This window comes from Aliiglaciecola sp. M165 (genome assembly GCF_007197995.1).
Taxonomy (GTDB): domain Bacteria; phylum Pseudomonadota; class Gammaproteobacteria; order Enterobacterales; family Alteromonadaceae; genus Aliiglaciecola.
In genome coordinates, this window is record NZ_VKKH01000007.1 from 1 (window position 1) to 57,671 (window position 57,671).

The 57,671-nt window shown below is 41.0% G+C and carries 47 protein-coding genes; 37 read left to right on the forward strand and 10 right to left on the reverse strand.

The window, feature by feature from the left end:
• Positions 1 to 104 (forward strand): integrase core domain-containing protein (locus FM019_RS14560; protein WP_143834274.1); only part of this gene is annotated, 104 nt, incomplete at its 5' end.
• Between the two features lie 46 nt (positions 105 to 150).
• Here the strand turns inward: FM019_RS14560 and FM019_RS14565 are convergent.
• The 7 genes from FM019_RS14565 to FM019_RS14595 all read right to left on the reverse strand — a co-directional run bounded on the left by FM019_RS14565 (position 151) and on the right by FM019_RS14595 (position 6,109).
• Entirely contained in the window at positions 151 to 618 is a 468-nt protein-coding gene (locus FM019_RS14565; protein ID WP_143836694.1) for a YchJ family protein, read from the reverse strand.
• Positions 619 to 752: 134 nt separating this feature from the next.
• Positions 753 to 1,133, reverse strand: a complete 381-nt coding sequence (locus FM019_RS14570; RefSeq protein WP_143836695.1) for a hypothetical protein — start codon at positions 1,131 to 1,133, stop codon at positions 753 to 755.
• 63 nt (positions 1,134 to 1,196) lie between these two features.
• Complete coding sequence (gene msrQ, locus FM019_RS14575) at positions 1,197 to 1,823, reverse strand: protein-methionine-sulfoxide reductase heme-binding subunit MsrQ (protein ID WP_143836696.1); 627 nt, start codon at positions 1,821 to 1,823, stop codon at positions 1,197 to 1,199.
• Between the two features lie 4 nt (positions 1,824 to 1,827).
• Positions 1,828 to 2,829 (reverse strand): protein-methionine-sulfoxide reductase catalytic subunit MsrP, encoded by a 1,002-nt coding sequence (gene msrP, locus FM019_RS14580; protein ID WP_143836697.1) that lies wholly within the window; start codon positions 2,827 to 2,829, stop codon positions 1,828 to 1,830.
• A 112-nt stretch (positions 2,830 to 2,941) separates the two neighbouring features.
• Positions 2,942 to 4,261, reverse strand: coding sequence for an anti-phage deoxyguanosine triphosphatase (locus FM019_RS14585; RefSeq protein WP_143836698.1), 1,320 nt, complete (start codon positions 4,259 to 4,261; stop codon positions 2,942 to 2,944).
• A gap of 13 nt (positions 4,262 to 4,274) precedes the next feature.
• Complete coding sequence (gene yfbR, locus FM019_RS14590) at positions 4,275 to 4,808, reverse strand: 5'-deoxynucleotidase (protein WP_409553377.1); 534 nt, start codon at positions 4,806 to 4,808, stop codon at positions 4,275 to 4,277.
• Between the two features lie 80 nt (positions 4,809 to 4,888).
• The gene (locus FM019_RS14595) at positions 4,889 to 6,109 is read right to left on the reverse strand and encodes a pyridoxal phosphate-dependent aminotransferase (protein ID WP_143836700.1); all 1,221 of its coding nucleotides are present in this window, start codon (positions 6,107 to 6,109) and stop codon (positions 4,889 to 4,891) included.
• Between the two features lie 182 nt (positions 6,110 to 6,291).
• Here FM019_RS14595 and FM019_RS14600 point away from each other — a divergent pair, with 182 nt between their 5' ends.
• The 33 genes from FM019_RS14600 to rmf all read left to right on the forward strand — a co-directional run bounded on the left by FM019_RS14600 (position 6,292) and on the right by rmf (position 50,377).
• A complete protein-coding gene (locus tag FM019_RS14600; RefSeq protein WP_143836701.1) occupies positions 6,292 to 6,813 on the forward strand; it encodes a lecithin retinol acyltransferase family protein in 522 nt (173 codons plus the stop codon).
• A 258-nt stretch (positions 6,814 to 7,071) separates the two neighbouring features.
• Complete coding sequence (locus FM019_RS14605; protein ID WP_143836702.1) at positions 7,072 to 7,866, forward strand: DUF2189 domain-containing protein; 795 nt, start codon at positions 7,072 to 7,074, stop codon at positions 7,864 to 7,866.
• 310 nt (positions 7,867 to 8,176) lie between these two features.
• The gene (locus FM019_RS14610) at positions 8,177 to 9,370 is read left to right on the forward strand and encodes a thiamine pyrophosphate-dependent dehydrogenase E1 component subunit alpha (protein ID WP_143836703.1); all 1,194 of its coding nucleotides are present in this window, start codon (positions 8,177 to 8,179) and stop codon (positions 9,368 to 9,370) included.
• Entirely contained in the window at positions 9,363 to 10,340 is a 978-nt protein-coding gene (locus FM019_RS14615) for an alpha-ketoacid dehydrogenase subunit beta (protein ID WP_143836704.1), read from the forward strand. The genes FM019_RS14610 and FM019_RS14615 overlap by 8 nt, the downstream gene beginning before the upstream one ends.
• A gap of 13 nt (positions 10,341 to 10,353) precedes the next feature.
• Positions 10,354 to 11,922 (forward strand): dihydrolipoyllysine-residue acetyltransferase, encoded by a 1,569-nt coding sequence (locus tag FM019_RS14620; protein WP_143836705.1) that lies wholly within the window; start codon positions 10,354 to 10,356, stop codon positions 11,920 to 11,922.
• Between the two features lie 76 nt (positions 11,923 to 11,998).
• A complete protein-coding gene (locus FM019_RS14625; protein ID WP_143836706.1) occupies positions 11,999 to 12,859 on the forward strand; it encodes a 23S rRNA (adenine(2030)-N(6))-methyltransferase RlmJ in 861 nt (286 codons plus the stop codon).
• 6 nt (positions 12,860 to 12,865) lie between these two features.
• Positions 12,866 to 14,710 carry a protein kinase domain-containing protein gene (locus tag FM019_RS14630; RefSeq protein ID WP_143836707.1) on the forward strand — a complete coding sequence of 615 codons (1,845 nt, stop codon included), beginning with the start codon at positions 12,866 to 12,868 and terminating at the stop codon, positions 14,708 to 14,710.
• Between the two features lie 9 nt (positions 14,711 to 14,719).
• On the forward strand, positions 14,720 to 15,580 hold the full coding sequence (gene tesB / locus FM019_RS14635; RefSeq protein WP_143836708.1) for an acyl-CoA thioesterase II: 861 nt from the start codon (positions 14,720 to 14,722) through the stop codon (positions 15,578 to 15,580).
• Between the two features lie 2 nt (positions 15,581 to 15,582).
• Positions 15,583 to 16,104 carry a gamma carbonic anhydrase family protein gene (locus FM019_RS14640; RefSeq protein WP_143836709.1) on the forward strand — a complete coding sequence of 174 codons (522 nt, stop codon included), beginning with the start codon at positions 15,583 to 15,585 and terminating at the stop codon, positions 16,102 to 16,104.
• A 462-nt stretch (positions 16,105 to 16,566) separates the two neighbouring features.
• Positions 16,567 to 17,694 carry a pyridoxal-phosphate-dependent aminotransferase family protein gene (locus tag FM019_RS14645; protein WP_143836710.1) on the forward strand — a complete coding sequence of 376 codons (1,128 nt, stop codon included), beginning with the start codon at positions 16,567 to 16,569 and terminating at the stop codon, positions 17,692 to 17,694.
• Between the two features lie 214 nt (positions 17,695 to 17,908).
• Positions 17,909 to 19,138 carry a nucleoside recognition domain-containing protein gene (locus FM019_RS14650; RefSeq protein ID WP_143836711.1) on the forward strand — a complete coding sequence of 410 codons (1,230 nt, stop codon included), beginning with the start codon at positions 17,909 to 17,911 and terminating at the stop codon, positions 19,136 to 19,138.
• A 43-nt stretch (positions 19,139 to 19,181) separates the two neighbouring features.
• On the forward strand, positions 19,182 to 19,448 hold the full coding sequence (locus FM019_RS14655) for a DUF3862 domain-containing protein (protein ID WP_143836712.1): 267 nt from the start codon (positions 19,182 to 19,184) through the stop codon (positions 19,446 to 19,448).
• Between the two features lies 1 nt (position 19,449).
• Positions 19,450 to 20,133: an SIMPL domain-containing protein gene (locus tag FM019_RS14660; protein ID WP_185969307.1), complete on the forward strand. Its 684-nt coding sequence runs from the start codon at positions 19,450 to 19,452 to the stop codon at positions 20,131 to 20,133.
• Between the two features lie 189 nt (positions 20,134 to 20,322).
• Positions 20,323 to 20,793 (forward strand): GAF domain-containing protein, encoded by a 471-nt coding sequence (locus tag FM019_RS14665; protein ID WP_143836714.1) that lies wholly within the window; start codon positions 20,323 to 20,325, stop codon positions 20,791 to 20,793.
• Complete coding sequence (locus tag FM019_RS14670) at positions 20,790 to 21,086, forward strand: hypothetical protein (RefSeq protein WP_143836715.1); 297 nt, start codon at positions 20,790 to 20,792, stop codon at positions 21,084 to 21,086. Before FM019_RS14665 ends, FM019_RS14670 begins: the two co-directional genes overlap by 4 nt.
• An 18-nt stretch (positions 21,087 to 21,104) precedes the next feature.
• Positions 21,105 to 21,752 carry an RNA chaperone ProQ gene (gene proQ / locus FM019_RS14675; RefSeq protein WP_143836716.1) on the forward strand — a complete coding sequence of 216 codons (648 nt, stop codon included), beginning with the start codon at positions 21,105 to 21,107 and terminating at the stop codon, positions 21,750 to 21,752.
• A 4-nt stretch (positions 21,753 to 21,756) separates the two neighbouring features.
• Positions 21,757 to 23,814 carry a carboxy terminal-processing peptidase gene (prc, locus tag FM019_RS14680; RefSeq protein WP_143836717.1) on the forward strand — a complete coding sequence of 686 codons (2,058 nt, stop codon included), beginning with the start codon at positions 21,757 to 21,759 and terminating at the stop codon, positions 23,812 to 23,814.
• 140 nt (positions 23,815 to 23,954) lie between these two features.
• Complete coding sequence (locus FM019_RS14685; protein ID WP_143836718.1) at positions 23,955 to 25,289, forward strand: sodium-dependent transporter; 1,335 nt, start codon at positions 23,955 to 23,957, stop codon at positions 25,287 to 25,289.
• Between the two features lie 14 nt (positions 25,290 to 25,303).
• A complete protein-coding gene (gene nhaC, locus FM019_RS14690) occupies positions 25,304 to 26,779 on the forward strand; it encodes a Na+/H+ antiporter NhaC (RefSeq protein ID WP_143836719.1) in 1,476 nt (491 codons plus the stop codon).
• Positions 26,780 to 26,871: 92 nt separating this feature from the next.
• Positions 26,872 to 29,466 (forward strand): aminopeptidase N, encoded by a 2,595-nt coding sequence (gene pepN, locus FM019_RS14695; protein WP_143836720.1) that lies wholly within the window; start codon positions 26,872 to 26,874, stop codon positions 29,464 to 29,466.
• Positions 29,467 to 29,489: 23 nt separating this feature from the next.
• Positions 29,490 to 29,711 (forward strand): DUF2835 family protein, encoded by a 222-nt coding sequence (locus FM019_RS14700; protein WP_143836721.1) that lies wholly within the window; start codon positions 29,490 to 29,492, stop codon positions 29,709 to 29,711.
• Between the two features lie 180 nt (positions 29,712 to 29,891).
• Entirely contained in the window at positions 29,892 to 31,970 is a 2,079-nt protein-coding gene (locus FM019_RS14705) for a DUF1302 domain-containing protein (protein ID WP_143836722.1), read from the forward strand.
• A 15-nt stretch (positions 31,971 to 31,985) separates the two neighbouring features.
• Entirely contained in the window at positions 31,986 to 33,350 is a 1,365-nt protein-coding gene (locus tag FM019_RS14710) for a DUF1329 domain-containing protein (RefSeq protein WP_409553378.1), read from the forward strand.
• A gap of 63 nt (positions 33,351 to 33,413) precedes the next feature.
• Positions 33,414 to 34,436, forward strand: a complete 1,023-nt coding sequence (locus tag FM019_RS14715; protein WP_143836724.1) for a WD40/YVTN/BNR-like repeat-containing protein — start codon at positions 33,414 to 33,416, stop codon at positions 34,434 to 34,436.
• Between the two features lie 6 nt (positions 34,437 to 34,442).
• Positions 34,443 to 36,758, forward strand: a complete 2,316-nt coding sequence (locus FM019_RS14720; protein ID WP_143836725.1) for an efflux RND transporter permease subunit — start codon at positions 34,443 to 34,445, stop codon at positions 36,756 to 36,758.
• A gap of 249 nt (positions 36,759 to 37,007) precedes the next feature.
• Entirely contained in the window at positions 37,008 to 41,846 is a 4,839-nt protein-coding gene (locus tag FM019_RS14725) for an NAD-glutamate dehydrogenase (RefSeq protein ID WP_143836726.1), read from the forward strand.
• A gap of 65 nt (positions 41,847 to 41,911) precedes the next feature.
• Positions 41,912 to 42,922, forward strand: coding sequence for a quinone-dependent dihydroorotate dehydrogenase (gene pyrD / locus FM019_RS14730; RefSeq protein ID WP_143836727.1), 1,011 nt, complete (start codon positions 41,912 to 41,914; stop codon positions 42,920 to 42,922).
• 20 nt (positions 42,923 to 42,942) lie between these two features.
• The gene (locus tag FM019_RS14735) at positions 42,943 to 43,497 is read left to right on the forward strand and encodes a cell division protein ZapC domain-containing protein (protein WP_143836728.1); all 555 of its coding nucleotides are present in this window, start codon (positions 42,943 to 42,945) and stop codon (positions 43,495 to 43,497) included.
• Between the two features lie 141 nt (positions 43,498 to 43,638).
• Complete coding sequence (gene rlmKL, locus FM019_RS14740) at positions 43,639 to 45,738, forward strand: bifunctional 23S rRNA (guanine(2069)-N(7))-methyltransferase RlmK/23S rRNA (guanine(2445)-N(2))-methyltransferase RlmL (protein ID WP_143836729.1); 2,100 nt, start codon at positions 43,639 to 43,641, stop codon at positions 45,736 to 45,738.
• Between the two features lie 4 nt (positions 45,739 to 45,742).
• The gene (locus FM019_RS14745; RefSeq protein WP_143836730.1) at positions 45,743 to 45,976 is read left to right on the forward strand and encodes a glutaredoxin family protein; all 234 of its coding nucleotides are present in this window, start codon (positions 45,743 to 45,745) and stop codon (positions 45,974 to 45,976) included.
• Positions 45,973 to 47,871, forward strand: coding sequence for an ABC transporter ATP-binding protein (locus FM019_RS14750; protein ID WP_143836731.1), 1,899 nt, complete (start codon positions 45,973 to 45,975; stop codon positions 47,869 to 47,871). Before FM019_RS14745 ends, FM019_RS14750 begins: the two co-directional genes overlap by 4 nt.
• A 68-nt stretch (positions 47,872 to 47,939) precedes the next feature.
• Positions 47,940 to 49,649, forward strand: a complete 1,710-nt coding sequence (locus FM019_RS14755; protein ID WP_143836732.1) for a DUF3466 family protein — start codon at positions 47,940 to 47,942, stop codon at positions 49,647 to 49,649.
• Positions 49,650 to 50,200: 551 nt separating this feature from the next.
• Positions 50,201 to 50,377 carry a ribosome modulation factor gene (gene rmf, locus FM019_RS14760; RefSeq protein ID WP_143836733.1) on the forward strand — a complete coding sequence of 59 codons (177 nt, stop codon included), beginning with the start codon at positions 50,201 to 50,203 and terminating at the stop codon, positions 50,375 to 50,377.
• A 69-nt stretch (positions 50,378 to 50,446) separates the two neighbouring features.
• On the opposite strand, the gene fabA is transcribed toward rmf, so the two are convergent.
• Entirely contained in the window at positions 50,447 to 50,965 is a 519-nt protein-coding gene (gene fabA, locus FM019_RS14765; protein ID WP_143836734.1) for a 3-hydroxyacyl-[acyl-carrier-protein] dehydratase FabA, read from the reverse strand.
• 132 nt (positions 50,966 to 51,097) lie between these two features.
• Here fabA and FM019_RS14770 point away from each other — a divergent pair, with 132 nt between their 5' ends.
• From FM019_RS14770 to FM019_RS14780, 3 genes are all read left to right on the forward strand, one after another.
• A complete protein-coding gene (locus FM019_RS14770; RefSeq protein ID WP_143836735.1) occupies positions 51,098 to 51,349 on the forward strand; it encodes a hypothetical protein in 252 nt (83 codons plus the stop codon).
• Positions 51,350 to 51,538: 189 nt separating this feature from the next.
• Complete coding sequence (locus FM019_RS14775) at positions 51,539 to 53,191, forward strand: S8 family serine peptidase (RefSeq protein WP_143836736.1); 1,653 nt, start codon at positions 51,539 to 51,541, stop codon at positions 53,189 to 53,191.
• A gap of 229 nt (positions 53,192 to 53,420) precedes the next feature.
• Positions 53,421 to 54,398 (forward strand): PleD family two-component system response regulator, encoded by a 978-nt coding sequence (locus tag FM019_RS14780; RefSeq protein WP_143836737.1) that lies wholly within the window; start codon positions 53,421 to 53,423, stop codon positions 54,396 to 54,398.
• Positions 54,399 to 54,786: 388 nt separating this feature from the next.
• Here the strand turns inward: FM019_RS14780 and FM019_RS14785 are convergent, their stop codons facing one another.
• Both FM019_RS14785 and FM019_RS14790 read right to left on the reverse strand, forming a co-directional pair.
• Positions 54,787 to 55,899, reverse strand: coding sequence for a DsbA family protein (locus tag FM019_RS14785; protein ID WP_185969308.1), 1,113 nt, complete (start codon positions 55,897 to 55,899; stop codon positions 54,787 to 54,789).
• Positions 55,900 to 56,209: 310 nt separating this feature from the next.
• Positions 56,210 to 57,604, reverse strand: a complete 1,395-nt coding sequence (locus FM019_RS14790) for a xanthine permease (RefSeq protein WP_260681638.1) — start codon at positions 57,602 to 57,604, stop codon at positions 56,210 to 56,212.
• Between the last annotated feature and the right edge of the window lie 67 nt (positions 57,605 to 57,671).

The following is a 57,671-nucleotide window of genomic DNA, read 5'->3' on the forward strand; positions in this document are numbered from 1 at the left end:
ATGCTAAGAAGATGGTGGAAGAATCAATACAGATATATAATCAAAGAAGGCCGCATCTGGCCTTAAAATACAAAACGCCCGATGAAGTTCATCGAGCGCTTTAATGTGAAATAAGTGTCAACCTATTTCAGGACTAGTCATGTAAATGCATTAGCGACCACAACACTTTTTAAACTTTTTACCGCTACCACACGGACAATTATCGTTTCTGCCGGGTTTTAATAACCCAGAATCCTCGAAGATAATGCCATCACGATATCGCCAAAAGCCGTCTTCCTTTAAAAAAGTAGAATTCTCATGAAGCATAAAAAACTGTTTGGCTTCTTTATAAATTGCTTTGAATTCAACTTTATCTGTTTCAAATGTATTAATGATAATAAGGTTTAACCAACTCGACCCAGCTGAAGATTTGGATATTTCCTTTACTGAAATTGCTTTTTGTTGTTCTTTTGCATAAGTGTCATAAATGTATTGATAGTCACTTTGTTGATAAGCAGAATAGCGAGAACGCATTAGTTGTTCTGGGCTTGGTGGGTAGGTTGTCCGGTCAAGAAAAGGTTTACAGCATAAGTCAAATAGTTGGCCACTTTTACATGGACATTCAGAGGTAGCGTTCATAATGTGCTGAATATTAATCGATTAAATGCCTCCTATTATATAGTGCTTTAAATTTAGCCCCAAACGCCTAAATAGTTAGAGTCCATGTCTAGGGTCAAATTAGAGCTAAAGCAGACTAGCCAATGGATATTGTTTTAGTGCCAAGGTCCAACAACCAGGTTTTCCGGCAATGCTTCGCCGACAGTCAAGTTTACTAAAGTAACGTTGTGTTGTTCGCACAGTTGCCTAATTCGTAGTGTGCGAAAATCATCAAGATTTAGATCTTCGACAAACAAAATAGAACATTGACCGCCATTAACTATTTTGGCCATCCAATCGTATAAAGCATCGTTTTCTGGCATGAAAAGGCGAATAGCACCATTAAGTTTTTCAGAAAACGCGATGCGATTTGATATTAAATACATCCACTTTTGCTTAATAGAATGATGTAAACCGTTCACAGATTTGAAATTATTGAAATTCAGCTCAGTAAAACTTGAGCCAACATGTGATTCGGTAGAATGTAAAAGTGCCATGCCTCACCTCGAATAATGTATTTATATACAGTGTTGATATATACAGTAGTACTGTATAAATAATCATGCAAGGTTTTTTTTACGCTTTTTTAACCAACGGTCTAATTTATCTTTTCTCATGAACAGAACTAGCAACAGAAGTACCCAGTAAATTACTGGCTGCAATATGTCCGATTTCACACTCCAAATGTAATGTAAAGCTATCAAAATACCCGCTAAATAAACCCAGTTGTGCAAAGCCTGCCATTTTTTGCCCAATGTTATTTGGCTTTTACGGGTTGATGTGAGTGCCAAAGAAAACAAAATTAGCAAGGCCACAAAACCGACAGTAATATAGGGGCGATCAATGATTTCGGCAATCAAAAATTGCCACTCGAATTGTAATTCAAAAAATATAAAACTTAAAAAGTGGACAAGGGCATAAAAAAAAGCGTACAAGCCCAACAAACGCCTGACTTTTATCAGCGCTGCTTGCTTTAGCATTTTGGCTAATGGACTTGTTAGCAAAGATAATAACAGTAAATTAAAGGCACTAATGCCGGTGAAGTGCAATAAGGACTCTACAGGGTCACCGCCCAATTGATCAATTGACGCTAAATAAAATGTCCAAATTAAAGGCAACAGGGCACCAAGGTGAATTAAAACTTTAAACCAGATTAATCTACCCGGACTCAACAAAATCCTTTTCATAGTGCTAGTAGTTTCTTCTTAGGTTTAGATCTTTATATAAATCTGCGACCTCTTCGTATCCATTGAATGGCAAAGTAGGGATACGATTTTGTGAAAATAACCCTCCAGTGGTTATCCTTCTCTCTCGTGCTTGACTCCAACGGGGATGATCAACCTTTGGGTTTACGTTTGCATAAAATCCATATTCCCTTGGCGCTAGGATGTTCCATGTGGTTGGTGGTTTCCTGTCTGTAAGTTTAATTTTGACAACAGACTTGATGCTTTTAAATCCATACTTCCAAGGCACTACAAGACGAATGGGTGCGCCATTTTGCGCTGGCAGTGTCTTCCCGTATAACCCTACAGACATAAGCGTAAGAGGATGCATTGCTTCATCTAAACGCAAACCTTCAACATAAGGGTAGTCGATACCGCCACCAACAAAACGGCTACGTTGACCTGGCATTTGTTTGGGATCATACAGGGTTTCAAATGCAACGTACTTGGCACTACCAAGAGGTTTTGCTTTGTTCAGCAGGCTCGCAAGAGGGAACCCATTCCATGGAATTACCATAGACCATGCTTCAACGCAGCGTAATCGGTAGATCCTTTCTTCTAGAGGAAAACTCGACAATAGATCGTCGTACCCGAGCGTTATTGGGTTTTCAACTAGACCTTCAATTGTCATAGACCAAGGGTCTACCTTGAACTCTTGTGCGTTTTCGATGGGATCGGATTTACTTGTGCCAAATTCGTAAAAATTATTGTGGCTAATTACTTTTTGCTCAGGTGTCAATGTTTCATCGGTGCTAAACGATGGAGCTTTGTTGTGCGTTAAAGGTGCAGTCTCAAACACCTTTTCTTTTTTTGAGAACCAGTCTATAGCCTTTGCCGAAGGGCTGGCAAGTAGTGCCGATGCACTGAAAAACCCCATGGATTTAAGAATATTACGTCTATCTTGGTAAACGTTTTGATCCGTAACCATATTTTCAGAAATATCACTTTTTTTTGGAACTTTAATCAACATCACTGACGCCTAATTTGCTTCATCTATTCAATATACGAACAGATAGGGGTTTTGGAATAAAAATTCCATCACAAATTTATCACAGCGCCAAATCAGCTAGTAGATAACGAGTTTAAATTGAATATTGGTCGTTAATGCCACCGGCCTTAGGCAAAAACAAATTGTTATAGAGTTTTGATGCAAATCCGTCAGTCATACCTGAGATGTAGTCAGAGATGACTCGATGACCATTATTGTGTTCCTCTGCCTGTTGCCATCGCTTACGTGTGTTTTCAGGTAACAACCGTTCTGGATCAGATGCGAAAGCTTCAAACAATTCCATCACTATTTGTTGGCCTTTATACTCTAGAATCTGGATCTCTGGTCGTTGAATGACGCGTTTGAAGACGAAAGTTTTAAATAATCCTAACGCTTTTGCTGATTGCTCTGGGAAGGTAGCATTGTGTCTAAGCAAAGGTTCGTCAAATTGAGCAGCTTTGTGGTTAATTTCGATTGATGTGATAAAGGCATTGACCAAGGCACCAATGGCATCTTTTCTTTCAAAATGATAATGACTGAACAATTTGTCGGTTAAATTATTAATAATACTTGATAAAGAGAATTCACTTAATTGCGCAATAGGTTCAGACACTTCTTGTTCGAACTGATCTCGTTGGATCATTCCCATCACAATAGCATCCTCAAGATCATGAATGCCGTAAGCAATATCGTCGGCCAGTTCCATTATGGAGCAATCAAAAGATTTGAAGCGGGTTTTACTATGCTTATTTTCAAATGTTTCAAAGGCCATGAATAGCTCTTTGTCGGTTGATGACAACGGGGAAAGTAACCAGTCAAACATTTTTTGGTCACATCGATAAAGACCTTTTGGAGGATGCCAATTTTCCGCTTTAACCTGTCGATGATGAGTGACAACTTGTTGTGTAGCAGTATTATTCAGCGAGTCAATATAATTGGGATATTTGACTAATCCAAGAATGGTTCTTCGGCTCAAATTCATCCCATGTTCAAGGGTATAAGGCTCTAATTTGCTAATTATTCGGAATGTTTGTCCATTTCCTTCAAATCCACCATTGGCATGCATTTTAAAGTGCAAGGCGACTTCTCCACCATGCCCAAAAGGTGGGTGTCCAATATCATGGGCTAAACACAGGGCTTCGATGAGCTGATCGTTGAGATCTAAAGAATGAGTTAACTCGGGATATTTGCTGCGCAGCTGTGCGGCAATTCCTTGTCCTATTTGTGAAGCTTCCAAGGAATGAGTTAAACGTGTGCGATAAAAGTCGCTGATCCCGACACCTAATACTTGTGTTTTGGCTTGAAGTCTGCGAAATGCTGCAGAATGTAAAATGCGCGCTTTGTCGCGCTGGAACGGATTCCTATGATCTCCTTCACGAACGGTTTGGGTAGATTCTCTTCTATCGTTCCACATACTTCATGCCTCTTTAATACTCTTCTTGAGTAATTTCATCCAGGCTTAAGGTAAAACTCGGCACATAAGCTTGGATAAAATAGTCGACTTCTTCTGAATGATAATCTTGAAGGATTTTATCAAGTCGCTTTTTGGCCAGTTCAAATTCTTTATTACCAGCGGATAGCTCCTCAAGGGTTTTTAAATAGGCACAAATGACATCCGCCGCTTTGACAATAAAAGCTTCGTCTTCACTGTGATGAGCATGATCAATAAGTTGGGCGTAATCATTTTTAAAATCATCTGGTGCCATGTCCACCAATTTTTGTTCAGCGATTTTTTCGATTTTTTTGTATTCGTCTTTGATCGCCGGATTAAAATATTTAACCGGGGTAGGGAGGTCCCCTGTCAATACTTCAGATACATCGTGAAACAACGCAATCGTAGCAACTTTATAGACATCGACAGTGCCGCCAAAATAACGGTTTTTTATCAGCGCAAGAGCATGGGCAACCATGGCCACCTGTAAACTGTGTTCCTGCACATTTTCTTGGTAAACATTGCGCATTAACGGCCAACGATTGATTAGCTTCATCCTTGAGAGGTGAGCGAAAAAATGGCTTTTAGCAATTGGAGTAACCACTATGTTTAACCTACCTGTTTGTAATATGAAAAGAACTTTTCAATGCGTTTGATTGCTGGCCCCAAAACATCTTCGTGAGGTAGAAACACCAATCTGAAATAGCATCCTTCGGTAAGATTAAACGCGCTACCGTGAACAAGTAAAATTTTCTCATTGCACAATAAATCCATAATCATTTGCTCATCGCTTTTGATATTAAATTTTTTCGCATCCACTTTGGCAAAACAATACATTGCCCCCGCCGGCACAACGCAGCTTACGCCATCAATTTCGTTGAGCATTTTCGCTGCCAGGTCACGTTGTGTTTTCAATCGACCACCCTCTACAATCAGGTCGTTGATACTTTGATAACCGCCTAAAGCAGTTTGAATGGCGTGCTGACAGGGTACATTTGCGCACATTCGCATCGACGACAACATGTTTAATCCATCGATATAACTCTGCGCTAATAATTTATTGCCACTGACTACTAACCACCCTGCTCTGAATCCGGCGATGCGGTAGTTCTTCGACAAACCACTCAAGGTGATAAAAAATATATCGTCAGCCATGGACGCAATGCATTCATGTTTAGCATCGTCGTAGAGTATTTTGTCGTATATTTCATCACTAAAAATGACAAGGTTAAATTCCCGAGCAATCTTTATGACTTCTTCTAACAACGCCTTGCTGTATACGGCGCCTGTCGGATTATTTGGATTTATTAGAACGATAGCTTTGGTGTTGTTTGTAATTTTACTGCGAATGTCATCGAGATCGGGAAACCAATCAGCTTGTTCATCACATTGGTAATGTACGGGTGTTCCTGAAGATAGACTTACCGCTGCCGTCCATAAGGGGTAGTCAGGGCTGGGAATGAGCACTTCGTCACCATTGTTTAGCAATGCTTGCATAGCCATTACAATGAGTTCGCTAACGCCGTTGCCGATAAATACGTCGTCAACAGAGACATTTTTTATGTGTTTTTGTTGATAGTATTGCATGACGGCGACGCGCGCAGCATAAATGCCGGTTGCGTCAGAATATCCCTGTGCCGTTGGTAAGTTGTGAATAACGTCTTTTAATATGTCATCGGGTGCTTCAAAACCAAAAGGAGCAGGATTGCCGATGTTGAGTTTTAGTATACGGTGGCCCTCGTCTTCCATCTTTTTGGCCGCAGTTAAAATTGGCCCTCTAATGTCGTAACACACGCCGTCTAATTTGTTGGATTTGCTTATTTTTTTCATCTAATCAATATGATATTTCTGCCACATGCACAGAGTAATACAGCAATAGGTCGCTGTTAAGGGGAATTACGACAATTGCCTAATTAATTTTCACCTTTCAATCACATTCGTTTACAAAGTGGTAATTGCCAAAATCTAAATTTTTAGACATTCTTAGCTGTAATTAAGCTGGAGGAAATACTATGCCTGCTCCTCTCATTTGGCTAGGTGCCGGAATCGCAGCACTTTATGCTGGCGACAAACTTAGTAAACAACATCTGCGCAATAAACAGATCGTGACCCATTACCCAGGTGAATCAACTCGCGAGGTAAAACCTAGCGACGGCTCGATTGTTTGTTGCGGCATTTATGGTGTGTTTGATCACACAGGGATATGGGTGGATGGCAAAATCATTGAATTGCGAGGCAATGGCCTAGTAAGAGCAATATCACCAGAACGATTTTTAGACAATCGCAGTGGTGATCAAGTTTTTGTTTTATGTAATGGTAAAGAGCAACCCCTGATTTCTGAAAACGTACTGTCAAACGCGAGCAATTTACTTTATTCCTACAGTGAATATGACCTCTTGAGCAATAATTGCCACCGCTTTGTCTGGCAGTGTGTGAGCAACCGCAAACAAATTATTACAAGCTTTTTTGAGTTAAATAAAGCGTTGTCCCTTTATTTCAATCAGGCTTTAAATTGGCATTTGTGCAAATATTAGTCATTTGTTTGAACGTTTATAGTCAAATTGATCGCTTCCACTTGATTGTTAGTAACAAATAGTTAACATGTCGTTTACTGTTTTGTTAAATAACCGCCTGTATTAAAACGATTTTAAAATCGTACTTGATTACTTTCAGCGTTAAAAAATTGATCTGGCGCAATGGCAAAGCAAAAATGCTCGCATATACTTAAGTTGCACTGTTGCCACAATAATAAACGGTTCTATCGCCGTTAACTCAGATCTAAGGGAGCTTATATGTCACATCATTTTGAGGAAGAGCCACACAATGCTATCACAGACAGTGGGATCGCACGGGTTATTCCATGCAAAGAACTCGATATCGGAGATCCACTTAAATGGTTAGCGTTAGGACTCAGAGATCTGTTGCGCGCACCTTTGTTGACTGTATTTTATGGTGTATTTTTTGCCGCTATCCCTTGGTTAATTACTTATCTGGTTGCACTAACGGGGTGGCATCTCGTCATATTACCGGCAATGGTTTGTTTCATGTTGATTGGTCCCTTTCTTGCTGCAGGCTTATATGACATAAGCTGGGAGTTTGAAAAAGGGCATAAACCAAGCCTGTGGCATTCAATAAAAGCGGTTAAACGCAATGCCGTCAATGAGTGGGGATTTGGCATCATGTTAATGGTGTTAATGATTTTTTGGTTGAGAGTCGCTTCTATGATCCATGCGCTTTACCCTCCCTATTTAGGCGAAAATTTAGAAGAATTGCTGCCATTTTTAGCGCTAGGAACTATTGTTGGAGCCATCTTCACAGCAATTGTCTTTCTTCTAAGTGCCTTCACTCAGCCGACGCTAATGGAACGTAAAGTCGATTTGGCTACCGCCGTTTTAACCAGCGTGAACGCTGTATGGTTGAATAAAGCTCCTATGTTTATTTGGGCAATGATTATATTTACTACCGTGGTAATCGGATTCTTAACTGGCTTTGTTGGTTTTATATTTTTAATGCCACTAATCGGTTTCGCAACGTGGCACGGATACATAGATACCATTGAAACTAAACGGGAACGTAAATACGAATAACAGCTTTCTGTTGAAAAGGTCGCTGATAGCGGCCTTTTTTTGTACTGTTATTCCACTGCAATTTTACGAATCGTTGTTTTCTGTAAACATCATCAAAATCACACCGACAATGACAATTTCCATTCGTTAACATTTTTATCAGTAAATATAATCAAGCGTTAGGATGAACTACCTAATTATCCTTTAATTATTAGTACAGGAGTTTTATATAAACACTGAGCCCGGTTAATTTTAGCAACACAAATATCATCACCGTGCACTAATATTAACATCCTGATAACACCCTACAATATTCTAAATAGGTACCCTGATGGAAGACAGAAATCATCTTTCAGATATAGGTCTGGCCCACAATGTAGAAATAATAACAAATGGCCTGATCGATATTCCGATGTTACAAATGTTAAACCCGGAAGGAGAAGCACACAGTGATTCGAATCTTCCGGATCTTGACCAAAATACCAGTGAAAAAATCCTCAAAACCATGCACTACGTTCGAGTCCTCGATGAGCGTATGATTGCGGCTCAGCGTCAAGGCCGGATTAGCTTTTATCTTGCTTGTTCTGGTGAGGAAGCTTCAACAATAGGCAGCGCTGCGGCACTCGAAGATCAGGACATGATCATGTCGCAATACCGAGAACAAGGCGCGTTGGCCTATCGAGGATATTCAACTAAACAATTCATGGACCAAATGTTTAGTAATCAAAATGATCCTAATAAAGGGCGTCAGATGCCCATACACTATGGTGACAAAGCGCTTAACTTTATGACTATTTCCTCTCCACTGGGCACTCAAATTCCCCAAGCATCAGGCTATTCCTATGCGCAAAAATTAGCAGGGCAAGACGCCATTACAGTTTGTTATTTTGGAGAAGGTGCAGCATCGGAAGGGGATTTTCATGCAGGCCTAAATATGGCTGCAGTATTGAATTGTCCTGTAATTTTCTTTTGTCGTAATAATGGATACGCAATCTCTACACCAGCTGAAGAGCAGTTTGCCGGTGATGGTATTGCGTCTCGTGGCATTGGCTATGGCGTGAAAACTATCCGTGTTGATGGTAATGATGTTTTAGCCGTGTATGCGGCAACTAAAAGGGCGCGTGAAATCGCTTTGCAAGAAAATTGTCCTGTGCTCATCGAGGCCATGACTTATCGGCTCGCAGCACATTCAACCTCAGATGACCCGTCTGGCTATCGTTCAAAAGAAGAAGAAGCTAAATGGCGTCTTAAAGATCCGGTTTTACGCTTTGAGAAATGGATGCAGAGTAAAGGGTGGTTTGACGAAAAAGCTATCCAAACGTTTGTTGAGCAAAACAGACAAGACGTGCTGAATGCTTTGAAAGAATCTGAAAAGGTACCCGTTTGCGAGATTGATCAAATCATTGAAGATGTCTATGACACACCACCCTGGCATTTAAAACAGCAGCTACAAGAATTAAAACAGCACATCGCAAAATATCCAGATGCTTACCCCAAAACAGCAGGGAGAATTAGCCATGATTAAAATGAATATGCTGCAAGCCGTTAACAATGCGCTAATCACAGCAATGGAAGGTGATAAAACTGCTGTAGTTTTTGGAGAGGATGTTGGGCACTTCGGCGGGGTTTTTCGCGCTACCAGCAATCTACAAGAAAAATTCGGTAAAGCACGTTGTTTTAATACACCTTTGACCGAACAAGGTATTATTGGCTTCGCAAACGGCTTTGTGTCTCAAGGTTCTACTGCTATTGCTGAAATTCAGTTTGCTGACTACATATTCCCTGCATTTGATCAGATCGTAAACGAAACAGCCAAATTTCGTTATCGCTCTGGCAGTCAATTTACTTGCGGTTCTTTGACTATTCGTACGCCATATGGCGGAGGAATTGCTGGAGGACACTACCATTCACAATCGCCAGAGGCGTTTTTTGCCCATATCCCTGGAATGAAGATTGTTATTCCCCGCAATCCGTATCAGGCTAAAGGATTATTACTCGCCTCTATACGAGACGACAACCCTGTTCTGTTTATGGAACCCAAAAGACTCTATCGTGCGTCTGTAGGCGAAGTCCCTGAAGAAGATTATGAACTTGCCTTAGGTAAAGCTGAAATTGTCAAACAAGGCTCAGACATCACACTGTTAGCTTGGGGAGCACAAATGGAAATCATTGAGCAAGCAGTCCAAATGGCTGAAAAAGACGGAATTTCTTGTGAAGTGATTGATTTACGCAGTATCTTACCTTGGGATGTGGAAACCGTCTGTGAATCAGTGATGAAAACGGGTCGTTTATTAGTGAATCATGAAGCACCTCTGACAGGAGGTTTTGCCAGCGAAATCGCGTCTACGGTTCAAGAGCGCTGTTTCTTATACCTTGAGTCGCCCATTGCTAGAGTATGCGGGCTCGATACGCCTTATCCGTTAGCTCACGAAAAAGAATATATGCCGGACCACCTTAAGACTTATGAAGCGATAAAACGCTCTGTCAATTTTTAGTCAGGAGAGTTAAATGAAAGATTTTATTTTGCCTGATATTGGCGAAGGCATTGTCGAGTGTGAACTCCTAGAGTGGTTAGTTGCTGAAGGCGATGTTATCGAAGAAGATCAGCCAGTAGCTGAGGTCATGACAGATAAAGCTACAGTGCAAATACCTGCCATGCATGCCGGTGTTGTAGCCAAGCTATATTACAAAGCGGGTGACATTGCAAAAGTCCATGAGCCACTCTTTGCTATGGCGTCTACAGATCAGCCTAACGATAGTCAATCTGAGCAAAACCATGAGAAGACTCAGGACGTAAACGAAACTAAATCAAATTCTTTATCCAAACCAGAAGACTTTATCTTACCTGATATCGGTGAAGGGATCGTTGAATGCGAAATTGTTAAATGGTTGGTAAATGAAGGCGATGCTATTGTTGAAGACCAGCCTGTTGTAGAAGTGATGACCGATAAAGCGTTGGTAGAGATTCCGGCTAAATACAATGGCGTTATAACAAAATTGTATTACGCACAAGGCGATATCGCCAAAGTTCACGCGCCCTTGTACGCGCTTGCCGCAGAAAGTGCTGCGCAGGAATCGTCAAATAACGCGACTGATAGTGCAGGTAAAGTTGACGCTGTTGTAGTGAAGTCTGCAAATGATAATCCGACTATCAAACACAATGATGTCCCCATTGTTCAAGGTAAAGCCTTAGCAAGCCCTGCGGTGAGACGTTTAGCCAGAGAAAAAAATATCGATATCTCAAGTGTTCTTGGTTCAGGTAAAAAAGGTCGCGTGCTTAAAGAAGATATTTCAAAGCATTTATCTGGCCAGTCTGATGCGATTGCAACGGAATCTCAAAAACCATCTAATGACGTTATGCAAAGCATTGGAGGATCAAGAGTCGAGCCTATACGCGGAATTAAAGCGGCCATGGCAAAACAAATGAGCCAGTCTGTTTTCACCATCCCGCATTTTAGTGTCAGTGAAGAAATTAATGTGGATCAATTAATTGCTGTTCGCGCGCAATTGAAAGGTGATTTCGAAGCTAAAGGGGTTAAACTCAGCTTTATGCCATTTTTCATTAAAGCTATGTCTATGGCATTAAAATCATTCCCGATAATTAATAGTCAAGTTAATGATAATTGCACGGAGTTGACCTATTTTGATGATCATAATATCGGCTTGGCGGTGGATTCTAAAATCGGATTATTGGTCCCGAATATTAAGCGTGTACAATCGCTTTCCTTAATTGAGGTTGCTCAGGAAACCAATCGTTTAATAGACCTAGCGCGAGAGGGCAGATTAGGTTCTAGTGACCTCAAAGGGGGTACCATTAGCATCTCTAATATTGGCGTATTAGGTGGAACTACCGCAACACCCGTTATCAACAAGCCTGAATCGGCCATTGTTGCACTAGGAAAAATGCAACGTCTGCCAAGATTTGATGACAATGACAATGTAGTTGCGGTCAACATCATGCATGTAAGTTGGTCCGGAGATCATCGCATTATTGATGGCGCTACTATGGTCAAATTTAATAATCTTTGGAAATCCTATATAGAGAATCCAATGTCTATGTTGACTGACCTAAGGTAGTCAAGATACTGTTAAAATCTAATATCATTAAGCCCTTTCATCATTTGATAAAGGGCTTTTTTAGGACTGGCGATTTATGTTGAGTTACCGTCACAGTTTTCACGCTGGAAACCATGCAGACGTACTAAAACACCTCATATTAATGATGGTTTTGAATAGTATTCGTAAAAAAGATAAACCGGCTATATACATTGATACTCATAGCGGTGCCGGTTTGTATGCGCTGGACAGCGCAGAAGCTCTGCAAAATAGTGAGTTCGTCTCGGGGATCGAAAAATTAAAACCCTATTCTGGTGAGCAAGAAGCCATCAATGCTTATCGGGAGTTGTTAGTCTCATTCGAAAATCGGAATCAATATCCTGGATCGCCGCTCATCGCGGCTAACATGCTGCGAAAACAGGATAAGCTTGCACTTATGGAGTTCCATAACAACGAAGTTAACAACCTGAAAAAAGCAATGGCCCATGCCGGAGCAGTCAGCGAAGTTGGTGTGCATCATCGAGACGGTTTTGAAGGCTTGGTGGCGTTACTACCCCCTAAACCTTCAAGAGGACTTGTACTTATTGACCCTCCCTATGAGAGGATAGAGGAGTATGATTTTGTTTTGCAAACTATGCAAAAATCCCTAAAAAAATGGCCAACAGGTATCTATTTAATTTGGTATCCACTGTTGTCGTCGCGAGCAGCAAAAAAATCCGGTAAAAGTGAAAAGATGGTGCTGGACATAAGCCAACTTTCAGTTAAAAACGCGCTAAATATCACCTTTCAGGTCGAGGAGAATACTGAAGATGCAGGCATGTATGGCTCTGGATTGCTAATCTTGAACGCGCCTTGGAAACTTGACGAGCAATTGCAATCTGCGTTGCCAGAAATATCAAAATTGTTAACCGGAACATCTGACAATTATTCTTTGCAATGGCTGGTAAAAGGAACATAGAGCCTTATGTCAGTCGCCGACTTAAAACATTTTTACATACCTGATGAGCAATCCATTTATCTGCTCTCACACAAAGATGCGCAAAAATTAAAAGACTGGTTTTCTCTATGTAAAGAGCAATTAGAGTTGCTCGGTTATCATGATATCGAACTAATTGGTAAAGGCGCCTTTGGCTTTGCGTTCGCGGGGAAAGATCCTCAAAAAAGTGAGCTGGTCTTTAAATTCTCTCGCATTAACCTTCCTCAACATGTTCAAGACAGACTGGAAGAAGAGGCCTTTATGCTGAGCTTAATCGACCACCCTCATGTACCAGCACTAATCGAGTTTCAGCGCATAAAAAAACAAGCTATTTTGGTAATGGAGAGGGCTAAGGGAGTAGATTTAGAAGTCTATTCTTTGCAAAAGGGACCATTAAGTGCACGCTTAATCATTAAAATTGCTTACCAACTCTCCGAAATTCTATCTTTCCTGCGCCAACACCAGCAAAATGGTCACGATAAACCGATAGTGCATGGTGATGTCAAACCCTCCAATATAGTATTTGATGAGAAGTCTGAAACCATAGGATTGATTGATTGGGGCTCGTCTGTTTTTGCGCAACTGGATCACACCGGTCAATTTGTGGCAAACAACGTCATGGATTTAATGTCGAGTGATATGCAACAAACCAATGCACGTTTAGGTGACGTGTATTTTATCGGTCCGGAACAGCTTAACGGTGATTTGTCTACATCGAGATTTGATGAGCAAGGGATCGCCAGCACCCTTTATGCGTTAGCGTCTGGACAATCAAGTCGTTTTGGAAGACACGTGATTACGCCTAATGCCTTAGGTTTACCTAAAGAACTTGCTGAGACACTTACTGCAATGCTAAGTGATGACCCGCTGCGACGCCAACGAGGTGGTGACTATTTTATCAATAATATGAAGTATCTTCGTAATTTGGTTTTTTCCGAGCAAGACACCACATCCTATGTAGCCCTGATCCCGACCTGGACATTTGAATCACAAAAAGAAATTGATACCGTTGTCTATAGTTCCAGGAAATCATTTTTACGTGTGGAGAATGAAGACCAACATCATGATTTACACTATTTAAACGATGCCCAATTTGAACGATATTATAAAAACTATATGCAAGGGATGGGCGAGACGGAAAAAGCGTTCATTTCGGCTGTAGGTCGATTAGGTAAATACCCTGTGGTAGGAGGCTTGGTGGTGAGATGGCAACCAGAGGGTGTATACATTGATTCAAGTCTTAATCTATTTGATCCAGAATTGAAGCGCTCTTTTGACGTGTCAGTGAATAATGTTGTCACTTTAGCCAGAGCAATTCATCGTGTAGGCGTGTTTAAAAGTTGCATGTTTAATGCAAGAGACACGCGGCATATTGAGCGCGAATCTGAAAACGATAAGTTTGTTCCAGAGAGTGACATGCAGATCCCTTATGATATAAGTACTACATCCATAACAGAGGACCAAAGCCGCAATCACTCTTACTTCGAGGACGGCGAAGACCCAGATGAGCTTTTAGTGTTACCCGCTCAAATGATGAGTATTATTCGACAATTAAACTCTATTCATCACACTGGCTGTATCATATTTGAAGCCTTACCGACACACTTGAAAATACACAGCTATTACACCTTATTGGATCACAGTATGGAGCTGGAATTTAAGAGTTTATTAAAAGAAATTGTTGACTTGCTCCCACAAATTAATGGCTTAGGTATCTCTGGATTTATGAAGCTACCATATAAAGATACCCGTTATTTTGAGCACAGTAGTGGTTTGCCCGAGAAGTTTTACCCCAAAATTCCCAAAAAGTTGCAACATCATTCCAAGAATTAGGACAAACATATGACGCAAGTGACCTTAAAATCACTGTTAGAATTAGAAAAAATAGAAAACACTTTGTATCGAGGTCAAAGTTGGGACTTAGGATTTCGTGCATTATTTGGCGGGCAGGTTATGGGGCAGGCGCTCGCCGCGGCACAGCATACATTACCTGAAGGGCGGGTAACCCATTCATTCCATTCATATTTTTTATTACCGGGTGATGCAAATTGCCCGGTAGTGTATGACGTTGAAAATGTAAGAGACGGAAGAAGTTTTTCCACTCGACGGGTAAAAGCCATTCAAAATGGACGCAATATCTTTTATTTAACTGCGTCATTCCAACAGCCTGAAGACGGGCTTGAACATCAATTTGCAGATATGCCCGACGTACCACCACCTAATGAGGTTGGATCAGATCTTAAGTTTTTTGAGAGCTCAATCGACCAGATTTCCGACAGGATGCGTGAAGCCATCAGTTATCACAAACCTTTGGACATCAGAACCGTACAAACTATCGATCCCATGAAACCGGTAAAATCCGATCCAAAGCGTTATATCTGGATGAAAGCTCAAGAAATCGTCACTGGCGGAATCAATGTAAACCAGGCTATGTTGGCCTACGCGTCTGATTACCATTTTTTAGCTACTTCATTGCAACCTCATGGTATATCTGTACGAAACAAGCAGCTTAGAATGGCAACAATCGATCATGCAATGTGGTTTCATCATCCTTTTCAATTTGATGAATGGTTATTGTACAGTACTGAAAGCCCATTTAGTGGCGGTGCAAGGGGATTGGTTCGCGGTCAATTCTACAATCAACAAGGCGTATTAGTGGCTTCTACAATGCAAGAAGGCTTAATGCGCAAAATGGATGAATGATAATGATATATTCTCTGCAAGATCGTATTCCTGAGATCCACGATTCGGCCTATGTCGCTCCGGGCGCTCATGTTCTGGGTTCTGTCATTATGGCAAAAGATAGTAGTGTTTGGTTTAACGCTGTTTTGCGTGGAGACTGCGACACTATTTTCATTGGCGAAGAGTCAAACATTCAAGATGGCTCGGTATTACATACCGATATTGGTACCCCGTTGACAGTAGGCAAGGGCGTAACTGTGGGCCATAAAGTGATGTTGCACGGCTGTGAAATCGGTGATTACAGCCTAATTGGGATAAATGCTGTGGTGTTAAATGGCGCTAAGATCGGAAAAAACTGCGTCATTGGAGCTAACACTTTGGTAACTGAAAACATGCAAATCCCAGACAATTCACTTGTTATGGGAAGTCCAGGGAAAGTCGTAAAAACCATTCCTGAAAAAATGTACAGCCAACTAGAGGCGTCAGCAAAGCACTATGCACAAAACGCTAAACACTTTAAAACGTCATTAAAGTCAATAGACTAGATCATGTTTATCTTTATTCTTGAATAAAAAAGGCCCGGTACTATTTCTAGTTCCGGGCTTAGGGGAATGGCTCATTTTTAAGAGCCGTGCGCTAACTTTAACTTCCACAGGGAGAAGTCATCCAACAACATAATTCTGGAGAACTGTTATTGTAGAACAACTATGTTCAAATATTAAACACATTTCACCACTTTTTTGATAACTCTATATTTATCAAATACATAAAAAGGTAAAATATATACCCAATATCGATTTTTTTACTTTTAACTACAGTTTATCCTCCGCTTTCCAACATCTTATCCACATTTGGCGGGTTAGTTATCCACAACACTTTGTTCTTTTTGTTGTTAGATAACATTCTTTTTATTAATACTGACTATTACACTCTTGTTGGGGGGGAAGTTTATTGCAACACTAAATAGTGTTTTTACTTCTTACATGTAAACAATGGAGTTCTTTATCATGACATCTTTGACAAAATCATTTATACCAACGCCCAGAACCTTAATGGGCCCCGGTCCATCTGATGTCAACCCAAGAATTCTTGAAGCCCTTGCTCGTCCGACTATCGGCCATTTAGATCCTCAATTTGTTGCATTGATGGATGAGGTCAAGGCGCTTCTTCAATATGCGTTTATGACTAAAAACAGCTTGACGATGCCAATTTCTGCGCCGGGTTCCGCTGGCATGGAGGCTTGTTTTGCCAATTTGGTTGAGCCTGGAGATAAAGTGATCGTATGCCAAAACGGTGTTTTTGGTGGGCGAATGAAAGAAAACGTTGAGCGCTGTGGTGGTGTTGCCATTATGGTTCAGGATAAGTGGGGGCACCCCACAGATATAAATAAAGTAGAAGAAGCGTTAAATGCCAACCCTGATTGTAAAATTGTTTCCTTTGTCCACGCAGAAACGTCAACAGGCGTAAAAAATAATGCAAAAGCATTATGTGCGCTAGCAAAAGATAAAGGGTGTTTGACGTTAGTAGATGCCGTAACCTCACTGGGAGGCTCTGAACTTAGGGTGGATGACTGGCAAATTGATGCGATTTATTCGGGTACGCAAAAGTGTTTATCCTGTGTTCCAGGCTTGTCCCCCGTGTCGTTTAGCGAAGCAGCTATCCAAGCGATTAAAAGCCGTAAAACACCAGTGCAAAGTTGGTTTCTAGATATGGAGTTGGTAATGGGCTATTGGGGGCAGGGAACCAAGCGGGCCTACCATCATACCGCGCCTGTAAACAGCATCTACGCTCTGCATGAATCTCTTTGTATTTTACAAGAAGAAGGTTTGGAAAATGCTTGGCGACGCCATTTGGATAATCATCTTCTGTTAAGAAAGGGACTAGAGCAATTGGGCCTTGAATTTGTTGTTGCTGAAGAATGTCGATTGCCGCAACTTAATATGGTGAAAATACCTAAGGGTATTGACGATCAATCAGTAAGAAGCCAATTGTTATCCGAGTACAATTTAGAAATTGGCGCTGGCCTGGGAGAATTGGCTGGTAAAGTCTGGCGTATAGGATTGATGGGGTTTGGTTCAAATCCTAAAAATGTAGATTACTGCGTAAATAGTTTAAAAAATGTGTTGTCCAAATAACTGGCTGGGTAACACGATGATAAGATACGCAATCGTTCAGTTTTCCTGGTTTTGATGTGCCTCAATGTGTGCTTTTAGTGAAATCTATACCAGATTTTCAAGTTTTCACCGTTCAAGAATGTTGCCTGACTCTGGAGATGAAGCGTAAAAATAGCTAGAAACAAAACAGGTTCACTGTATGATGAATTAACAATAACAAAAATTGCTTATCACCATGCTTCATAGAATTTGGTTGATTTTTATTCTCTCAGCATTTTTGGCGACGCTGTGGCAAGCGCTATTTAATCAAGAGGTTGGAAGCTTTAAAGACGTCATGGATGCGATATATGCCATGGCAAAGTTGAGTGTAGAAATTTCTATTGGGTTAATTGGCGTCTTAGCGTTTTGGTTAGGAATATTCCAAGTAGCAGAACGATCTGGCCTTATCGCAAAATTTTCGGTAGCTCTGGAACCTTTATTATGTAGATTGATGCCTGATATTCCGAGAGGACACCCGGCTATTGGCAGTATCACCATGAATATGTCTGCAAACATGTTGGGGTTAGATAATGCTGCGACCCCTTTTGGCATCAAAGCCATGCAGGACATGCAAACCCTAACGGATGACAAACTCACTCTTAGCGATAGTCAAATCCTGTTTTTGGTATTAAACACTTCTTCCGTCACTTTATTCCCCATTGCGGTTTTTCTTTATCGTGCAGAACAAGGGGCCGCAAACCCAACAGACGTATTCATTCCGATTTTATTAGCGACCAGTGCATCGACGATTGTGGGTTTATTGGTGACATGTTGGGTGCAGAGAATAAATCTTTTTCAGCGAGTAATTATGCTCTATGGCGCTGCAGTTTTTGCACTATTGAGCGCAGTCATATTGTATTTTTCAAATTTGGGCGCTCAAGCGATGTCTGAGCAGTCTTCATTAATAGCAAATAGCCTTTTGCTTAGTTTTATTTGTTTAGTATTAACCTTGGGGGCGACGAGAAAATTAAATTGCTATGAGCTGTTTATTGAAGGCGCAAAAAAAGGTTTTGACCTGGCTGTTACGCTCATTCCGTATTTAATTGCCATGTTATTTGCTATTGGCATGTTAAGAGCAAGTGGTGTGATGGATGCTGTAGTCTCTGGAATTGCCACAGTAGTGGGTTTTTTCGGTGTAGACATCCGCTTTATTGATGCCCTGCCCAATGCACTCATGCGACCATTAAGTGGCAGTGGTGCAAGAGCTTTGATGATTGAAACGATGCAGCATCATGGTGCAGACTCTTTTGCTGGACGATTGGCTTCAGTACTTCAAGGCTCAACAGAAACTACTTTTTATGTTCTTGCAGTGTATTTAGGTGCCGTAGGCATAAAACATAGTCGCTATGCTGTAGCATGCTGTTTAGCTGCTGATTTAGCCGGAATAAGTGCAGCAATTGGTGTTGCATATTGGTTTTTTGGATAGTTCTGATACACAATAATAATCAAAACTATTAAAGGTAATTATAATGATTAAAAATTCTTTTAAGCTCCTCTTTGTTATTTTTTTATGCGGTGTTATCGCAGGGTGTTCTAAAGTGACCTTGGCGAATTATGACCGCGTCGAGATGGGCATGATTAAATCTGATGTTGAATTAATTTTAGGCGAACCGGCTCAATGTGAATCGGTTATTGGCACACACAGTTGTGTTTGGGGTGATATTGAGGGTACGCATATTAAAGTTAATTTTATTGCAGATCGCGCTGCGGTGATTACCCAAGATGGTCTTAAGTAACATGCGTATATTGATTATTGTAGTCACCTTTGTTGCTTTGATTTCGGCTGTTCATGCTCACGAATCAACGTCAAATACAATCTCAGTTAATGGGCAGGGCAACGTTGAGCAAGTCCCAGACATTTTAAAATTTACGATTTCAGTTCAAGAAAAAGGTGTGGATTCAACGATGTTAAGCCGAGCCGTTAACAACACCGTTAATCAAATATTGCATATGCTGACAAACAATGAGGTGCTAGAAAAAGATATTCAAGCAATGTCTATTAGCTTGCATCCTTGGTATGAACGTGAGGGTCAAAATAGTGTTCAAAAAGGGTTTGTTTTTAGCCGAAACATCAATGTCACCTTGCGAAACTTTAGCCGCTACCCCCTAATATTGGAGCAGTTATTTAAACTGGATGCATCTCGAGTAGAAGGATTTAGATACGAAGTAGAAGATCAGCAAAGTGCTTATCTTAATGCTTTAAAACTAGCCATGAAAGATGCAAAAACAAGAGCCAAAGAATTGATGACAATGTCAAACAAAAAACTTGGCGATATTGCCAATATCGTTGAAGTAACGAATTATCGACCTTTGGCACAGTCGTCTTCTCGTTCAAGTGTGGTATTTGCAGAGTCCTCACAATATTTACCTGGAAGTAACGTGATATCTGCAAGTGTTACGGTGACCTTCAATATTGAATGAAATATCTATCGTTTAATTTATTGATGATTTTTCTTAACACACTATTTAGCGTAAGTTAATGGTCTAGTTATTTAGTATACTCTTGAATATCTATATTCAATAAAAACACTGCAATAAATCTATGACAGAGGTAACATTCCGGTTAATTCAAAGGGTGTCCCCTTTAAAATTAACTAACCAAAGGTAATTATGCCGACAGATCAAAACAAAAGTGATTTCTATCAGAGTCTCGCTCAACAAGCTGAAGCCTTAGTTGAAGGTGAAACCAATCTCATTGCTAATATGGCCAATATCAGTGCACTTTTATTCATGAGTCTTGCAGATGTAAACTGGGCTGGATTTTACATTCGCGAAGAGGAAGAGCTTGTATTGGGACCTTTTCAAGGTAAACCTGCGTGCATACGAATTCCTATTGGAAAAGGAGTGTGTGGCACAGCTGCGCTAAATAGAACTACTCAAATCGTCTCAGATGTTCATCAATTTGAAGGGCATATTGCCTGTGATGCTGCCTCAAATTCGGAAATCGTCATTCCCGTAATGTCGGGGAGGCGACTTGTCGGAGTTCTGGACATCGATAGTCCAAAGTTAGGTAGATTCGATTCCGTTGATGGGTTGGGCTTGCAATTAGTCGTTGATACCTTGCAAAAGTCGTTACTGTGAAACATCTGGTTGATATACACGTTGTTTTAGCGACACCCGAGGACATGGATCATTGGGAAGATAGGGCCGAAGAGGCGGCTGATAAGCTTAATGTTATTCTACACATGACGTATGATGGTGCAGAAGAAGACATTGAAATAGCACGTCTTGAAAAGATTCTTCAACATATCTGGGAAAACTGGCGAGAAGACAGTTACTTACTGGAAGTTGACGAGGAAGATTTGCGTGACTGGGTTGACCATCTACTGGCAACTTGGGATGATGCGGATCATGAAGATGAATTTGAACACTAAAATAAAATAGAATATTGAATGGAAAACCAACAAAAATTTTCGAATAGCAAAGAAGTTATTGCTTTTTTAGCGGAGAGCTTTCCCAATTGTTTTAGCCTGGAAGGTGAAGCAAAACCGCTCAAGATTGGCATTTTTCAGGAGTTGTCTGAGCGATTAAAAGAGGACGAGCGTGTTAGCAAAACTTTGTTGCGCTCGTCATTACGACATTATACGAATAGCTGGAGGTACCTTCATAGCGTTAAAGAAGGAGCGTTCAGAGTCGATTTGGATGGAAAGCAAGACGCCGCTATTGAGAAAGAGCATGCGGAACACGCCTTAGTGCAACTTAATGAAAGCAAAGCGAAAGTCGCAGAAAAACGAAAAGAACAAAATGCGAAGAACCAAGCTGACAAAAAAAGTTACAAAGAAAATAACGAAAATGCTGGCAAATCCAAGTTTAAAGGAACTAAAGTCGTTAAAAAGAAACAAACTAAGTTACCAACGCCAGAAAAACTTTCAGAATCTGACATGGTGGCAGGGACAGAAGTCACCGTCAAAGTTGGCAAAGCGCCTTTACCTGCTACTATTACAGAAGTGTCCAAAGACGGAATTCACGTTCAACTCCAGACCGGTATGATAGTGAAAGTAGATGCAGATAAATTGCGTTTAGCCCGTTCAAAGAGGTAGTAATATGAAACAATTCGTTCGTTCTTCAATTTATAGTGCACTGTTTTGTTTAAGTGCTGCTGCAAGTGTCAGTGCCATTGCAGTGAGTTCTAGCAAGACAATCGAAGAAATTCCGGAATTGGCGCAAGAGTCACAGCACTCAGCTTCAGCCAAACGCATCAGTTCACATTTCCTTCGTTCTCACTATAAACCCATTGAGATAGACGACGAATTGTCGGCAAAAATGTTCGATCGATATATCCGATCGCTAGATTTTAATCGAAACGTTTTTCTAAAATCTGATATTGATAATTTAGAAAAGTATCGTTTAAATTTTGATGAAGCGATTGCTCGTGGAAATTTAAGTGATGCATATTCAATTTATTCGCTAAATCTAAAACGCCGAGTTGAACGTTACCAATTTGCCATTTCTCTATTGGACAAGCCGTTTAACTTCGAACAAAAGGGCGATGCTCTTGAATTTGATCGCGAAGAGGCGCCTTGGGTTAAGTCAGTAGCTGAACTGGACGAGTTGTGGCGTCAGCGAGTCAAATATGATGCTCTCAATTTGAAATTGGCGGGTAAAGAACAGGATAAAATTAAAGAGTTACTTACTAAACGCTATGAACGAGCGATTAAACGTCTTACGCAAACAAAAAGTGAAGATGTCTTCCAGACGGTTATGAACTCATTTGCTCGAAGTGTTGAAGCACATACGAGTTATCTTTCCCCTCGAAATGCGGAACGTTTCCAAATGGAAATGAATTTGTCTTTTGAAGGTATTGGTGCAGTTCTTCAAAGCGAGGATGACTTCACTGTGATACGCAGTATTGTTCCAGGTGGTCCCGCAGAGCTAACCAAAAAGATAAAACCTGAAGACAAAATTGTCGGCGTTGCACAAGAAGATGAAGAATTTATAGATGTAATTGGTTGGAGACTAGACGAAGTTGTCGAGTTGATCAAAGGGCCTAAAGGAAGCATTGTACGCTTGCAAGTAGTCAAAGGTTCGTCAGAGTCTGCCGTGCCTGAAGTTGTGAGTATCACACGAGACAAAATTAAACTGGAAGACCGTGCAGCTAAATCAGAAATTTATGTTCCTGAAACTGGGCCAAATCAAGGCGAAAAGCTAGGTGTGATCAGTATTCCTTCTTTTTATAACAACCTGCATGCAGATGTGAAAAAAGAATTGGCGAGTCTAAAAGAACAAGACATCCAGGGTTTAATCGTCGATCTGCGAGGAAACGGTGGTGGGTCTCTAACAGAAGCAACACTGTTATCTGGCTTGTTTTTTGATCGTGGACCAGTAGTGCAAATCCGTACGTCAGCAGGCCGCACTAGAATAGAACAGGATACAGATGGCGTCACGTTTTATGATGGACCGATGACAGTTCTGGTCGACAGATATAGTGCATCGGCTTCTGAAATATTTGCTGCTGCTATGCAAGATTATGGCAGAGCGGTGGTGCTAGGTGAACAGACCTTCGGTAAAGGGACTGTACAACAGCATCGTCCCCTTGGCCGAATTTACGACTTGTATAGTAACCCTCTGGGTAGTATTCAATATACGATAGCCAAGTTTTATCGTATTAACGGTGGTAGTACCCAACATAAAGGTGTGGTTCCAGACGTTAAGTTCCCATCGGCAATCGATCCAGCGGAGTGGGGTGAAAGCCAGGAAGAAAATGCGCTTCCATGGGACAGTATCGCCAGAGCTAATTACACAACAGTAGGGGATACAACATCTGCACTATCGGTTATCAAGCAGAATTATCTTGGGCGCATTAATGCTAATCCAGAATTTGCATATATTTTCGAAGATATTGATACATACCAAAAAGAGAAGGATAAAAAGACCATTTCACTGGTTGAATCTCAACGAGTCAAAGAAAAGCAAGAGCGCGAAGCTAAACGCTTGAAGCGAGCGAATGAGCGTCTTGAAAGAGCAGGTTTAACTAAGGTTGAAAATTTAGATGATCTCCCAGAAGAGTTAGATGAAATAGATCCTTTCTTAGATGAAGCTGCGAATATTACTTTTGACCTTGTATCGACAGGAATGTACGCGGCCAACAGTACAAAAAAATAAACACTAATCATTATATTTAGGTTAAAAAAATGGGGCTATTTGTTAATAGCCCTTTTTTATATTCGAATTAATTGGTGTAAGATGCGTCCCTAAACAGCATATCTACAAACGCTAAGACAATAATAAAAAAAGGGCTTTAAATGAATTCACGTGGAGAGTTCTCTTCTCGATTAGGTTTTATTCTCGCAGCAGCAGGATCGGCAGTCGGCTTAGGTAATATCTGGGGATTCCCTACCCAAGTTGCCAGTAATGGTGGCGCTGCATTTGTATTTGTTTACATCGTTCTTGCATTTTTACTTGCTTACCCGGTATTAATGGCCGAACTAATTATCGGTAGGGCCACCCGCTCTAATATGGTTGACGCATTGGGTCAAATATCTGGCAGTAAGCTCGGACGTGCAACAGGAATATGGGGTTTTGTCACGGTATCCCTTATTTTGGCTTTTTACTCTCTTGTGGCTGGGTGGATGATTGCGTATTTCCTGCAATCTATTACCAACATTGTGGGATTAATTGAGATATCAAACTGGCTCACCACTTCTTCGATTCCTCGAAATATCCTATTTTGTGGATTGTTCCTAGCCCTAACTGCTGGCATTGTCACGGGCGGTGTTAGCGCGGGCATAGAGAAGTGGTCGGTGCGATTAATGCCCACGCTGATAGTTATTGTGCTTCTGCTTATTGGCTATGTCTCCACCCAAAATGGTGCGTTAGACGGTTGGAAAGCGTATTTAGTGCCAGATTTTAGTCGAATTTTGGATCCCAACTTACTTATCAGCGCCATGGGCCAAGCGTTTTTCTCAATGTCTTTGGGGGTAGGGACTATGTTGGTCTACGGCTCTTACGTAAGTAAAAAAGAAAGATTGCCATCATTGGGAGCTTATGTCGCACTTGTTGATATCGGTGTTGCGATTTTGGCGGGAATGCTGATTATACCAGCGATGTATGTTGCGTTGGCCAACGGCGTGCAAATATTCTCTGAAAGCGGCGCATTAATTGAAGGTGATTCGCTAATTTTCACTGTCTTGCCAGCATTGTTTGATTCTATGGGCGGGATCGGTTTGTTCGTCGCGTTAGCGTTTTTTGCATTAATGGTCATTGCTGCACTGACCTCATCCATTTCAATGTTGGAAGTTCCCGTGGCTTATGTGGTAGAAAATAAAGGAATAGGCAGAAAACGAGCGGTATGGATGCTTGCCGCAGCAGTATTCGTTGCAAGTAGCATAATCGCTGTCAACTTTAGTAGTCTATTTGGTTTGGTCATTACGGCTACGACTAAATACAGTCAGCCGCTATTAGGCTTTGCTCTATGTTTGTTTGTTGGGTGGGTTTGGAAACGTGACAACATTCTTAAAGAACTAAAAGAAGGGAACGAGGGTGCTGAGCACTCTTTGTTTTGGAAAATTTGGCCTTGGTACATAAAGTTTGTTTGTCCGGTGGTCATTTTAGTTATGTTCTATCGCTCAGTTGCTTAATAAGAAGAAGTTAAATGGAAAACACACCACAGAATACGCAACATAAAGAAGCCTCAATTGTTGATGCTTTAATTCCCATTGTTATATTGATTTGCTTATTGCTATCGTCAGTGCTTCTTTATGGCGATGATTCGTCCTATGGCCCCAATCAAATAGCATTGCTTTTTGCCATGTATATCGCCGCAATGATTGGGATGAAAAACGGGTATACCTGGAAAGAAATAGAAAAGGGTATAGTCAAAGGGATTTCTTTATCATTGGGAGCGATTCTCATTTTGCTTGCCGTTGGAGCTTTGATCGGCTCTTGGATGTTATCGGGTACAGTTCCTACACTGATTTATTATGGATTAGAATTACTCAATCCATCTTTATTTTACGCAGCGACCTGTTTAATTTGTGCGGTGATCGCGATGAGTATTGGTAGCAGTTGGACAACGGCTGCAACTGTTGGTGTTGCGCTAATGGGTGTTGCCAGTGGCATGGGATTGTCTCCAGCTATTACTGCCGGCGCGATCGTTTCTGGTGCCTATTTTGGAGACAAAATCTCTCCGCTTTCAGAGACAACTAACCTTGCTCCTGCCATCGCCGGTACAAACCTTTTTGAACACATCCAATATATGTTATGGACTACCGTGCCAAGCATAATCATTGCACTGGTTCTTTTTACTGTTATTGGATTTAATGGTGAAGCACAAACCAACGCACAAAACATTGCAGATATGCAAACATTGCTAAATGAAGAGTTTAACTTGGGTTGGCATATGCTAGTTCCGTTAATTGTTTTATTAGCACTGGCAATCAAAAAAGTTCCAGCTTTTCCTGCGGTGTCAATAGGGGCTTTACTAGGTGGAGTTTGGGCCGCTATTTTCCAACCTGAGGTTGTTCAATCTTTTGCTACCGAAGGTAGAGACGGAATAGTAGCAAGCGTAACCGTCATTTGGACCGCATTGTATGATGGCGTGTCATTTTCTACACCAAGTGAGGTGTTAAATGATTTGTTAAGCCGCGGTGGCATGGCCAACATGTTAAATACCATATGGTTAATCATGTGCGCAATGACATTTGGTGCAGTGCTGGAAAAAGTCGGCTTACTAAAACGTATTGTTAGCGCCATTCTAATCGGTGCAAAGTCTGCAGGAGATATGATTTCTCGGACTATCGTGACGTGCTTTGCCACAAATTTAATGACCGCCGATCAATATATGGCGATAGTTATGCCTGGTCGCATGTACAAAAACGAATTTGAAAAACGTGGATTGCACCAACTTAACTTGTCCAGGAGCTTAGAAGATGGTGGCACACTGACATCTCCTCTTATCCCTTGGAACACCTGTGGTGCATACATGGGGGGCGTGTTAGGTGTTAGCGCTTTAGATTACGCTATTTATGCGTTCTTTAACCTTATTAATCCTGTATTAGCAATCATCTATGCCTTCTTGGGTATTAAAATTTTACGGATACCGCCGCCAGAGTATGCAAGTGCTAAATAATTGAGTATTGGTTTTACGCGCAAATCTATCTAACGGAGTATTGATTTTAGTGCTCCGTTTTATTTGAAAAAATTCAAAGGGCGATAAAAAGCATGTCCGCAAATATTACTGCAAAAAAGAGACTTGATTACCAACCGCCAAGTCACCTAATCCCTGAAATAGCCTTGTCCTTTAATCTCGAGGATGGCGTGACTAAGGTAAAAAGTCAGTTAAAAATTGTTAAAAATGGTCATCATGAAAAGCCACTTGTTTTGGATGGGGTGGATCTTAAGCTCATAGATATACAAATAAATGGCAAAACGATCGCAGAATACGAATTAACCGACACACATTTAACCCTTCATCACTTGCCAGATGAATGCACACTTGAAATATACACAGAAATATTTCCACAAAATAATTCTAGTCTTGAGGGGCTATATAAAACCTCTGGAGCTTACTGTACTCAGTGCGAAGCAGAAGGGTTTCGTAAAATAACCTATTTTGCCGATCGACCTGACGTCCTCTCTGAGTACACCGTCACTATTTATGCGCAAAAAGACAATTTTCCATTTTTGTTATCCAATGGCAATAAAATCGATTCTGGGGATCTGGATGAAAATGTTCATTGGGTCAAATGGCATGATCCTTTCAAAAAACCCTGTTATTTATTTGCGCTCGTAGCCGGTGATTTTGACTTATTAGAAGACACCTTCACTACGGGGAGCGGTCGCGAGGTGGCACTTGAACTTTTTGTCGATAAAGGCAAACTCGATCGTGGCCATCATGCACTTTCGTCTTTAAAAAAAGCTATGAAATGGGACGAAGATGTATTTGGTTTAGAGTATGACTTAGATATCTATATGATTGTCGCAGTCGATTTTTTCAACATGGGGGCTATGGAAAACAAAGGACTGAATGTTTTTAATAGTAAGTTTGTTTTGGCCGACAGCGAGTCTGCTACCGATGAAGATTATTTTAATATTGAATCCGTTATTGCTCATGAATATTTCCACAACTGGACTGGAAATCGGGTCACATGTCGCGATTGGTTCCAACTGAGTTTGAAAGAGGGATTGACGGTTTTTCGTGATCAACAGTTCAGTGCCGACATGAATTCAGCGCCAGTCAATCGGATCAAAAATGTAAAGGTTATACGGGAACATCAGTTTGCCGAAGATGCCAGTGCCATGTCTCATCCGATCAGGCCTGATGAAGTTATCGAAATGAATAATTTTTATACGGTAACAGTGTATGACAAAGGCGCAGAAGTGATCCGTATGATGCATACCTTGTTAGGCAGCGAGGGTTTTAGAAAAGGCATGGATTTATACTTTTTACGTCACGATGGACAAGCAGTTACCTGTGATGATTTTGTTCAAGCTATGCAAGATGCAAATAGTGAAGATTTAACGATGTTTAGACGTTGGTATGGCCAATCTGGAACGCCTAATATCAACGTTGAAGAAAATTACAATGCATCAACTGGCGAATTAAACATTCGTTTTGAACAAACAAATTTACCTACTGCCGATCAAGCGCAAAAGCAGGATTTACACATTCCCATTAAACTGGAAATTATTGACGACTTAAATCCTCAACAAAATCATATTGATGTGTATAACCTTAAACAAAAATCTGATGTCATTAAAAAGTCTGGATTCTCAGCAAAGCCTACCATAGCTTACTTAACTGATTTCTCTGCTCCAGTTAAACTCAATTATTGCTACCAGGCGGATGATCTTGTGAAAGTCGCGACAAAAAGTCGTGACGGATTTTCGCGCTGGAATGCCACACAAAATTTGTACGCAAATTGTATCCATCACCTAGCAAGGTCGACCACAAAAAATACTAGTCAGCAGATCGCTCTAAGTGATATCGAGCAACTTCTAGATGGGATATTTGCCCAGCCGTATGATGACAAAGCAACCCTTGGCGAAATGCTTACTCTTCCGTCATTCGAAACTCTAGTACAACAGGTTGAATTATTTAACGTGAGAACCTTGTTCGAAAAAAGAGAAGTGTTAAGGCAATTTATCGCGGAACGCTTTATTGAAAAGTTCACCCAGTTGTACGAAAGCAATCAGACCAAACAGTATAAATTTACAGCAAAAGATATGGCTGAACGCAAACTTGCAAACGTGAGTTTGGAATATATTGCCTTGACTAACCAAGGCACAGACCGGGTTACGCATCAATTTGAAAATTCGAGTAATATGACGGATACATTAGGGGCGTTGAAGTCGGCACAAACGGCTTCATTGCCAGTGTTTGACAAATTGATGGAACAATTTGAAAGTCGTTGGCGACAAGATCCCTTGGTGTTGGATAAGTGGTTTGCTCTGCACGCAGGACTCAACAGCAAAGATATACTATCTAGACTAGAGTTAATCATGGGTCATAAACAATTTGACCTCGCCAACCCTAACCGAGTGCGATCTGTTATTGGAACGTTTGCGTTTTATAATTCACTGGGGTTTCATGATGAAAGTGGAGTAGGGTATCGATTTGTAACGGATTACCTTATAAAGCTAGATAAAATCAATCCACAGGTCGCCGCCAGGATCGTCACACCACTCACGCAATGGCAAAAACTGGATGAATCACGAATTGAATTGATGAAAACACAGTTAAGTCGACTACTTGATTCACCAAATATTAGTAATGATATGTTTGAAAAAGTCAGTAAAAGTTTGAGTTTTCAATAAGTAATTATTTCAGAATTTAATAAATGAAGACCTTTTATTTTAGCATCAATGCGACTTATGATTATTGTGAAAAGCTCTATTTCACTGGCAATAATGCGGTAATAGTCAAAGCTGAGTCAGGTGAAAACGTTCAGATCCCTTCACTGAATTTACGACCTTTTGTTACCCGTAGCGGGTTAAACGGAAGATTTCGTCTTATAATTAACGAACAAAACAAAGTTGAGTCTTTCGAAAAAATAAACTAAAGCCAACGTTTAAGCTTTTGTTTGATTTTCAAACTATTGAAAACGAAAAGAAATGCGAAATTTCAACTGGTACGATTTCTTCTTGCTATCACATCAAAATGATGTAATGATTTTGTGAATTATTTGCTATCGATAATCGGTCGCGGTGCCTGCACCAAAGCGACATGGGAGAACATAAATATGAAGTGTGGACCTTTGAAGTTCAAAAAGTCACCGCTTGCGTTGAGCATTGCTGCATTCGCTGCTATTGCCTCAGGTACAGCACAAGCCGGGTCATGGGAGAGTGGCGATTGGTCTGTTACTTTTGACTCTAATTTCTCGTTTGGTACGAGTATTCGAGTAGAAGAACGAGATTTTGGACTAATTGGTAACAGCAATCACCCTAACTTTAATTGGACGGGCTACAATGCCGCAACCAATGTCATATATCCGAATGTTGACGTCTGGAATAATGCAGATGGCGCCTATTCAACAAATGGTGATTTAGGTAATTTGAACTTTGATAAAGGAAACGCTTTTTCGACCTTGTTCAAAGGCACTCATGAATTAGACATAAATTATGGCAATATGGGCTTCTTTGCCCGTGGTTTTTACTTCTATGACTTTGAATTAAAAAATCGTGGTCGTGCCTGGTCTAATCCAATAACCGGTGAAACCCAAGACCCATGTGCAACTGAGCGTTCGGCAGAAGAGTTATGCTCTGATATTCGCCTATTAGATGCGTTCTTTTATGCTGATTTTGATATTGGCGATATGCCAGTTTCAATCCGTATCGGTGACCAGGTGGTTAGTTGGGGGGAAAGTACTTTCATTCAACATGGGATTAACACAACTAACCCTGTTGATGTCACTCGCGCCAGAGCACCTGGTGCAGAGCTTAAAGAGGTTTTCATTCCCGTTGGCATGGTGTTCGCATCTGTAGGGATCACCGAGAATCTAAGCGTGTCGGGTTACTATCAATATGAGTGGGAACGCAGTATCTTGCCACAGGCAGGAAGCTACTTTGCGACAAATGACTTTGCCGGTGAAGGAGGACAAGCGCAAAACATACAACTTGGCTTTACGGGTAATCCTGACATTAATTTGAATTTTTTGTTAGCGAGTCTAAATGGTTTGGGTGACGCATTGCGCGGTGGTGCCGATGCTGCAGAAATATCTGCTGCTTATTTGGCCTACCCAACCAAAGTCGCCGTAAGGGCTTTCAGCGATGCTGCGCATCAAGATGCTGACGATCAAGGTCAATATGGTATTAAGTTCTCTTACTTTGCAGAAGATTTAAATTCGACAGAATTTAGTATCTACCACATTAATTATCACAGCCAACGTCCGTTAATCTCTGGTGTGACTTCTGATTTTACTGCAGCAGGAATTGGTGCCGATCTCGGTTATTTAGCGGCAAATCAAATCACACGTGACAACGTTACTGACTTACAAGCATTTACTGAAACTCAATTTGTCTACCCCGAAGATTTAAAACTTTATGGGTTCAGTTTTAACACTAACGTTGGTGAAACAGCGCTAGCAGGTGAAATTGCCTATCGCGTTGACGAACCATTACAAATTGATGATGTTGAATTGCTGTATACTGCAATGCCACAACAGCTAGCCAACGCGGGACTTAGACCTGATTTAGACGGTATTTCTCAGCTTGTGAATATTGGTCGAAATGTGGGGCCAGGGCAAACCGCCGAGGGTTTCCTTGTTTCTGATACCATTCAAGCGCAGATCACGGCATCACATGTATTTGGTCCAGCTATGGGTGCAGATAACTTCATATTGTTAGGTGAAGTAGGTGTAATTGAAATATCGGACATGCCAGATCCGAACGTCATTCGCCTTAACGGCCCAGGTACAGCCAGAACACCTTCTATTGAACCGTTGAGAGATGAAAGTGGGAATATCATCACAACCCGCGAAGGTTTGCATATTGGGTTATCAGATGGACCTGAAACAAATCCATTCCCATCAGCCAGCGCTTGGGGCTATCGATTATTAGCTGTAGCTGACTACAACAACGTTTTTTCTGGTGTAAACTTAAGAACGCGTGCAACCTTTGCTCATGACGTTAACGGTACTACGCCCGATCCATTATTTTTGTTTCTAGAAGATCGAAAATCGGCGAATTTATCTTTTGAGTTTGATTACTTAAGTAAGTTTTCTGCTTCCGTCGGCTACAGTGCGTTTTGGGGTGGCAAAGGAAACTCCAATGCCTTATCAGACAGAGACTTTGTGTCTATCAACTTTAAATACGCAATTTAAGAGAGCAGCATAATGATGAATAAATTGATAATGACAACATCAGCCGTAGCTTTGGCGCTTAGCGTGTCGCTTGCACAGGCTAAAGTGTCTGAAGCCGAAGCTGCAAAGCTTGGCAATGAATTAACGCCGTTAGGCGGAGAAAAAGCGGGAAACGCAGATGGCAGTATTCCTGAATGGACGGGGGGCATTACCTCAGCGCCGGCAGGATACACACCAGGCGATTTCCATCCAAACCCTTTTCCAGATGATAAGGTTTTGTTCACCATCACTGCTCAGAATTATAAAGAATATTCTGACTTTTTAAGTGATGGTCAGGAAAAACTCTTTGAGACCTATCCAGATACCTTCAAGATGCCGGTATATCAAACTCGTCGTACCGCCTCGAACCCACAATTTGTCTACGATGCGACTAAGGCAAATGCAACCAGAGCAGAGCTGGTTCAGGGGGGCAACGGAATTAAAAACGCCGCAATTGGGGTTCCTTTCCCAATTCCCCAAAGTGGTGTTGAAGCCATTTGGAATCACGTTCTTCGCTATCGTGGCCAAGCTATCCAGCGTAATGGCGGTCAAGCTGCCCCAACTGCATCAGGTGACTACAACGTAATTGGTTTTGATGAAATTCTGATGGTTAAATATTCCAATAAAGATGCGACACCAGAAGCTTTGTTGGAAGAAAATATTCTGATGAAATTCAAGCAAAGTATTACGTCACCTGCTCGATTGGCAGGCACAGCTTTGTTAGTTCATGAAACTATGGATCAGGTTAGAGAACCTCGTCAGGCTTGGACGTATAATACAGGGCAACGTCGGGTTCGTAGAGCGCCGAACATCGCATATGATGCCCCTGGAACAGCATCGGACGGTCTACGCACAACTGATGACTTTGACATGTTTAACGGTGCACCGGATCGTTACAATTGGGAATTGAAAGGTAAGCAAGAAATGTACGTTGCTTACAACAATTATAACCTGCACAGCAATACGGTTTCCTATGAAGATATTTTGAAGCCTGGACACATCAACCCTGACCTAACTCGTTATGAAAAGCATCGCGTTTGGGTTGTCGAAGCGACATTAAAAGAGGGTTTGCGTCATGTTTATCAAAAGCGTGTTTTCTTTATAGATGAAGATAGCTGGCAAGTTCAAGTAGCTGATATGTATGATAATCGCGGTGAATTATATAAAGTTGCCAAAGCTTACGGTATAAATTACTACGAAGTTCCTACACATTGGTCTACTCTTGACGTATACCATGATTTAAATTCTCGTCGTTATCTTGCTCTTGGTTTGGATAACGAAGACAAAGTTTACGATTTCTCAGTTGAACCAACTGACAAAGAGTTTACTGCACAAGCCTTACGGCGAGAGGGCAAACGCTAAACACGGTTTTAAACGGTTGGCGATGCCAACCGTTTTTGTTTTAGAGGTCAGAAAAAGAAAAATATGAAATATAAACAAATATTTTCCCTGTCACTGATATGTTCTCTTGGATTTTTTGGTGCGAATGCCGAACAGTCCTACATCGCCCCCCTCGCAAAAAAATCTCTATTGCTAGACATCGTAAAAGCACAAAATGGCTTTGTTGCGGTCGGTGAAAGAGGGCATATACTTCGTTCACAAAATAGTGTTGATTGGGTTCAAGAGCCTGTGCCAACGCTTTCTACGCTAAGTGCTATTTCTACGGTTAACGGTAAGTCATGGGCAGTTGGGCATGACGCGGTTATTGTCCACAAATCGAGTGAACAGGCCGACTGGGAGATCCAGTACTTTGATCCCGATTCTGAAAAACCTTTATTGGATGTCTTATTCTTAAATGAATCTGAAGGCATTGCTGTGGGAGCTTATGGTAGTTTCTACCGAACAACAGATGGTGGAAATAACTGGACTAAAGAGTTACATGCCCAATTATTACATCCAGATGACGTATTGTATCTTGAAGAAATTAGACTAGAAGATGAGACGTTTTATCAAGAAGAACTTGTATCTATTCTTCCGCATTTAAATAAAGTTGACCTAGTCAATGATGTTTTATACATGGCTGGAGAATCCGGATTACTAGCGAAAAGTGCTGATTTCGGCCGAACTTGGCAGCGAATGGATGTTGACTATTTTGGTTCTTTTTTTGAAATTAAAGGTCTACGTAATGGAAATATAATTGCCGCAGGTCTTAGAGGTAACCTTTTCAAACTTGAAGATGAAAACGAAGGATGGAGCAAAATCGATTCGGGAATCACCGCTTCCATCAATACCTTGGTGGAAGGTCCAAATGGCAGTTTTTATGCAATGGGCAATAGCGGATTCATCGTCTGTGTTAGCGGTGATGAGGTGAAGAAACGACATTTAGACGATGGTATCGCAATTACTGCATCAGTTTCTGTGGATGATGGTTTTCTTGTTACATCTGCTGCCGGTTTAAAAACGTTGAGTTCCGACGAGCAACTAAATCTTTGTGAAAGGGATGAGTAGTAACCTATGAATAAGTTGATTGATTTGTGTGTCAATGGGATTTTTCGCAATCGCATCATTGTCGTTTTACTTTTTGTTTTAACTACCATTTTTTTAGGTTATCAATCGTCATTACTTAAACTTGATGCCGGTTTCACCAAAAATATACCGCTTAACCATGAATACATGGTTAATTATATGAAACATGCCAAAGACTTCGGTGGTGCGAATAGCATATTAGTGTCTGTGTGTGATCGAGACAGTGACATCTTTAATACTGAATTTTTCGATACCCTTAAAAATGTTCACGACCAGTTATTTTTTATAAACGGTGTGGAACGCTCTTTAGTTAAATCATTATTTTCATCATCCACTCGTTTCACTGAGATAGTTGAAGGCGGATTTGCGGGTGGTCCAGTTATCCCTGCTGATTTTGACTCAAAAGACCCAGCTGCTTTGGCGTTGGTGGGACAGAACATCGATAAAGCGGGCATAGTCGGTAGATTAGTATCGGATGATTATCAATGTGCAATGGTGTCGGCCCAACTCCTCAATATCGATCCGGCGACCGGTGAAAAATTAGATACCTTAACCTTGGCCGGCGAGTTAGAAGATCAACTTCGTGGCCAATTTGAAAACGAAAATACCAGTATACATATTATTGGTTTTGCCAAAATGATCGGTGATGTTGCGAATGGCGCTAAAGACGTGGTGCTGTTTTTTGCTATCGCCATTGCCATCACAGCTGTCATGGTGTTTTTCTTTTCTAAATCTGTGATGTTAACGATTTTACCCTTGTTATGTTCTGTTGTGGCAGTTGTATGGCAACTTGGTTTGTTGACTATTTTAGGATTTGGATTGGACCCAATGTCAATCCTTGTGCCATTCTTGGTATTTGCCATTGGTGTTAGCCATGGCGTGCAAATGATTAATGCAGTTGGTAAACGGGTATCCGAAGGTGGAACGGCTTTATTCGCTGCTGAATCCGCATTTAGAACCTTGTTAATCCCGGGCGGAATCGCACTACTTTCAGATACCGTTGGCTTTATGACCTTGTTGGTCATCGATATTGGTATCATCCGTGAACTGGCTATTACTGCTAGTTTAGGGGTTGCAGTGATTATTTTGACTAACTTGATTCTGTTACCTGTGTTGATGTCATACGTCAGATTTAGTGACAAGTACAAGGCTAGATTTAAGGGCAAGGAAAATCGTTCGGATGCATTTTGGAATGCCATTGCTCATTGTTCTACGCCTAAAGTGGCTTATGTCATTCTTGCCGTGACTACTGTGCTTTTCGTCCTTGGTTGGATGCAGTCCAGTAAGATGAAAATTGGTGATCTTCACGCAGGTGCGCCTGCGCTGCACGAGGAAAGCCGTTACAATCAAGACACCTTCCTCATTACTGATAAGTATGCGATTAGTGTGGATTATATCTCTATACTAGTCGAGACCGCTCCTGAGTCGTGTACGTCCTATGAAGTGATGACAGCAATTGACGATTTGCAATGGAAAATGACGAACATCGAAGGGGTTCAATCTGCGGTCAGTTTAGCATCAGTGGCAAAACTGGTTAATGCGGGTTACAACGAAGGCAACCCTAAGTGGCAAGTGCTCCCTCGAAATCAACAAACAATGGTGCAAGCGATTGCCCAGATCCCAACGTCTTCAGGTTTGTTGAACGGCAATTGCTCCGTTATGCCGATCATTCTTTTCATGGAAGATCATAAAGCAGAAACCATTAATCGTGTTGTTGATGCAGTTAAAACCTTCAGAGAAGAGTATCAAAACGATAATTTGCAGTTTAAATTAGCTTCTGGACCGGTTGGCGTCATGGCGGCCAAGAATGAAGCGGTTGAAGCAGCGCAAGATCCTATGATGATGTATGTGTTTGGCGCGGTAATCATTTTGTGTTTGCTGAGCTTCCGTTCATTAAGAGCGACATTATCTGTCGTCATCCCATTGTATGTTGTGTCAGTGCTGGCTCAGGCGCTCATGACATTTCTGGAGATAGGGCTCACAGTGTCAACCTTACCTGTTATTGCATTGGGCGTAGGCATAGGGGTCGATTACGGTATATACATTCTTTCGACTATGGCAATTAAACTCAAATCTGGTGTGGCGTGCCGTCAAGCGTATTTTGATGCTCTCAAAGAGCGGGGTAGTGCTGTGCTATTTACCGGTATAACTTTGGCCGTTGGTGTGAGCACCTGGGTATTCTCATCGCTGAAGTTTCAGATGGATATGGGAATATTGCTCACCTTTATGTTTGTCGTCAATATGCTAGGCGCCATTGTGGTTTTACCCGCACTTGCTTCGGTTTTCTGGCGTTCACAAAAATAATTTGTGCATAACTATTTAGTAACTCGAAATAGAAAGGGCCTCAGGGCCCTTTTTTAGTTGTTTTTGTTGCATATTTATCATTATTGTAAATATAGGGTTAATTTAGTCCTTTCAAAGCCGTAATAATTTAGCGAAAATAGCGCCTGAAATGTCGAAAAACTGTATATATGTCAGTCTTTTGACTAATCTAATAATAATCAAGTTTGGTGTGAGGAAGATCCTCCACCATTTTTATTACAAGGTAAGCAAATGACGGTTGCTAATAACCAACACTCTGTACTACTCGACAATGTAAATAAATTGATAAATAAAAAAGTCGATAAAAGCCAATCTGCCTTGGTAGAACAATTTTCTCGGTTACTCTATAAAAACATTTCAATTGATGATCTAGATAACCGCAGTGACAGCGACCTTTATGGTGCAACACTGAGTCTGTGGAACGAATTTGTTAAGTACAACGATGACCAGCCAAGGATCAGAGTCTTTAATCCTGAAATAGCGAAACATGGCTGGCAGTCTTCACATACTATCGTAGAAATCATCGTCACTGATATGCCATTTTTAGTTGATTCAGTACGAATGACGTTGAATCGCCTGAACATCACGTCTCACTTATTACTGCATAGTCCCATTAATTTGCAACGTAATGAAAAAGGCGAATTAGTTAAGTTTTTGGAAAGAACGAGTCGAGCAAAGCAACAAACTCGTGAAACTGTATTTTTGGTCGAAGTCGACAGACAAACCACCAAAAAGGCATTAAATAAATTAGCAGCTGAGTTACTTTCTGTTGTGGGTGAGGTGTCACTTGCCGTGTCAGATTGGAAACCGATGCGCGAAAAATTGTCGCAAATTATTAAAGAATTCCCTCAATCTAATTGTCCCGCAGATGCAGCTGAAATCAAACAAGCTACGCTCTTTCTCAGCTGGTTAGCGGACCATAACTTTACTTTAATGGGATATCGTTATTACGACGTTAAAGCGATAGAGGGTGATCACCGCTGGTCTCCACAGAACGAATCTAGTCTTGGCCTGATGAAAAACTCTATCAGCGACCGCGAACGCATTTTATCTAACATGCCCTTGTCTGCACAAAAAGAGGCAATGAGTGATCATCCACTTATTCTCACTAAAACAAATAGTCGAGCGAGAGTGCATCGACCTGCTTACATGGATTACGTGGGAATTAAAGTCTTCGATAAAACGGGAAATGTCGTCGGTGAACATCGTTTTCTTGGTTTATATTCTGCCTCTTTTTACAACAGCAGCGCGACACAGTTACCTGTTCTACAAGATAAGATTGAAGGGATTTGTAAACACTCCGGTTTTGACAAAGGTTCACATGCATACAAAGCATTTTTAAATATCATCGAAACGTATCCTCGCGATGAATTATTGCAATCTAGCGTTGAAGAGTTAGGCCAGATAGTCCTAGGCATTTTCCAGATGCAAGAGCGCGGAATATCCCGCTTGTTTGTCAGAAAAGATGCTTTTGGTCGCTTCGTTTCTTGCATGGTTTATGTGCCAAGAGAGCGTTACAACACACAGCTACGTAAAGAAACCCAAGCACTATTGAAAAAATCATTTAATAGTAATGAAGACGTTGAGTTCACGACTTACTTCTCTGAATCGGTCTATGCAAGGACTCATTACATTGCCCGAGTGCAAGACAACAATGCGGAAATTAATGTGAAGGATATAGAAAAAAACATCATAGAACTTACGAAAAGTTGGAATGATAGACTCGCAACCTCAATTCGGGCAAAGCATGGGGAATCTGCAGGTAAAGCACTTGAGCAGAAATATGATAATGCGTTTTCGCATAGTTACTCAGAGCAAAACTTACCAAGTGCCGCGTTGGTTGATATCGAAAAATTAGAACTACTAAGTGAAGAACATACTTTGGATATGTTGTTCTATCGACCTCAAGAAGAAGGCCTTGATTCAAAAGTTGTTAAGTTAAAACTATTTCATCGAAATGAACCTATCCATTTATCCGCCGTTTTACCTATGCTTGAGAACTTCGGTCTCAGAGTTATTGATGAAAGTCCTTATAAAATTAAATGTTCAGAGGGCGCAGTAAATTGGGTAATGGATTTTTCTATGTTGCATAGCAACAGTGAGAATCTTGACATGGAAACCGCACAGGCACTTTTTCAAGATGCTTTTGCTAAAGTATGGCACAACAATTTAGAAGACGACCCCTTTAACCGCTTGGTGCTCGGTGCTGGCTTAACTGGACGAGCAGTAACTATTTTGCGCGCTTATGCTAAGTATATGCGTCAAACAGGCAGCTCGTTTAGTTTGTCCTATATGGCCAATACGTTAGCCCATTACCCCAATATCGCCAAACTTCTCATTGATCTCTTTGCAAATCGTTTTAGCCCTTCAATTAAGCGCTCGCAAAAGAAAGTGGATGCTATATTGGCTGACGTGAAAGAACGCTTGGACCAAGTTTCAAATTTGGATGATGACCGTATTGTTCGACGCTATCTGGATATGATTTTGGCCACGTTAAGGACCAATTTCTATCAACCTGATGAAAACGGCAATGAAAAGCCCTACATGTCATTCAAATTGTTACCTGAACTCATCCCAGAAATGCCTTTGCCTTTGCCAAAGTTTGAAATCTTTGTTTATTCGCCAAGAATAGAAGGTGTTCATTTAAGAGGAGGGAAAGTTGCTCGTGGTGGATTACGCTGGTCAGATAGAAGAGAAGATTTCCGCACCGAAGTCCTAGGTTTGGTTAAAGCGCAGCAAGTTAAAAATACCGTTATTGTTCCTGTAGGTGCAAAAGGCGGTTTTGTCTGTAAGAACCTGCCTATGGATCAGGGACGCGACGCAATACAACAAGAAGGACAGGCCTGCTATCGTATTTTCATTCGAAGCTTATTGGATATCACCGATAACATCGTAGATGGCAAAGTCGTTCCTCCAAAAGATGTGGTTCGCCTTGACGACGATGATCCCTATCTTGTTGTGGCAGCTGATAAAGGAACCGCAACGTTCTCCGATATCGCTAATGGCATCTCTGATGAATTCAACTTCTGGTTAGGTGACGCCTTCGCATCGGGTGGCAGTATCGGTTATGACCATAAGAAAATGGGCATTACCGCACGAGGTGCTTGGGAGTCTGTTAAACGTCACTTCCGTGAAATAGGTGTCGACTGTCAAACGACAGATTTTACCTGTGTCGCTGTAGGAGATATGGCAGGGGATGTTTTCGGAAATGGTATGTTGTTGTCTCGACATACCCGTTTGATTTGTGCGTTTAACCATTTACATATTTTCTTTGACCCCAATCCGCCAACAGAGAAAAGTTACGTAGAACGTCAGCGAATGTTTGAAAATCCTTCCTTGACCTGGGATGACTACGATAAATCGTTGATTTCAAAAGGTGGTGGTGTCTTTAGTCGCGCGGCAAAGTCTATCAAGCTAACCAATGAGATGAAAAAGTGGTTGGGTACAACACAGGCGAGCATGACCCCAACTGAACTTATCCATAACGTATTAAAAATGCCTGTGGATCTAATATGGAATGGTGGTATCGGTACTTATGTTAAAGGCACTAAAGAATCTCATGCTGAAGTTGGCGATCGTGCAAACGACGACTTACGTGTCAATGGCTCTCAAGTGCGCGCTAAAATTGTCGGCGAGGGGGGTAATCTTGGGTTAACGCAATTAGGTAGAATTGAGTTCGCAGCAAAAGGTGGTCGCGTCAATACTGACTTCATCGATAATGTTGGTGGGGTGGATTGCTCTGATAACGAAGTTAACATCAAAATCCTATTAAATGCTTTGGTGAATGCTGGAGACCTTACCCAGAAGCAGCGTAACGAATTGCTTTATTCAATGACAGACGATGTTGGAGATTTGGTTATCCAAGATTGTTACCGTCAAACACAGTCGATATCTATCACTGAATTTGGTGGTCCGTCTCTTCTCAAAGAACAATTACGATTTATTCATGGATTGGAGCGAGAAGGGGCATTGAATCGTGAGCTTGAATTCATTCCTTCTGACGATGAATTATCTGACAGGCTTGCTTCTGGCAAGGGGTTAACTCGTCCGGAACTTTCGGTATTAATTGCCTATGGCAAAATGGTGCTTAAAGAAAAGCTCAATATCGAACAAATTACAAATAATCCGTACCATGAGCAGCTGTTAGTCAGTGCGTTTCCTAAAGTCCTGCAAGAGCGCTTTGTTCCGCAAATGGAAAATCATCCTTTGCGCGGAGAGATCATTGCAACCAAATTGACCAATAACATGGTCAACGATATGGGGCTCAATTTCTTATTTAGAATGCAAGAAGAAACCGGTGCTTCCTTTGATGAAGTGTCCACAGCATACTCTGTAATAAAAGCTATTTTTGGTATGGACACCTTATGGCAAGAAATCGAACAACTCGATAATGTCGTAAACGCTCAAACTCAATTGGACATGCTTGATCGTATGCGTCGCACCATGCGCCGTGCTTCTCGCTGGTTCTTGCGACATGGTGAAAAGTCACTCCCCATTGCAGAAGCCGTGAATTTATACATACCTACGTTTAATGATTTGTCTAAAAATTTGGAAAACTATTTGGTTGATTCTGAATATTCTCAATTAGAGAAGACCACGGCAGACTATGTTAAAGCTGGGGTCCCTCAAAGTATCGCTTATCGAGTCGCTAGTTTGAGTAATATGTTCTCATGTCTAGATTTGGCGCAGGTAGCACTTACTGAAAACAGAAAAATCGATGTAGTTGCCAGCCTTTATTACAAACTTGGCTCTAAACTCGAATTACATTGGTTCTTGGATCAAATAAACAACCAAACAGTAACCAATCATTGGCAGGCGCTTGCTAGAGCCTCTTATCGTGAAGAACTTGACTGGCAACAACGTTCATTAACCACAGTGCTTCTCGTAGCCGCACCAAAAATTAATGACGCTGAAGAAATATTAAGCAACTGGATGGAGAACAATACTATCTTACTGGACCGCTGGTATCATATGATGTCAGAATTCAAAACAAGTAGTACCCATGAGTTTGCTAAATTCTCTGTGGCACTTCGCGAATTAATGTTGCTGAGTATTAATGCCAACCCTTAGCATGGTATTCAACTTATAAATCGTCGAAAAGCCCTGTATGTCAGGGCTTTTTTGTGAGGACTTTAATGTATAAAATTGTGCAAAACGCGCTATTTAAATGTGACCCCGAATGGAGTCATGACTTCACACTCAATTGGCTTAAACGCAGTCAGAATACGTTTTTAGATGCGACTTATAAACAATCTGTGGTGGATAAACCGGTTGAATGCTTCGGTATTACCTTTAAAAATCCCGTTGGCCTTGCAGCTGGCTTAGACAAAAATGGAGAATGCATTGACGCATTTGCGGCAATGGGATTCGGCTTTATTGAAATTGGAACTATCACTCCTTTGCCTCAACCAGGAAACGAAAAACCTAGGATGTTTAGGCTGCCTGAGGCAAAGGCCATTATCAACAGAATGGGCTTTAACAATAAAGGCGTAGATTATCTTGTAGAACAAGTTAAAAAATCTAAATACACCGGGGTTTTAGGCATTAATATCGGCAAAAATAAGGATACCGAAGAAAAAGATGCGCTAGATGATTATTTGATTTGTTTACGTAAAGTATATAACTATGCAAGTTATGTCACAGTTAATATTTCTTCTCCTAATACACCTGGTTTGCGCGCACTTCAATATGGAGAAGCATTAGATAACTTGCTGACGGGATTAAAGTCAGAGCAACAATCTTTGGCAAATCAACACGGTAAATATGTCCCCATTTTAGTAAAAATTGCCCCTGATTTAACGGATGGAGAAATTATTGAAATAGCCGCGGCATTTTCTAGGGCAAAAATAGATGGGGTTATAGCAACAAACACTACGCTAGACCGGCGCGATGTTGAAGGACTTGAGCACAGCAGCGAGACTGGCGGACTAAGTGGTTCAGTGCTTGCCCATAAAAGTCTACATGTAACCAAAGTATTGGCTGAAAATTTAAGTGATAACATCCCCATTATTGGTGTTGGGGGCATAGACTCATCCAAGACTGCCAATGATAGAATTTCTGCGGGCGCTAGCTTGGTACAAATATACTCAAGCTTAATCTATGCTGGGCCTCAATTGATTAAAGACATTGTAGAAGGGCTCGATTAAACCTCGAGAGTATATTAGAAATGTTGTTACCTAGTGTGAAATGGAAGTGGTTTATTGATTCGACCAATCTCGCATTGATGGTTGAATTGGACTCAGGTTTGTTTTTCCAGACTGCCTATCGGTCAGAACACTTGCATACAGTTCCCGACAATCAATATTTCGATATTGAGCAATCTAATTACTTTACACAAATAGCCGAAGCGCTGCACGAAAGCGAAGTGCCGTTTGATCAATCTGCTCAAATGCAAATTGCATTAAACGGCACAGCAGCATTATGTTTTCATCGCCCAGTGATAAACAAAAGCTGGCTTTATGAAAAACAAAACGCTTGTATTTATGTGGATACGCCAGAGCTTGCTTGGTTTAAAGTAAATACAGAGTTTTATTTGGCACTTACTCTAAAAAAAGAGGGAGACTCAGTGTTGTGTCTAAATCTTTCCGAGCGATTTATCACCTCAGATAATAAAATCCACGAACAATTCTGCGTGATCCGTATCTTATCCGATCGACTTATCGGTTTAGACAGTTTAATTGATGACGATGTGGATGCATCACAGCAGGCTAAAAATCTCTGACTGCATTTTTAAGCAATTTCAATGTCAGTTTTCTGACCCTCAAAAGGGAATGAAGCAAGAATTAAAGTTTCCTATTATTACCCCTTATACCTTCTAGGTTATTGCCGTATAATCGCCTCGTTTTTAACCTTTGGAATGACCATGTTAGATATTACTGTTACCACATCACGGGGTCTTGATGATTTGCTATTACAGGAATTATCTGAATTCTTCCCTGACACCACGATGGCAACACGACCTGGACAAGTGTACTTCCAAGGTACCCAGACACAGATGTATTTTATTTGCATGTGGTCTAGATTAGCCAACCGAGTGCTGCTTAAGGTCGCTGAGGGAAAGGTGGACAGCGGTGAGGATCTTTATCGGATTGCTGATACAGTCTCCTGGCCACAAAACTTTGCAGTCGATGATACATTTGTTGTGGATTTTGTCGGAACAAATCGAACGGTTAACAATACCCAGTTTGGCTCCCTTAAAATTAAAGATGCGATAGTTGATCAGTTTTCCTCACATTTTGGCAAAAGACCTTCGGTCAATAAAGCTTCGCCAAATATACGAATACAAGGACGGGTGAGAAGAGAATTATTAAGTATTTATATCGATATATCTGGTCAAAGCCTTCATCAACGTCAGTATCGGCAACAAACCGGACAAGCACCTGTTAAAGAGCACATCGCCGCCGCTATGCTAATGCGAAGTGGTTGGGTCAAAAATCAACAGGCTCCTCTATTCGATCCTATGTGCGGGTCAGGCACTGTAGCGATTGAAGCGGCTTTAATTGCCAGTGCTAAAGCACCAGGACTAGATCGGATGCATTGGGGCTTTGATCATTGGAAGTGTCACGACGCTCAGCTTTGGGACGATATTAAACAAACTGCGAAAAGCACCATAAAAGTACCCAAATGTGAAATATTTGCGAATGATATAGATAAACGTGTTTTAAATTTTGCCAAGCAAAACGCTGATGTAGCGGGTGTGTTTGAACATATTAAGTTTTTTAATTCTGATGCGACCAAATTACAACTTGATGCGCATGATGGCTTTATTGTTAGTAACCCGCCATATGGTGAAAGACTAAGCGAGTTAACAGAGTTGTTACCGGTCTTTCAACGCTGGGGGTTGCATTTGAAAAGCCATTTCAAAGGATGGAAATTAGGTCTGTTAACAGGCAATAGGGATATTTTAAAGCAACTTAAATTTGTCTCAAAAAAAGCGTACAAGTTAATGAATGGTCCAATTGAGTGCCAATTTGTTAATTATGATTTGAACGACAAGAATTGTGAGATCAAACCGAGTGTTGAAATAAACAATGATTTCGCTAATCGACTCGGCAAAAACCTTAAGGGTCTACAAAAGTGGTTGAAAAATCAGGATACGAATTGCTATCGCATATATGACGCAGACCTTCCTGAATACAATGTGGCCATCGACAAATATGAAGACTGGATAGTTGTTCAAGAATACCAAGCGCCTAAGGATGTGCCCGAAGAAAAAGCGCGTAAAAGGCTACATGACGTATTACTTAGCTTGCCATCTGTAACAGGAGTCGATGACGGGCAAATTATCGTAAAAACCAGAACCCAACAAAAAGGCAGTAGCCAATATCAAAAAGTTGCGGAAAGACAGGTGAAATTGGAAGTCTACGAAAATGGAGCCAAATTTCTGGTCAATCTTTCTGATTACTTGGACACCGGTTTGTTTTTGGATCATCGGATCACGCGTCAAATAGTGCAACAAAAAGCAAAGAACAAAGATGTACTCAACCTCTTTGCATATACAGGAAGTGTGTCGGTTCATGCAGGACTAGGAGGAGCACGGTCTGTCACGACTGTTGATATGTCCAAAACCTATCTGCAGTGGGCAAGACAAAATGTACAACTGAATAATCTTGCCAATGCACATGAGTTTATTCATGCCGATTGCACAACCTGGTTAGCGACGCATGACAAACGTTATGATCTCATTTTTATCGATCCTCCTTCATTCTCAAATTCAAAGCGAATGGAATCAACCTGGGATGTACAGCGCGATCACGTTAAGTTGCTGCTCGATGCGAAAAAAAGATTAGAAGCGGGCGGAGAAATCATTTTTTCAAACAATTTACGCAGTTTTAAGCTTGATCAGCAGGCATTAGAGGATACAGGCTTTATCGTAACTGATTTGTGTAAAAAGACGTTACCGGAGGATTTTAAAAGAAATCCTAAAATCCATCATTGCTGGTCATTGGTTTTAGGTCGTTAGCCTTATGAATTTAACATTATTTTCCGGCAAGGACTGCCATTTATGTGATGTCGCTAAGGCACTAATACACGAACTTGAACAAGAGTCTGCTATTGAGTTGGAAATCATTGATATTAAATCAAACCACGATTTTTACCATCTTTACGCTGTGCGCATACCCGTATTAAAACGTATGGATAATCAAATGGAATTAGGTTGGCCTTTTGATTTGCAACAATTACGAGAGTTTATACGGTGAGTCTATTTCAATTAAAAAATGCTTCTTTAGCCTATGGGCACGCCCCCTTATTGGACAGAGTGGAGTTCGTGATTCACCCCGGTGAAAGGGTTTGTTTAGTGGGGCGAAATGGCTGTGGAAAATCTACTCTGCTTAAAGTGATTGATGGCATACAGCTGCTCGATGAAGGAAATCGCATCGTTAGTGCAGACACCCGAATTTCCCGCCTCCCGCAAGATCCACCCTCAAGTATTGATTGTAATTTGTTTGATTATGTTGCCGAAGGCATGGCTGAAACAGGCGAGCTACTAAAAAATTATTTTCATCAAACACAGTTGGTTGCAAGTGATCCAAATGAAAAAAACCTTCATGTTTTGGAAGCGTTGCAATTAGAGCTCGAAAGTAAAAACGCATGGAAATTTGAACAGCAGATCAATCAAGTACTCACGCTATTGGGGTTAGATGCAAATCAACTATTATCCACGTTATCGGGAGGTTGGAGACGCAAGGCTGCACTGGCAAGAGCCTTGGCAGGGGATCCCGATATTCTGCTGTTAGACGAGCCGACGAACCACCTTGATATCAATATGATCAAATGGCTTGAAGGCATTTTGAAAGATTATAAAGGCGCGATTATTTTTGTTAGCCATGACCGAGCCTTCATACGCTCGGTAGCGACCCGTATCGCCGATTTAGATCGAGGTATCCTCAAGAGTTATCCAGGTCGATATCAAACATACTTAGATAAAAAAGCAGAAGACTTAATAGTAGAAGCTAACGCAAACGCAGAATTTGATAAAAAATTGTCACAAGAGGAACGTTGGATACGTCAGGGGATAAAAGCCAGACGAACAAGAAACGAAGGCCGCGTCAGAGCATTGAAGGCTCTTCGTAATGAGCGAGCTCAGCGCAGAAATGTGCAAGGAAAAGCCAAAGTGTCAGTGTCGACAGGTAATCATTCTGGAAAAATTGTTTTTGAAACCAACGCTTTGTCTTATTCCATTGAAGGGAAACAAATTGTCAAAAATTTGGATCTTAACCTATTTAGAGGCGACAAAATTGCGCTAATTGGTCCCAATGGATGTGGTAAAAGTACCCTAATCAAATTATTGATTGGTAAATTGGCACCTGATTCAGGCAGTGTTAAACGTGGCGCAAACCTAGAGATTGCGTACTTTGACCAACATAGGATGACATTAGATCCGGAAAAAACCGTTATTGATGTTGTCGCGGACGGTAAAAGAGACTTAGTTGTCAACGGCCAAAGCAGACACGTAATCAGCTACTTGCAGGATTATCTGTTTACTCCCGAGCGTGTTAACGCCCCAGTTAAATCATTATCCGGTGGCGAAAAAAATCGTTTATTGCTAGCCAAGCTTTTATTGCAACCTGCAAATCTATTGATACTCGATGAACCTACCAATGATTTAGATGTCGAGACATTGGAGTTATTGGAAGACCTGATTTCAGACTACCAGGGCACTGTAATTTTGGTGAGTCACGACAGAGAATTTGTAGACAACGTTGTTACGACGAGTTTGTTTTTTGAAGGCAACGGGCGCACAAAAGAGTTCGTTGGTGGGTATGCAGATGCAGAAAGTTGGTATTCAAACGAAAAAAAACACACAGAGGACGAAACTTCTGTAAAATCACCGAGTCCTAAAAACCAACCGGTTGTGCGTAAGAACAAAAAACTGTCTTATAAACACCAATTGGAACTGGACAAATTGCCGCGACAAATAGAACAACTTGAGCAGGCAATTGAGACATTGCAAAGTCAGATTAACGATCCGGAGTTTTTCAATCAATCCCCAGAGAAGTTTAATACTGCACTCACAGATTTAAGCCACAACGAAGAATTGTTAGAAAAAGCCTATATTCGTTGGGATGAATTAGAAGAAATGCAATCTCAATAAATACGATTGAATTTAATGGTACATTGTCCGCTTTTGGGCACTTAGAGTAGTAATTTACAGGATTTGTAATGAAAATAAGTAGGCTGGCTTTTGGGCTAACCCTTTCACTATTAACAGTTAGCGCTGCAAATGCCGCTAAATACCGAGTTGTTGAACTTCCCGTTAGCAACGAAGGCGTTAACTCTTTTTCAGTTGCGATTAATGAAAGGGGTGAAATTGCATCGACGGTTCGTTTGCCTTTCAATCCTCCTATAGATGTTGACATCATCAATTTTGAGAGCGAATTTTTAATCAGAACGCTTACTGATGTGAGTGCAACTGCTGTCGGGAATATTAATCGTGACGATAGAGTTATTCTCTATAATTTCATCACCGATAGCGCAAATGCTAACAACCCTTTCTCTCAACAAATTGCTCAAAATCAGAGTTTCTTAATTAATGGTAACGATATAGAACCCGTTACTGGGTTCGATGTCATTGATAGGGATTTAGAAGGGCTAACAAAGAGCGCAGACACTATTGTTCGTGGTATCAATAACTCGACGGCAATGGTTGGAGTGGCTGAAGCACCATTTTTAAAAGTTGATTACCGAAATGAAAATGGTACTAACTTAACCTATCACTACCAGGAACATCTTGAGAGGGGCTTTTTAGATATAAATGGCCAAGCATTTCCTGTATTACCTGATGAAGACTTTTTAGGTGGTATCAGCGAAGCGAACGATATCAATAATAGTTTTGAAATCGCTGGTATGGGAACGGTTGAAGTTATTGAGCCCTTTGAGACGCTAGCTGAAAACTGTGAAGACAGCACTTCTCGTGGTGATGTTCCTTTTGAATTTTGTATTCGTTCACTTTACATAGAATATCAAGATGCCGTGAATGGCAATATTAGTAGAGGGGTTAGACCTGCAGATTCTACATTCAAAAGACGAGCAATGATTTGGGAGTTTAACCCTCAGGGAGAAATGCTTGATAGCCGTGAATTGGGTGTCCTAGCAGACCCAGTACCCGGTGACAACCGTTTCTTTGCCAGTCGCGCAGTCGCCATCAATAACAACGGGATTGCTGTTGGAGCATCTGACGTCTATTTTCAAGAAAATGCGAATATAGTTGTTGAACAGGCAGTAGTATTTGATAGTGAGGAAGTTGTCGGATTCATTGACGACCAAGACTACTTTCAAAGTATCGCAAACGATATTAATGACAATGATATCGTTGTGGGATTTGGCACAAGAAATATAAACGGCACGCCAAGAACAAAATTCTTTGTTCATGATTATCGCGGAGAGTTTACGACCTTCCCGGACGACTTTTTTGACAGCTCTTCAAGTGTTGCTCATGCGATCAATAACAACGGTATAGTTGTTGGCGAAGCAGAAATAGACTCCGATCTCATCGGTATCCGCAGAAGAGTTGGCTTTCTCTACGACGTGAATACTGAAGAGTTTACCGATATTAATACGCTATTGGGCTGCGACTCTCCCTATACCATTGTTCAAGGCAATGATATTAATGACAATGGTGAAATTTCTGCAACTGCAGTTATTTTCAGAGAAGGCTCAGATATCACTGGTGAACTTGCTTTAGATGAAAGAGGTAACACGATTTTTCAAAGCAATACAGTGGCGGTGCAGCTTGTTCCAATTCCAGGTGGAAATATTGATGACTGTCAGCTGCAAGTTGAAGTTGTCGAACGCAAAGGTGGATCAAGCCTCTTTATGCTGCCAATACTTGGTTTAGTATTGTTGCTTAGAAGACGATTGTTCAAGCACTAGCGCAAATTTATTGTCAATAGCCTCAGAGCGCTTTTGTGTTATTGAATAATTTTGTTGCGAGATCTGTGATTAAAGGTATGCATAACGATTGTTATGCAGTTGCTATAAATGAATGAGCAATAAAGCTGAGCAAATACCACGCAAACGCTGACCTTAGGTGCACGTTATGTGCATCCTACATTTGTTGCACGTTTTTGACTTAGCGCCACTAAGATTGCCAGCCAGTGCCGCGTTCAGAACGCACATAAACAAAACAAGTTTTATACTTCAAAGATAAACACGCTCTAGTTGTTTCAACTACGGCGTTTTTCGTTCATCTGCCCTGAACTAGGCACTGTTATTCACTTCGTCAAAAGGAAATACTAAATGGTAATTAAAAACCTCATAAATAGAAAAAATTAATGTAAAAGAAAATTAGTCTAAATATCAGATTGTTAATCTTAAAGTAGCTATTTTTTTGCAAGAAGACATTGAACCCTTTTGAAGTTCAGATACTCTCAATACTGTGATTGCAATAATCACATATCTATTTTCCTACAAGAGGTTGCTCAATGAAAAGACAAAAACGAGACAAACTTTCCCGCGCGCATTCTAAAGGATATCAAGCTGGCATATCCGGACGTTCTAAAGAAAATTGCCCATTTCAGACTATCGAATCACGTTCACAATGGTTAGGTGGATGGCGAGAAGCCATAGAAGACAGGAATTTAGGCCTCAATAGCCGTTAGTAAGAAATGAGCCCCAATTAAGGGGCTTTTGTTTATTTGTGGATTTTGTTGTCACAAGCCCGTAATGTATTAGAAACTACTTGTATCTTGGAATAATCCGACTTTAAGATTTTCCGCTGTGTAGATTTCACGTCCATCAACTTCAACAACCCCGTCAGCCATACCCATAAATAATTTACGTTTGATAACCCGCTTCATATCAATCTTGTAGGTGACTTTTTTAGCTGTGGGCAAGATTTGACCAGTAAATTTAACTTCACCAACACCAAGCGCTCTGCCTTTTCCAGGACCTCCACACCAGCCTAGAAAGAACCCTACGAGTTGCCACATTGCGTCCAAACCTAAGCATCCAGGCATGACAGGGTCTCCAGGAAAATGGCAATCAAAAAACCACAAGTCTGGGTTAATATCTAGTTCCGCTAGAATAAAACCTTTGTCGAACTTGCCACCCGTTTCACTAATTTCAACGATGCGATCCATCATTAACATGTTTGGAGCAGGTAATTGACTATTTCCAGGACCAAATAATTCGCCTTGGCTGCAGGCTAAAAGGTCTTCGCGACTAAAACTAGACTTAAAATTGCTCATTAGGTTCTTGTTACTCCCTTTGAAAAGGGGGTAATTTAGCGAACACTTGTACGCTAAACAACTCCGAACAGTGAAAAAGATTCAATTATGCCAATTTACCTTTTACACTTATGGCCAAAATTTGGGGGAAATATGGAAAAAAATCGTAAAACAGCTAACGCTGAAAAGCAAAGAAGGTACCGAAGTCGACAGAGGGAATTGGGCAATAAGCAGGTGCGTGGATACGTAACCAAAGAAGCAATGAGCTGTTATGAAGAAATCCGCGAGAAAACCCATTGGACCGACAACGAAGTGCTGTCTAATGCGTTACGCATAACTTTTGCAGCATACAAGTGTGGACAAATTAAGCTTTTAAATGAATGGCTTAAGGACCATGGCCGCTAAAATATGCGCTTTATTCCAAAAAGGGGCATTGTTTAACTTTTGTTTCTATTAGGGGTGTTTTTTTAACCGATATTCATATAGTCTAGATTTTGCGGTAAATATTGTTACCATTAATTGAGTTTTTTAATGTGAACAATATACGCAAATATAAAAATATAAATTAAAAAATATAATAATCTAGGAAACTCTATGTTTACATTAAAAAGCAACATCAAGGCAGGAATCGGTGCATCAGCACTTTCACTTATTGCTCTTAGCGTATCGGCAGCGACCAATAGCCCCGTTAAAGTACAGAGCACCCCTACATCAAGTTACAATCAATCAGATTTACGTAGTCAACTAACTGATGCAAATGCAAGTGAACGTTACATTGTTACCTTCAAGGAAACAGCAAATACTCTACAAACTAAAAATTCGTTTGCTGGTCTCAAGGGATCCTTGGCTTCTCCAAAAGCTGTAGAAGCAGGTAAGTTGAATAAAAGAAACGCAGAATCTATTTTAAGAGTGGCTGGTGCTAAGCCAATTAAGACACTTGAAAAACACAAAATGATAGCAGCGAGCATGAACAAAAAAGTGCTCAATGCGTTGCGTAACAACCCCAATGTAGAAAGCATATCGATTGACGCAAAACGTAAGCCGTTGGCACAAACTACACCATACGGAATTCCAATGGTGCAAGGTGATCTATTGTCGCAGAACAATTTGTCAGCAAGAAAAGTCTGCGTCATCGATACTGGTTTTAATCTAGGTCACCCTGATCTACCTGATCAAAACAACGGTGTAACTGGGCAGGGCAACAATAGCCAAGTAGGTAATTGGTATAACGATGGGAATGGCCATGGTACACATGTAGCCGGAACTATTGCTGCCTTGGCTAATAACGAAGGTGTCGTCGGCGTATATCCCGGAGTGGATTTGCACATTGTTAAAATATTTAATGATAGTGGACAATGGACCTTTGCGTCAGACCTAATAGATGGGATTACTCAGTGTCAAAACGCTGGTTCAGATGTGGTTAACATGAGCTTAGGTGGTGGAAGTTCATCCACAGCTGAACGAAATGCTATGCAAACCTTTGTTGATCAAGGTGTCATGTTGGTTGCTGCAGCTGGCAATGATGGTAACAGTTCTTTATCTTATCCTGCCTCTTATGACGCAGTAATATCCGTTGCAGCAGTTGATTCTTCGGAAAACAGAGCATCGTATTCTCAATACAATAGCCAAGTAGAGATTGCAGGACCTGGAAGCAGCGTTTTGTCAACATGGCCGGTTAATACCTACAACACCATTAGTGGAACGTCGATGGCTACACCACATGTTGCAGGGGCAGCGGCGTTGGTTTGGAGTTTTTTCCCGCAGTGTAGTAATGAACAAATTCGCTCAGCTTTAAATGAAACCGCCAAAGATAAAGGGAGTGCTGGCCGCGATAATTTTTACGGGCATGGGATTGTTAAAGCCCGAGATGCTTATGACTATCTGAACACCTTTGGGTGTGCTGGCGATACAGGCGGAGGCAATGGAGGTGGCGGTAGCGGAGTAGAGCCGGTTTCGGGTCAATTGACCAATTTGTCCGGAAGTAGAAACTCTTGGGCACGTTACACCTGGACCATTCCCGCTGGTGTTTCTCAAATGACCGTTTCAATCTCTGGTGGGAGTGGAGATGCTGATCTTTATATGAACTTTGGGTCGCAGCCCGAAACTAACCGTTATGATTGTCGACCATATAAAAACGGTAATAATGAAACCTGTACCTTTACTGCGCCAAGTGACGGTACTTGGCATATTGGTATCCGAGCTTACTCTCGATTTAGTGGTGTAACACTTAATTATTCATACGAATAAAAAAATTAAGGGCCATAGTTAGTGGCCCTTTTAGTTTCTAATTGGCGATAAATTGAAGTCACTTTTAATATATTTATCTATAAAGCGAATAAAACACAAGGTAAATATATCTACCTTATTCTCGTACTAAAGTATAATTGCTAAAATTTAAAATTTAAGTAATATGCTGCGGTAGAAATGTCACCTGTTATTTTAGTGAACACATCTTCTTTATATTTTGGGTAGTTAATTGAATTCTAAGTCCCACCTCTCAATAGACGACACGGTCAGAGGAAGACCAACTATATTGGTGATCGATGACAGTGAAGTAGAAACGAGCATGCTCGAAAACGTTTTATCTCATCTTTACAATGTCACCTCGATCTGCAGTCCTTTAGAGGTTGAAAAATACCTACTAGCACACAGTGTTGATTTGATTTTAATGGATATCAATATGCCAAATATTGGTGGTATTGAACTATGCAGAAAAATAAAAGGTTCCGCTACAACAGCACATATTCCAATAATTTTTATTACGGGTTTACATCGCAAAGAGGTTGAACAGGCTTGTTGGGAAGCTGGATGCAGTGATTTTTTAGTTAAACCCGTTTTTACCACATTGCTGAATCGTCTTAGTATGCATTTCCAAATGAAAAATCGCGCCAATACCTTTCAACGGCTCTCTTTACTTCAAGACAAAAGCCACTTAATTGGAGACAATTGGTACGTCAAGTTTTTAAAGGATCAATGCCATCGAGCGAACGTAGGCAATACACCGATGTCTTTGGTAGCGGTTCAACTAGAAAATTATGATGGACTCGTTGCAAATCTGTCCGATAACGAAATTGAAGAACATTTATTATTGGTGTCTTCTTTGCTTACTCAGACACTAAATAATAATGTTGACGTGGTGATCCGCAGTGAACGAAATCGATATTTGTGCATTTTACCCGACTCTGGCCCCGAGTCTGCTCGTCACTTTACTTTTATGATTACCCAAGCTTTACAACAAATTAATCGCACTTTACTCACTGAGTCCAAACACCCCATTTTTCTAAAAATTGTTGGTATTACTAAAACAAAAGAAAAATTTTCGCCGAGAGCTCTACTCAATCTACTTGAAGAGTCGATTGCTGAACCAATCAACTCAGATATCAATCGATTGTTTGCTGAGAGACCTTGTCAATCTAAGAAAGTAGCTCATAGAGTTTACGCACTAGCTGGATAGCTACAAAAACAACTTAGGTTTCCTTGCCAATTAACATCCACAATCGAAAGTGTTTATTTTGAATATGGTGCGAGCGTCGTTTTTTCCTGTGACTACTTGCTAACGTGTTAACTATCAAATGATTCAATCATAATTAACCCCAATTCTGGATAAGAAATGTCAGAATAGGTTAGTTTTTAGAACTTTATCAATGACATAGAAGCTATCGTAATTTTGATATTGGTTTTTAATAGGTAAGTGCCGTGATTTATTCCCTTATCAAGGCGAGAATTATGTTGTCTAGTCGCTCTAAACGCACAATGAACAACGATGATAGGGGGATAAATAGCGGTGCTTATCCGGGATTGGGGTTTATTAGATGGGAAATTTTAAAGTATCCTTAACGGCTTCAGCGGCTGTGTTTTAAATTGGATTTTAACAAAGATTCCAAACGTCCCAGTCGGTCTTGTCCCCACATAACTTGGCCTTTATAGAGCACACAAGGTACCCCCCAAAGTCCAAGCCTTTTCATTTCCTCTTGATTTCTACTCGTAATTTCACGCCAACTTTCTTCGTGCAAGTGAACTTTTGCAGACAGCCAGTCCAACCCACAATCTTCAACTATTTCGCGCAATCCTTCATCAGTTTCAGCGCGAATCCCCTGACTGTTTACTCCCTTAGCAAAACTCGTTAGAAAAGGTAGGTATTTACCTTGTTGCTTTGCATAATCGAGCAGCGCATAGCATCGTTCAACTGCTAGACCCAGTGGATCAGCTACCTTTCCATAGTCGATACCATATTTGTTTGCTTCACGCTTGGTATCGTGAAAAATATACATTTTTTTGGCCTTGGGTACCTGCATATTGCGCATCATCATGGGTAAGACGGGGCGAATATCTAACGGTACATTATAATTGGAGGAAATTTGTAGACAACGAATGAGTGCCAAATAGGAATATGGGCTGCGCGCTGACCAATATAAAACAATGGGTTCGATTTTAACTTCAGAATTTACTTTGCAAATCTTTTTTGAACCAGCAAGTTTTTCCGGGGTCTTCCACGTTTTATTAAAAATAACAGTATGCGTGTGAGCAAGGTGTCGATTAAAACCAAATTTTATTAGTCTGTTTTCAAGGTGTTCGAGCCTATCCACCCCCCAATACCAATCACCACAAAAATATAATGTTGCAGGTGAATAATGACCCAGTTTCATTTGCCTAGACTGGTTCAAGTCAAGGTGTTTTAATACCTGCTCAGTATCAGTTATCAACATATCTGGTGCGGGTTTTCCAAGATGCAGGTCGGATAGCATGTTGCAACAGGCCGTTATATTATCTTGAGCTGCAGCATCAGGGTCGCTGGCCATGCTCTGTAATGCACATGTCCAATCGAGATGAAACTGTTCACTTCCGCGGTTGAAATACTGTTGTTCTTTATTGGGGTAGGGTACCTCGTATAATTCACTTAAATACGCACCGTCTTGATAGGCATATTGTTGCAATAGTATCGGTTCGGGAATCATGTCCTCCTGCAATGCGTAGAGCCATTTAATTTGAATATTTACCTTGTATCGTGCGATAAATCTAGGCAAACAATGTAGCAAGACGAAAGAGTAGGGGTCTCGGGTGTGCAAAAAGACTTCAATTGTTGGAAAGTCACCCACCACTTTACTTCGTATTTGAAAGCACCTATGTCGTAAAGTTCTCAAAAAATCACTACTGATGAAAGCCGCAATATGTGGCATTAATGTGTTCGAAAACTGGCTAATAACTCACCTCAAATAGATATCAAGTTTCAGGGCAACCTCAATAAATCAATGGACCGTTTTTAGGTTAATCCTCGTTGTCTACGCGTTCTTTATTATTTTGAACAGAAAACACTTTTACACCACAGAGCATAATAATCGTAAACAACCCAATTAATAGACCCTGCCAAGGTTCATAGAGACTAAAGGCCATAGCAGTTATAACCATGGCACCACGTTCGGTAGCATCTTCAACCAAAGAAAGCGCTAGAGTTGCGCAAGCGAACGCGGTGAGGATGAGGGTCACTGCTAATGCGACTGGGAGTAGGGGTTCTAACAAAGTGACTAGCGGCAGCACGACAAATAGAATTGGCAATCCAAATAGGTAAAAGCTGCCGATGCTGTCATAAATTGAATTGAGTTTTTCCTTTCCCTGTGTCCAACGTTTTAGGAGGACAACTTGGATGCCAGTCCATAGAACGCCTTGAGTCCCAAAAAATGGCGCAGTTAAAGCCATCATTATATTGCGTATGCCAGTTGCCATATGAGCACGGCTGCTGTTGACATCTAGCTTCTCATCTTTACGTTCCTGTTGGGCATGTTCAATCATTTCATTCCCCGTAACGAGATCACCAAAAAATAGAATATAAGTGATCAATGCAAGCGGAAAAGAAGCCGCGAAGGTTTCTACAGGCGGCCAGCCAATAGCAAAGGGAGACGCTTTTTCCCAAAGAGATACTGTTGAAGCACCAACGTCCAAAATTTCCCATCGAATATTAAATTGAAATTCACCTGTGAAAAAGCCAACAACCCCCGCTAACACGAACCCTGGTAGCAGACCAAATCCTAATATCTTAGCGAAGGTCATGTTACGCATTGCTATGGCTTGTAGGGGTTTCGAAAACGCAAACAATAAACATACAACAACACCAAGCGTTCCGGCTATTGGAGCAGACTGAAATACGTTTGCCACGTCACCATCTTTTGTTACTCGCAAGAAAGCGGCAATTGCCGCTCCAAGAATAATGCCTCCCTTTAATACATTCGGCACTATTTTAACGAGTTTTGAACCTAAACCCGTTACTCCCAGCAAAATTAGTATTAGAGCAAAGTTAATTGAAAGCGCCGTCATTGCTTGAAATTGTAATGCATGGTTACCGGCATATACGGGAGAAGTGATGAAGGCAACAACAAAAGGTATCGCGGGTGTTAACCATCCGGGAGCATAAGGGTCACCAAAGAACATCCAGGAAAAAGAAATCAGTAAACTATGGATCATGGCCATAACTACTGCTTCTTCAAAGCTAAGGCCCAACAACGCTACAAAATAAGGCACTAATGCCAACCCGGTCGCACCTGCTACCGCAAAGCCTTGTAGCATGTCAGGCAAAGAAAATCGCATATGGACAAATGGGATCCGCATAGTAAACGGTCCCCATTTAATACCCGGTTGTATCTCTCCATCTAAACGTTTTTTAAGCATTGTTAATATCTCTTTTAGTGTGCAGTCTTCGTATCGCCTTCGCTGCAAATAACCTCAAATCAATTAA

Excerpts from the sequence above, each read along its gene's own strand:
- FM019_RS14640 (WP_143836709.1), top strand. The coding sequence starts at position 15,583 with ATGATATATTCTCTGCAAGATCGTATTCCTGAGATCCACGATTCGGCC.
- FM019_RS14785 (WP_185969308.1), bottom strand. The coding sequence starts at position 55,899 with ATGATTCCCGAACCGATACTATTGCAACAATATGCCTATCAAGACGGT.
- FM019_RS14700 (WP_143836721.1), top strand. The coding sequence starts at position 29,490 with ATGAAGACCTTTTATTTTAGCATCAATGCGACTTATGATTATTGTGAA.
- FM019_RS14630 (WP_143836707.1), top strand. The coding sequence starts at position 12,866 with ATGTCAGTCGCCGACTTAAAACATTTTTACATACCTGATGAGCAATCC.
- FM019_RS14625 (WP_143836706.1), top strand. The coding sequence starts at position 11,999 with ATGTTGAGTTACCGTCACAGTTTTCACGCTGGAAACCATGCAGACGTA.
- FM019_RS14620 (WP_143836705.1), top strand. The coding sequence starts at position 10,354 with ATGAAAGATTTTATTTTGCCTGATATTGGCGAAGGCATTGTCGAGTGT.
- FM019_RS14710 (WP_409553378.1), top strand. The coding sequence starts at position 31,986 with ATGAATAAATTGATAATGACAACATCAGCCGTAGCTTTGGCGCTTAGC.
- msrQ (WP_143836696.1), bottom strand. The coding sequence starts at position 1,823 with ATGAAAAGGATTTTGTTGAGTCCGGGTAGATTAATCTGGTTTAAAGTT.
- FM019_RS14570 (WP_143836695.1), bottom strand. The coding sequence starts at position 1,133 with ATGGCACTTTTACATTCTACCGAATCACATGTTGGCTCAAGTTTTACT.
- FM019_RS14655 (WP_143836712.1), top strand. The coding sequence starts at position 19,182 with ATGATTAAAAATTCTTTTAAGCTCCTCTTTGTTATTTTTTTATGCGGT.
- FM019_RS14650 (WP_143836711.1), top strand. The coding sequence starts at position 17,909 with ATGCTTCATAGAATTTGGTTGATTTTTATTCTCTCAGCATTTTTGGCG.
- pyrD (WP_143836727.1), top strand. The coding sequence starts at position 41,912 with ATGTATAAAATTGTGCAAAACGCGCTATTTAAATGTGACCCCGAATGG.
- tesB (WP_143836708.1), top strand. The coding sequence starts at position 14,720 with ATGACGCAAGTGACCTTAAAATCACTGTTAGAATTAGAAAAAATAGAA.
- proQ (WP_143836716.1), top strand. The coding sequence starts at position 21,105 with ATGGAAAACCAACAAAAATTTTCGAATAGCAAAGAAGTTATTGCTTTT.
- FM019_RS14595 (WP_143836700.1), bottom strand. The coding sequence starts at position 6,109 with ATGAAAAAAATAAGCAAATCCAACAAATTAGACGGCGTGTGTTACGAC.
- msrP (WP_143836697.1), bottom strand. The coding sequence starts at position 2,829 with ATGTTGATTAAAGTTCCAAAAAAAAGTGATATTTCTGAAAATATGGTT.
- FM019_RS14755 (WP_143836732.1), top strand. The coding sequence starts at position 47,940 with ATGAAAATAAGTAGGCTGGCTTTTGGGCTAACCCTTTCACTATTAACA.
- nhaC (WP_143836719.1), top strand. The coding sequence starts at position 25,304 with ATGGAAAACACACCACAGAATACGCAACATAAAGAAGCCTCAATTGTT.
- rlmKL (WP_143836729.1), top strand. The coding sequence starts at position 43,639 with ATGTTAGATATTACTGTTACCACATCACGGGGTCTTGATGATTTGCTA.
- FM019_RS14665 (WP_143836714.1), top strand. The coding sequence starts at position 20,323 with ATGCCGACAGATCAAAACAAAAGTGATTTCTATCAGAGTCTCGCTCAA.
- FM019_RS14600 (WP_143836701.1), top strand. The coding sequence starts at position 6,292 with ATGCCTGCTCCTCTCATTTGGCTAGGTGCCGGAATCGCAGCACTTTAT.
- prc (WP_143836717.1), top strand. The coding sequence starts at position 21,757 with ATGAAACAATTCGTTCGTTCTTCAATTTATAGTGCACTGTTTTGTTTA.
- FM019_RS14565 (WP_143836694.1), bottom strand. The coding sequence starts at position 618 with ATGAACGCTACCTCTGAATGTCCATGTAAAAGTGGCCAACTATTTGAC.
- FM019_RS14605 (WP_143836702.1), top strand. The coding sequence starts at position 7,072 with ATGTCACATCATTTTGAGGAAGAGCCACACAATGCTATCACAGACAGT.
- FM019_RS14645 (WP_143836710.1), top strand. The coding sequence starts at position 16,567 with ATGACATCTTTGACAAAATCATTTATACCAACGCCCAGAACCTTAATG.
- FM019_RS14770 (WP_143836735.1), top strand. The coding sequence starts at position 51,098 with ATGGAAAAAAATCGTAAAACAGCTAACGCTGAAAAGCAAAGAAGGTAC.
- FM019_RS14720 (WP_143836725.1), top strand. The coding sequence starts at position 34,443 with ATGAATAAGTTGATTGATTTGTGTGTCAATGGGATTTTTCGCAATCGC.
- fabA (WP_143836734.1), bottom strand. The coding sequence starts at position 50,965 with ATGAGCAATTTTAAGTCTAGTTTTAGTCGCGAAGACCTTTTAGCCTGC.
- FM019_RS14610 (WP_143836703.1), top strand. The coding sequence starts at position 8,177 with ATGGAAGACAGAAATCATCTTTCAGATATAGGTCTGGCCCACAATGTA.
- FM019_RS14685 (WP_143836718.1), top strand. The coding sequence starts at position 23,955 with ATGAATTCACGTGGAGAGTTCTCTTCTCGATTAGGTTTTATTCTCGCA.
- yfbR (WP_409553377.1), bottom strand. The coding sequence starts at position 4,808 with ATGCGCAATGTTTACCAAGAAAATGTGCAGGAACACAGTTTACAGGTG.
- FM019_RS14715 (WP_143836724.1), top strand. The coding sequence starts at position 33,414 with ATGAAATATAAACAAATATTTTCCCTGTCACTGATATGTTCTCTTGGA.
- FM019_RS14790 (WP_260681638.1), bottom strand. The coding sequence starts at position 57,604 with ATGCTTAAAAAACGTTTAGATGGAGAGATACAACCGGGTATTAAATGG.
- FM019_RS14735 (WP_143836728.1), top strand. The coding sequence starts at position 42,943 with ATGTTGTTACCTAGTGTGAAATGGAAGTGGTTTATTGATTCGACCAAT.
- FM019_RS14615 (WP_143836704.1), top strand. The coding sequence starts at position 9,363 with ATGATTAAAATGAATATGCTGCAAGCCGTTAACAATGCGCTAATCACA.
- pepN (WP_143836720.1), top strand. The coding sequence starts at position 26,872 with ATGTCCGCAAATATTACTGCAAAAAAGAGACTTGATTACCAACCGCCA.
- FM019_RS14660 (WP_185969307.1), top strand. The coding sequence starts at position 19,450 with ATGCGTATATTGATTATTGTAGTCACCTTTGTTGCTTTGATTTCGGCT.
- FM019_RS14775 (WP_143836736.1), top strand. The coding sequence starts at position 51,539 with ATGTTTACATTAAAAAGCAACATCAAGGCAGGAATCGGTGCATCAGCA.
- rmf (WP_143836733.1), top strand. The coding sequence starts at position 50,201 with ATGAAAAGACAAAAACGAGACAAACTTTCCCGCGCGCATTCTAAAGGA.
- FM019_RS14705 (WP_143836722.1), top strand. The coding sequence starts at position 29,892 with ATGAAGTGTGGACCTTTGAAGTTCAAAAAGTCACCGCTTGCGTTGAGC.
- FM019_RS14745 (WP_143836730.1), top strand. The coding sequence starts at position 45,743 with ATGAATTTAACATTATTTTCCGGCAAGGACTGCCATTTATGTGATGTC.
- FM019_RS14725 (WP_143836726.1), top strand. The coding sequence starts at position 37,008 with ATGACGGTTGCTAATAACCAACACTCTGTACTACTCGACAATGTAAAT.
- FM019_RS14585 (WP_143836698.1), bottom strand. The coding sequence starts at position 4,261 with ATGTGGAACGATAGAAGAGAATCTACCCAAACCGTTCGTGAAGGAGAT.